The 56013-nt window shown below is 45.6% G+C and carries 62 protein-coding genes and 1 pseudogene (1 of these 63 running past the window's edge); 39 read left to right on the top strand and 24 right to left on the bottom strand.

The window, feature by feature from the left end; genetic code table 11:
- The 3 genes in view from MED92_RS04945 to MED92_RS04935 are tightly spaced (at most 14 nt apart) and all read left to right on the top strand, a layout consistent with a single transcriptional unit that may run on beyond the window.
- Positions 1 to 455: the 3' portion of a DUF3833 domain-containing protein gene (locus tag MED92_RS04945; RefSeq protein WP_007020403.1), read on the top strand. The gene continues 112 nt to the left of window position 1, outside the view; only the last 455 of its 567 coding nucleotides appear in the window; its start codon lies beyond the left edge, outside the window; the stop codon is at positions 453 to 455.
- 14 nt (positions 456 to 469) lie between these two features.
- Positions 470 to 1279 carry an SDR family NAD(P)-dependent oxidoreductase gene (locus MED92_RS04940; protein ID WP_007020402.1) on the top strand — a complete coding sequence of 270 codons (810 nt, stop codon included), beginning with the start codon at positions 470 to 472 and terminating at the stop codon, positions 1277 to 1279.
- On the top strand, positions 1263 to 1682 hold the full coding sequence (locus MED92_RS04935; protein ID WP_007020401.1) for a nuclear transport factor 2 family protein: 420 nt from the start codon (positions 1263 to 1265) through the stop codon (positions 1680 to 1682). The genes MED92_RS04940 and MED92_RS04935 overlap by 17 nt, the downstream gene beginning before the upstream one ends.
- A 537-nt stretch (positions 1683 to 2219) precedes the next feature.
- On the opposite strand, the gene MED92_RS04930 is transcribed toward MED92_RS04935, so the two are convergent.
- Both MED92_RS04930 and MED92_RS18415 read right to left on the bottom strand, forming a co-directional pair.
- Positions 2220 to 4106 (bottom strand): methyl-accepting chemotaxis protein, encoded by a 1887-nt coding sequence (locus MED92_RS04930; protein ID WP_007020400.1) that lies wholly within the window; start codon positions 4104 to 4106, stop codon positions 2220 to 2222.
- 195 nt (positions 4107 to 4301) lie between these two features.
- Positions 4302 to 5012 carry an amino acid ABC transporter substrate-binding protein gene (locus MED92_RS18415; protein ID WP_007020399.1) on the bottom strand — a complete coding sequence of 237 codons (711 nt, stop codon included), beginning with the start codon at positions 5010 to 5012 and terminating at the stop codon, positions 4302 to 4304.
- A 465-nt stretch (positions 5013 to 5477) separates the two neighbouring features.
- Between MED92_RS18415 and MED92_RS04920 the strand changes: the two genes are divergently transcribed.
- Positions 5478 to 8666: an NAD-glutamate dehydrogenase domain-containing protein gene (locus MED92_RS04920; protein ID WP_007020398.1), complete on the top strand. Its 3189-nt coding sequence runs from the start codon at positions 5478 to 5480 to the stop codon at positions 8664 to 8666.
- An 89-nt stretch (positions 8667 to 8755) separates the two neighbouring features.
- On the opposite strand, the gene MED92_RS04915 is transcribed toward MED92_RS04920, so the two are convergent.
- The 5 genes from MED92_RS04915 to MED92_RS04895 are packed head-to-tail and all read right to left on the bottom strand — an operon-like array spanning position 8756 to position 14125.
- Positions 8756 to 10285 (bottom strand): cryptochrome/photolyase family protein, encoded by a 1530-nt coding sequence (locus MED92_RS04915; protein ID WP_202899528.1) that lies wholly within the window; start codon positions 10283 to 10285, stop codon positions 8756 to 8758.
- Positions 10286 to 10296: 11 nt separating this feature from the next.
- Positions 10297 to 10719 carry a DUF3429 domain-containing protein gene (locus MED92_RS04910; protein ID WP_007020396.1) on the bottom strand — a complete coding sequence of 141 codons (423 nt, stop codon included), beginning with the start codon at positions 10717 to 10719 and terminating at the stop codon, positions 10297 to 10299.
- The gene (locus MED92_RS04905) at positions 10716 to 11951 is read right to left on the bottom strand and encodes an SAM-dependent methyltransferase (RefSeq protein WP_007020395.1); all 1236 of its coding nucleotides are present in this window, start codon (positions 11949 to 11951) and stop codon (positions 10716 to 10718) included. The genes MED92_RS04910 and MED92_RS04905 overlap by 4 nt, the downstream gene beginning before the upstream one ends.
- Positions 11938 to 12750 carry a DUF1365 domain-containing protein gene (locus MED92_RS04900; protein WP_007020394.1) on the bottom strand — a complete coding sequence of 271 codons (813 nt, stop codon included), beginning with the start codon at positions 12748 to 12750 and terminating at the stop codon, positions 11938 to 11940. The genes MED92_RS04905 and MED92_RS04900 overlap by 14 nt, the downstream gene beginning before the upstream one ends.
- Entirely contained in the window at positions 12743 to 14125 is a 1383-nt protein-coding gene (locus tag MED92_RS04895; RefSeq protein WP_007020393.1) for an NAD(P)/FAD-dependent oxidoreductase, read from the bottom strand. Before MED92_RS04895 ends, MED92_RS04900 begins: the two co-directional genes overlap by 8 nt.
- A gap of 157 nt (positions 14126 to 14282) precedes the next feature.
- Here MED92_RS04895 and MED92_RS04890 point away from each other — a divergent pair, with 157 nt between their 5' ends.
- The 9 genes from MED92_RS04890 (at position 14283) to MED92_RS04850 (ending at position 21383) form a co-directional block, all read left to right on the top strand.
- Positions 14283 to 14879, top strand: coding sequence for a sigma-70 family RNA polymerase sigma factor (locus MED92_RS04890; RefSeq protein ID WP_007020392.1), 597 nt, complete (start codon positions 14283 to 14285; stop codon positions 14877 to 14879).
- A complete protein-coding gene (locus MED92_RS04885) occupies positions 14876 to 15562 on the top strand; it encodes a ChrR family anti-sigma-E factor (RefSeq protein ID WP_007020391.1) in 687 nt (228 codons plus the stop codon). The genes MED92_RS04890 and MED92_RS04885 overlap by 4 nt, the downstream gene beginning before the upstream one ends.
- A 19-nt stretch (positions 15563 to 15581) precedes the next feature.
- Complete coding sequence (locus MED92_RS04880) at positions 15582 to 16547, top strand: YbgA family protein (protein ID WP_007020390.1); 966 nt, start codon at positions 15582 to 15584, stop codon at positions 16545 to 16547.
- A 36-nt stretch (positions 16548 to 16583) separates the two neighbouring features.
- The gene (locus tag MED92_RS04875) at positions 16584 to 17990 is read left to right on the top strand and encodes a cryptochrome/photolyase family protein (protein ID WP_007020389.1); all 1407 of its coding nucleotides are present in this window, start codon (positions 16584 to 16586) and stop codon (positions 17988 to 17990) included.
- Complete coding sequence (locus MED92_RS04870) at positions 17987 to 18205, top strand: TIGR02450 family Trp-rich protein (RefSeq protein ID WP_007020388.1); 219 nt, start codon at positions 17987 to 17989, stop codon at positions 18203 to 18205. The genes MED92_RS04875 and MED92_RS04870 overlap by 4 nt, the downstream gene beginning before the upstream one ends.
- 115 nt (positions 18206 to 18320) lie before the next feature.
- Positions 18321 to 18701, top strand: a complete 381-nt coding sequence (locus tag MED92_RS04865) for a MaoP family protein (RefSeq protein WP_007020387.1) — start codon at positions 18321 to 18323, stop codon at positions 18699 to 18701.
- Positions 18702 to 18763: 62 nt separating this feature from the next.
- Positions 18764 to 19357, top strand: a complete 594-nt coding sequence (locus MED92_RS04860) for a glutathione peroxidase (protein ID WP_007020386.1) — start codon at positions 18764 to 18766, stop codon at positions 19355 to 19357.
- Positions 19350 to 20681, top strand: a complete 1332-nt coding sequence (locus tag MED92_RS04855; RefSeq protein WP_007020385.1) for an ABC1 kinase family protein — start codon at positions 19350 to 19352, stop codon at positions 20679 to 20681. Before MED92_RS04860 ends, MED92_RS04855 begins: the two co-directional genes overlap by 8 nt.
- Before the next feature lie 87 nt (positions 20682 to 20768).
- Complete coding sequence (locus MED92_RS04850; RefSeq protein WP_007020384.1) at positions 20769 to 21383, top strand: LysE family translocator; 615 nt, start codon at positions 20769 to 20771, stop codon at positions 21381 to 21383.
- On the opposite strand, the gene MED92_RS04845 is transcribed toward MED92_RS04850, so the two are convergent.
- Complete coding sequence (locus MED92_RS04845) at positions 21367 to 21768, bottom strand: thiol-disulfide oxidoreductase DCC family protein (protein ID WP_007020383.1); 402 nt, start codon at positions 21766 to 21768, stop codon at positions 21367 to 21369. The genes MED92_RS04850 and MED92_RS04845 overlap by 17 nt on opposite strands.
- A gap of 119 nt (positions 21769 to 21887) precedes the next feature.
- Between MED92_RS04845 and MED92_RS04840 the strand changes: the two genes are divergently transcribed.
- Positions 21888 to 22604, top strand: coding sequence for an SDR family NAD(P)-dependent oxidoreductase (locus tag MED92_RS04840; protein WP_007020382.1), 717 nt, complete (start codon positions 21888 to 21890; stop codon positions 22602 to 22604).
- Here the strand turns inward: MED92_RS04840 and folM are convergent.
- Genes folM through folE form a run of 3 tightly spaced genes read right to left on the bottom strand, consistent with a single transcriptional unit; the run spans position 22601 to position 24291 of the window.
- Positions 22601 to 23308 (bottom strand): dihydromonapterin reductase, encoded by a 708-nt coding sequence (gene folM, locus MED92_RS04835; RefSeq protein ID WP_007020381.1) that lies wholly within the window; start codon positions 23306 to 23308, stop codon positions 22601 to 22603. The genes MED92_RS04840 and folM overlap by 4 nt on opposite strands.
- Positions 23309 to 23319: 11 nt before the next feature.
- Positions 23320 to 23640 carry a DUF6482 family protein gene (locus tag MED92_RS04830; protein WP_007020380.1) on the bottom strand — a complete coding sequence of 107 codons (321 nt, stop codon included), beginning with the start codon at positions 23638 to 23640 and terminating at the stop codon, positions 23320 to 23322.
- Between the two features lie 12 nt (positions 23641 to 23652).
- Positions 23653 to 24291, bottom strand: coding sequence for a GTP cyclohydrolase I FolE (folE, locus tag MED92_RS04825; RefSeq protein ID WP_007020379.1), 639 nt, complete (start codon positions 24289 to 24291; stop codon positions 23653 to 23655).
- A gap of 171 nt (positions 24292 to 24462) precedes the next feature.
- Here folE and MED92_RS04820 point away from each other — a divergent pair, with 171 nt between their 5' ends.
- A complete protein-coding gene (locus MED92_RS04820) occupies positions 24463 to 24924 on the top strand; it encodes a DUF3833 family protein (protein ID WP_007020378.1) in 462 nt (153 codons plus the stop codon).
- Here the strand turns inward: MED92_RS04820 and MED92_RS04815 are convergent.
- From MED92_RS04815 to MED92_RS04805, 3 genes are read right to left on the bottom strand one after another with little or no spacing between them, the layout of a single operon-like run.
- Positions 24908 to 25891, bottom strand: a complete 984-nt coding sequence (locus MED92_RS04815) for an NAD(P)/FAD-dependent oxidoreductase (RefSeq protein WP_007020377.1) — start codon at positions 25889 to 25891, stop codon at positions 24908 to 24910. The genes MED92_RS04820 and MED92_RS04815 overlap by 17 nt on opposite strands.
- A 3-nt stretch (positions 25892 to 25894) precedes the next feature.
- Positions 25895 to 26200, bottom strand: coding sequence for a DUF6482 family protein (locus MED92_RS04810; protein WP_007020376.1), 306 nt, complete (start codon positions 26198 to 26200; stop codon positions 25895 to 25897).
- Positions 26201 to 26259: 59 nt separating this feature from the next.
- Positions 26260 to 26748, bottom strand: a complete 489-nt coding sequence (locus MED92_RS04805) for a hypothetical protein (RefSeq protein WP_007020375.1) — start codon at positions 26746 to 26748, stop codon at positions 26260 to 26262.
- A 623-nt stretch (positions 26749 to 27371) separates the two neighbouring features.
- Here MED92_RS04805 and MED92_RS19405 point away from each other — a divergent pair.
- From MED92_RS19405 to MED92_RS04735, 15 genes and pseudogenes are all read left to right on the top strand, one after another.
- A pseudogene (locus MED92_RS19405) lies at positions 27372 to 27635 on the top strand (methyl-accepting chemotaxis protein); the annotation flags it as partial.
- Between the two features lie 42 nt (positions 27636 to 27677).
- Entirely contained in the window at positions 27678 to 28055 is a 378-nt protein-coding gene (locus tag MED92_RS19400) for a CZB domain-containing protein (RefSeq protein WP_238321508.1), read from the top strand.
- Position 28056: 1 nt separating this feature from the next.
- Positions 28057 to 28617 carry an LOG family protein gene (locus MED92_RS04795; RefSeq protein ID WP_007020373.1) on the top strand — a complete coding sequence of 187 codons (561 nt, stop codon included), beginning with the start codon at positions 28057 to 28059 and terminating at the stop codon, positions 28615 to 28617.
- A gap of 135 nt (positions 28618 to 28752) precedes the next feature.
- A complete protein-coding gene (locus tag MED92_RS04790) occupies positions 28753 to 30066 on the top strand; it encodes a sigma-54 interaction domain-containing protein (protein WP_007020372.1) in 1314 nt (437 codons plus the stop codon).
- 163 nt (positions 30067 to 30229) lie between these two features.
- Complete coding sequence (gene soxC, locus MED92_RS04785) at positions 30230 to 31564, top strand: sulfite dehydrogenase (RefSeq protein WP_007020371.1); 1335 nt, start codon at positions 30230 to 30232, stop codon at positions 31562 to 31564.
- Entirely contained in the window at positions 31548 to 32588 is a 1041-nt protein-coding gene (locus tag MED92_RS04780) for a c-type cytochrome (protein ID WP_007020370.1), read from the top strand. Before soxC ends, MED92_RS04780 begins: the two co-directional genes overlap by 17 nt.
- 106 nt (positions 32589 to 32694) lie before the next feature.
- Positions 32695 to 33057 carry a sulfur oxidation c-type cytochrome SoxX gene (soxX, locus tag MED92_RS04775; RefSeq protein ID WP_007020369.1) on the top strand — a complete coding sequence of 121 codons (363 nt, stop codon included), beginning with the start codon at positions 32695 to 32697 and terminating at the stop codon, positions 33055 to 33057.
- 36 nt (positions 33058 to 33093) lie between these two features.
- Positions 33094 to 33552 (top strand): thiosulfate oxidation carrier protein SoxY, encoded by a 459-nt coding sequence (gene soxY / locus MED92_RS04770; protein ID WP_007020368.1) that lies wholly within the window; start codon positions 33094 to 33096, stop codon positions 33550 to 33552.
- 30 nt (positions 33553 to 33582) lie between these two features.
- Positions 33583 to 33900: a thiosulfate oxidation carrier complex protein SoxZ gene (gene soxZ / locus MED92_RS04765; protein WP_007020366.1), complete on the top strand. Its 318-nt coding sequence runs from the start codon at positions 33583 to 33585 to the stop codon at positions 33898 to 33900.
- A 39-nt stretch (positions 33901 to 33939) separates the two neighbouring features.
- On the top strand, positions 33940 to 34806 hold the full coding sequence (gene soxA, locus MED92_RS04760) for a sulfur oxidation c-type cytochrome SoxA (RefSeq protein WP_007020365.1): 867 nt from the start codon (positions 33940 to 33942) through the stop codon (positions 34804 to 34806).
- A gap of 14 nt (positions 34807 to 34820) precedes the next feature.
- Entirely contained in the window at positions 34821 to 35243 is a 423-nt protein-coding gene (locus MED92_RS04755) for a SoxAX-binding protein (protein ID WP_007020364.1), read from the top strand.
- Between the two features lie 92 nt (positions 35244 to 35335).
- Entirely contained in the window at positions 35336 to 37111 is a 1776-nt protein-coding gene (gene soxB, locus MED92_RS04750; RefSeq protein ID WP_007020363.1) for a thiosulfohydrolase SoxB, read from the top strand.
- 101 nt (positions 37112 to 37212) lie between these two features.
- The gene (locus tag MED92_RS04745) at positions 37213 to 37866 is read left to right on the top strand and encodes a substrate-binding periplasmic protein (RefSeq protein ID WP_007020362.1); all 654 of its coding nucleotides are present in this window, start codon (positions 37213 to 37215) and stop codon (positions 37864 to 37866) included.
- 63 nt (positions 37867 to 37929) lie between these two features.
- The gene (locus MED92_RS04740) at positions 37930 to 38658 is read left to right on the top strand and encodes a hypothetical protein (protein ID WP_007020361.1); all 729 of its coding nucleotides are present in this window, start codon (positions 37930 to 37932) and stop codon (positions 38656 to 38658) included.
- A gap of 10 nt (positions 38659 to 38668) precedes the next feature.
- On the top strand, positions 38669 to 39199 hold the full coding sequence (locus MED92_RS04735) for an elongation factor P hydroxylase (RefSeq protein ID WP_007020360.1): 531 nt from the start codon (positions 38669 to 38671) through the stop codon (positions 39197 to 39199).
- Positions 39200 to 39287: 88 nt separating this feature from the next.
- Here the strand turns inward: MED92_RS04735 and MED92_RS04730 are convergent, their stop codons facing one another.
- Together MED92_RS04730 and MED92_RS04725 are read right to left on the bottom strand one after the other, a co-directional pair.
- Positions 39288 to 40118 (bottom strand): mechanosensitive ion channel family protein, encoded by an 831-nt coding sequence (locus tag MED92_RS04730; protein WP_007020359.1) that lies wholly within the window; start codon positions 40116 to 40118, stop codon positions 39288 to 39290.
- 119 nt (positions 40119 to 40237) lie between these two features.
- The gene (locus MED92_RS04725) at positions 40238 to 43075 is read right to left on the bottom strand and encodes an FAD-binding and (Fe-S)-binding domain-containing protein (protein WP_007020358.1); all 2838 of its coding nucleotides are present in this window, start codon (positions 43073 to 43075) and stop codon (positions 40238 to 40240) included.
- Positions 43076 to 43199: 124 nt separating this feature from the next.
- Here MED92_RS04725 and MED92_RS04720 point away from each other — a divergent pair, with 124 nt between their 5' ends.
- Positions 43200 to 44105: a LysR family transcriptional regulator gene (locus tag MED92_RS04720; protein ID WP_007020357.1), complete on the top strand. Its 906-nt coding sequence runs from the start codon at positions 43200 to 43202 to the stop codon at positions 44103 to 44105.
- Between the two features lies 1 nt (position 44106).
- Here the strand turns inward: MED92_RS04720 and MED92_RS04715 are convergent, their stop codons facing one another.
- Positions 44107 to 44970: a LysR family transcriptional regulator gene (locus tag MED92_RS04715; RefSeq protein ID WP_040661565.1), complete on the bottom strand. Its 864-nt coding sequence runs from the start codon at positions 44968 to 44970 to the stop codon at positions 44107 to 44109.
- A 104-nt stretch (positions 44971 to 45074) separates the two neighbouring features.
- On the opposite strand from MED92_RS04715, the gene MED92_RS04710 reads away from it, so the two are divergent.
- Positions 45075 to 45449: a YybH family protein gene (locus tag MED92_RS04710; RefSeq protein WP_007020355.1), complete on the top strand. Its 375-nt coding sequence runs from the start codon at positions 45075 to 45077 to the stop codon at positions 45447 to 45449.
- Between the two features lie 44 nt (positions 45450 to 45493).
- Here the strand turns inward: MED92_RS04710 and MED92_RS04705 are convergent, their stop codons facing one another.
- A complete protein-coding gene (locus MED92_RS04705; protein WP_007020354.1) occupies positions 45494 to 46459 on the bottom strand; it encodes a LysR family transcriptional regulator in 966 nt (321 codons plus the stop codon).
- A 99-nt stretch (positions 46460 to 46558) separates the two neighbouring features.
- Between MED92_RS04705 and MED92_RS04700 the strand changes: the two genes are divergently transcribed.
- Genes MED92_RS04700 through MED92_RS04685 form a run of 4 tightly spaced genes read left to right on the top strand, consistent with a single transcriptional unit; the run spans position 46559 to position 49067 of the window.
- On the top strand, positions 46559 to 47584 hold the full coding sequence (locus MED92_RS04700) for a zinc-binding alcohol dehydrogenase family protein (RefSeq protein ID WP_007020353.1): 1026 nt from the start codon (positions 46559 to 46561) through the stop codon (positions 47582 to 47584).
- Positions 47585 to 47638: 54 nt separating this feature from the next.
- A complete protein-coding gene (locus MED92_RS04695) occupies positions 47639 to 47944 on the top strand; it encodes a DUF1330 domain-containing protein (protein ID WP_007020352.1) in 306 nt (101 codons plus the stop codon).
- Between the two features lie 13 nt (positions 47945 to 47957).
- A complete protein-coding gene (locus MED92_RS04690; protein WP_007020351.1) occupies positions 47958 to 48767 on the top strand; it encodes an SDR family NAD(P)-dependent oxidoreductase in 810 nt (269 codons plus the stop codon).
- Between the two features lie 9 nt (positions 48768 to 48776).
- Positions 48777 to 49067 carry a putative quinol monooxygenase gene (locus MED92_RS04685; RefSeq protein ID WP_007020350.1) on the top strand — a complete coding sequence of 97 codons (291 nt, stop codon included), beginning with the start codon at positions 48777 to 48779 and terminating at the stop codon, positions 49065 to 49067.
- Between the two features lie 95 nt (positions 49068 to 49162).
- Here the strand turns inward: MED92_RS04685 and MED92_RS04680 are convergent, their stop codons facing one another.
- On the bottom strand, positions 49163 to 50056 hold the full coding sequence (locus MED92_RS04680) for a LysR family transcriptional regulator (RefSeq protein WP_007020349.1): 894 nt from the start codon (positions 50054 to 50056) through the stop codon (positions 49163 to 49165).
- A gap of 98 nt (positions 50057 to 50154) precedes the next feature.
- Here MED92_RS04680 and MED92_RS04675 point away from each other — a divergent pair, with 98 nt between their 5' ends.
- The 3 genes from MED92_RS04675 to MED92_RS04665 are packed head-to-tail and all read left to right on the top strand — an operon-like array spanning position 50155 to position 52317.
- Complete coding sequence (locus tag MED92_RS04675) at positions 50155 to 50562, top strand: DoxX family protein (RefSeq protein ID WP_007020348.1); 408 nt, start codon at positions 50155 to 50157, stop codon at positions 50560 to 50562.
- 46 nt (positions 50563 to 50608) lie between these two features.
- Entirely contained in the window at positions 50609 to 51547 is a 939-nt protein-coding gene (locus tag MED92_RS04670; RefSeq protein ID WP_007020347.1) for a glutathione S-transferase family protein, read from the top strand.
- A complete protein-coding gene (locus tag MED92_RS04665) occupies positions 51544 to 52317 on the top strand; it encodes a DODA-type extradiol aromatic ring-opening family dioxygenase (RefSeq protein WP_007020346.1) in 774 nt (257 codons plus the stop codon). Before MED92_RS04670 ends, MED92_RS04665 begins: the two co-directional genes overlap by 4 nt.
- A gap of 45 nt (positions 52318 to 52362) precedes the next feature.
- Here MED92_RS04665 and MED92_RS04660 read toward each other — a convergent pair whose 3' ends face one another.
- The 5 genes from MED92_RS04660 to MED92_RS04640 all read right to left on the bottom strand — a co-directional run bounded on the left by MED92_RS04660 (position 52363) and on the right by MED92_RS04640 (position 55929).
- The gene (locus MED92_RS04660; protein WP_007020345.1) at positions 52363 to 52821 is read right to left on the bottom strand and encodes a copper chaperone PCu(A)C; all 459 of its coding nucleotides are present in this window, start codon (positions 52819 to 52821) and stop codon (positions 52363 to 52365) included.
- 12 nt (positions 52822 to 52833) lie between these two features.
- Positions 52834 to 53424, bottom strand: coding sequence for an SCO family protein (locus MED92_RS04655; protein ID WP_007020344.1), 591 nt, complete (start codon positions 53422 to 53424; stop codon positions 52834 to 52836).
- A 23-nt stretch (positions 53425 to 53447) separates the two neighbouring features.
- Positions 53448 to 53936, bottom strand: coding sequence for a hypothetical protein (locus tag MED92_RS04650; protein ID WP_007020343.1), 489 nt, complete (start codon positions 53934 to 53936; stop codon positions 53448 to 53450).
- Positions 53937 to 54020: 84 nt separating this feature from the next.
- Positions 54021 to 55046 (bottom strand): CobW family GTP-binding protein, encoded by a 1026-nt coding sequence (locus MED92_RS04645; protein ID WP_007020342.1) that lies wholly within the window; start codon positions 55044 to 55046, stop codon positions 54021 to 54023.
- Complete coding sequence (locus MED92_RS04640) at positions 55030 to 55929, bottom strand: DMT family transporter (protein ID WP_007020341.1); 900 nt, start codon at positions 55927 to 55929, stop codon at positions 55030 to 55032. Before MED92_RS04640 ends, MED92_RS04645 begins: the two co-directional genes overlap by 17 nt.
- Between the last annotated feature and the right edge of the window lie 84 nt (positions 55930 to 56013).

Here is a 56013-nt window from a genome sequence, read left to right as displayed (position 1 = left end):
TTTTTTCAGGCCAATTAGAGGCTTATGGAATAGTTCAGGATCGAAGCGGTAAGGTGCTCAGGCGTTTTCGTGCGGACATCGTAGGTAAATGGGAAGAGAATCGCGGAGTGCTGGATGAAAACTTTGTATTTGCAGATGGTGAAATGCAACACCGTTGCTGGAGGCTGGCTAAGGAAGGAAGTCATTATTCAGGCGTCGCTGCAGATGTGCTAGGCAAAGCCACAGGTGAGGTTAAAGGTCATGCACTAAACTGGCGCTATACCTTACAGGTACCGATAGGAGAGAAGGTATGGGATATCCAGCTAAACGATTGGATGTATTTGGTTGATGAAGAAAATCTGATTAATCGGGCGAGTATGTCTAAATTCGGTATTGATGTGGGTGAGATTACCCTGTTTATCAGGAAAACAGGAGATGTCGCTATGCGTGATCTTACACAGGGCTGTGGTATTTAGAAAGGTAAATAACGATGAGAAACCTACCCTGGAAGAGTGTCTGGATAACTGGAGCGGGTAAAGGTATAGGTGCGGCACTTGCTGAAGCCTTATCTGAACGAGGTTGTACCGTATATATATCTTCAAGAACACCGGATGATCTGGAAAAAGTGAAGCAGCGATGCGACAAATTTCCTGGTTTAGTTGTGCCTATTCCTCTGGATATAACTGATCATTATCAAATTGAGGATATGATGAAAAGCTGGGATAAAGGGGCTGGGCTACCCGAGCTTGTTGTTTTGAACGCAGGGACCCATGATCCGTTTCCTGCTCAGGAGTTTAGCGCAAGCCGTTGTAAACGCTTATTGAAAGTTAATCTACAGGGTACGATCAACTGTTTAGATCCGGTGTTAGATCGATTTATTCAAACCGGCAAAGGGCATGTCGCAGTGATGGCTTCGGTAGCGGGATACAGAGGACTGCCTACCGCCGCAGCGTATGGTGCAGGGAAAGCGGCATTGAATAATATGTGTGAAGCTCTCTATCTTGACCTTAAAGGGAGCGGGGTAAAGTTGCAGGTTATCAATCCCGGGTTTGTACGAACTCCGTTAACAGATAAAAATGAGTTTGCCATGCCTGCTTTAATTGAACCAGAAGATGCTGCACAGAGAATAATTAAAGGGTTGTTGTCATCCCGCTTTGAAATAACGTTTCCAAAGCGATTTGTCTACTTTCTTAAGCTACTCAGATTATTACCTAACAGCTGGTACCTGTGGCTGATTAGTCATACAGTAAAAACTGAAACAGTTTCGACAAGGAAGCAAGATCATGGCGAGCAGGCTTAAAGCCTATTTAGATCTGTTACAGAACCTTAGCCCTCGGACTTTAGATCAGTTAGCGGATTTAACTTCGGGGGAGTTTGAGTTTAAAGACCCCTTCAATCACACACATACGCGAGATGAATTTATAGCTATCCTTGACGATATGTACCAAAAACTCGGAGCGGTCAGCTTCACTATTCACTCTGTGATGGAAAATGATTCTGAGGCGATGATTCAGTGGACCTTTGAGGCCAGCAGCAAATTTACAGGGCCTATCCATTTTCAGGGTATGAGCCATATCAGTCTAAATGACATGGGTATAGTGAAATCCCATATTGATTATTGGGATGGGTCTAAGCTGATGCAAACGCTGCCAGTTCTGGGGAAAGGAATTAGTTTTCTGCGAAATAAATTCGCCAGTACATAGAGCTACGCCTGTTATAAGGGGTAGCTTTATATGACTTAACTCAGTTTATTGTTTATACAACACTGTTGAAAATCGTTTAGGGTACTGCAATATAGACGTTTCTATTTTTTTATAGTTGAACTGCCGTTTTTGTACAGGCTAACTATATGGATTTATAGGTCAGTTTTGTATTTATGATTTTAATTAAAAGGATTTGGTTATCATAAGAGATAATTTTTTATGATTTGAACGATGTTTGATCTATCGCTATATTGGTTCCTGCAAGTACGATCAATATATATCATTATTTTTTAGCGGCCCGCTCAGGCCGCTATTTTTTTATTAATAATTGATATTTGCAGATGTTTTAAGACTTTTATGATTATATTGAATTAAAACTGCTCGAGTGAAAATTAATATGTTATAAAAGTTAAAAGCCTAAAGCGGCTATCCCCGTATGACCGTACGGAGATAAGCAACCTTAAGTTATGTAATCGTGTTATCAATCGTTATAAAGCTTCTCGAATATAAATCAGCATGTCGATGGCTTTGTTAGCTTCATTGATACGAAAACTTCCTGGTCATTTCACCCATTTGCTCTGCATTGGTTTTGAGGGTTTCGGCAGAGCTTACAATTGCATTTGAGATGCAACCGTTTTGTTCAACACCACGTGCAATCTCATCCATATTGGCAGCCATTTCACGGGTTGTACTCGCCACCTCATCAACTGCACCAGTGATTTCAGTGCTTGTATTCAGCGTTTGCAGAGATTGGCTTTCAATCTCTTTGACGGCTTCTTGTGCTTCATTACCCTGGCGTTTTACCTTGGCTATGCTTTTAGTGCTTTTGTTCATCACATCAATAACTGAAGCGGTTTGATGCTGTATCGCTCGGACGGTATCGGTTATCTCACCTGTGGCTTTGACGGTGCTTTCAGCTAGTGTTCGGACTTCATCAGCCACAACGGAGAAACCTCTGCCTGCCTCACCCGCTCTAGCGGCCTCTATAGCGGCATTAAGTGCCAGAAGGTTTGTTTGATCAGCAAGGTCATTAATAATTAAAAGTACTTTATCTATATCCAGCGAGTGCTGTTGTAGCTTTTCCAATTGCTGAGATGATGCTTCAACCACAATTGCCGTATCGCTCAATGCTTCCATTGCGTCACTGATAATAGATCCACCATTTACAGCAGCGTTATGGGCATTTTGACTGTCTTGCTGAAGGCTCTGAACCCTACTTGCAACTTGTTCTGTTGTCGCGCTGATTTGTTCAGTAGCACTGGCTAGATGGTTGGACTGATCCGATACTATATTGTTGTTTTTGGCAATTGTATGTATAGCTTCAGACAAATCTTCACTTTGCAGCTGTAAGTCTGACTGGCTTCTTGATACCTGCTGAATTATTGTCCGTAGATCGTCAGTCATTGTGTTGACGGCATAGGAAACCTGGTAGAACTCATCCGCTTTATTGTTGGATAACTTCAGCCTTTTAGAGAGATCGCCGGCAGCAATCTTGTTAACCTGAGATATTATCTTTCTTAGAGTCAAACCTGCAGAAAGACCAATTTTGGCGACTATAGAGCTGATTGATATAGCTAAAATTGCACTGATAATAATTATTGTTAATTTGGTTTTCTCCGTAGATGATTCTGCTTCCTGACGAGCTTTGTTTAGTAATTCATCCTTTAAGTAGCCCTGTGTATTTAAGATGTGTTCCTTAAAAGATGACCTAATTGTATTTAATTTTTTATGGCTTTGAGCCTGTTCCTCAGCTGCTATGATTAGCTGCCTTGCTTGATCGCTGTAGGCATCTATATAACGGCCAAAGCTATCATTGAAACCTGCGTCATCAATCTTTGACGATAGTTGCTTTATTTGATTGGTAAATTTATCTGAATTTATTCTGGATGGTTCAATAAGAAACTCTTTTTCTAATTGTCGGCTAAGAATATATGACTCTTTGAACATGCTGAAAACGGAAATTTTATCTCTTAACTCGTTTGCTGCGATAGTTAACGGCTTTAAAATCCCTGAATCGTTATCGAAGCCTAGTTTGTCTTTTGCAAGTAGCTGGGCAGTCAAAGCTGCTGAATATTCGGTGAAAATTGATTTCCCTTCCACTAATTTTGTTTTCAATTCAGGGTCGGAATGTAAAGTGGACTTCTCTGTTAGCTCGGATTGGTAACGATTGCTTAATGTAACTATTTCACCCAGAAATTTATCGGTCTCTCCAGGTCTTAATTCTTCGAGTCTGTTTTCTGCAGAAAGCAGTTCAAGTTGAAGGGTTGATAGCATATCACCGGTTGCAGTTAGGTCCGATACTCTCTTCGCTGAAGCGTTTTGTTCTGATAAATTGCTCAGTGATACGTAGCCTAAATACGAAATACTAACCAGTGTTATCAGGACCAAAAACAGAAGCTTGTGTTTTAAAGTAAGCTTTAACATTGTTTACTCGCTTTTCAAATGATTTGAAAGTCATTTATGTAGAGATAGGCCCGATCCCTAATAGACAAAATCTTTACAGGTTCTTTTTAAACGCATCTTCCGGAAGGTTTTCTGACAGCTTAGTCGAGTTGTTATCTATCAACCAATACGAATATTTTATTTGGGTTGATAAGTTTTTTTTGTCAGGGTTTGTTTTTAATGGGTTTGATCTTGGCTCTTGTTTTTAAGCGAGTTGTTGAAGAGTTCTAGTAAGCATGCTCTGTTTTCATTGTTTGAAAACGCTATATAGCTCGGAACAAATTGAATGAATTTTGATTGTAGGTTTTTAATTTTTTCACTTTTAAAGTAGTGTTCTTGTACGGCGGCATCACTTACAAAGGCTTGGATCCTATCTGATTCTAAGAGTTGGCTCAGCTTTTGAGGTGTTATAACAGTCAGTATCCTGTTACCAAGAAACCCTTTCATATTGTCAAAGTGGCTTCCATAGCTGTAACCATTTACGACGCCAATGTTCATCTTAGAATTAAGTATGTCCAGATAACTTTTATTGCTCATCGAGTAAATGTTGACTACTTGATTCACCAATGGGTGAGCTGTATAGGCAAGAAACTGCTTCCGCTCAGGCGTTTTGTAAATCGTAAAGATCGCATCAGCCTTTCCGTTCTTAACCTCTGATACAGCGCGTTTCCAGGGGAGAGAAGTAATTTCATAGTCAGCATTGTTGGCTTCCAGCGTCGCTTTTACTTTCTCATAAGCTATACCGCATAGCTCATTTGAACATTCATAGACATAAGGAGGGTAGTTTTGGGTTACGACTCGAATCTTGCCTTCAAGCCTACATGAGGCATGGAGCTGTTCTGGAGTGAATAACAAAAGCCAAATACCAATTATTACATAAAACTTCATTATCTAGCCTGCGCAGTTTTAATCGTATAAGTCACTATAGTATAGCTGTGAGAAGTTACACTGGATGATGGTAATTATCAGATAGCAAAAAACTTTAACCTTGATAATTGTTTGTTATTGGTAAGCTCGTTTGGGTTTATGTATTTTAAAAAAGGAAAGACCGTAAATGCTTATATAACTCCACTTTATGCAGGACTATTTAGTCCTGCATTTTTTTGTTTTGCATGTGTCGTTTTTGACTCAATAAGTAAATTGTTTTGCGTCAAAATTGTCCATTTTAAAAAACTGGATATGGTTTTTTGATAATTATATTGCTGTTAAACACTGATTTTATTCTCTTAAGTCGGTTGGCATTTATATTGCAATTGATATCTTGTTGATAAAAGAATTAAGCAATCTATCACATTGGTAATAGTACTTTAGGGCTGGGTGATAGTGAGCGCGTAAAAGCAGCAGGATAATATTATGAACTCGAAGAATAAAAAAATCGCTAAAAGCATCAAAGGCAATGGCAGTGAACCGCAGAGCTTCGAGATTAAAAAGTGCTGGTTTAGTGCTATCTCTGAAGATGATCCTTTGGAATTCTGTATTCAGGGTTTGGGACCATTGGTCCCCCTCTCAAAGGTACTGCCTGTTTTGGAAAACATGGGTTCAGATGTTATTACTGCTAATTATGAACTGGATAAGGAGAGAGGATATTGGGTTATCCGCCTAAAACTAGGCACTGAGAGTGGGGATTTATCTAATGATTCAGGATTGCAGAGTAATTTTATCAACCTATTTGTAGCGGTGTTAAAGCATGAATATGAGAACGATGGACTAAATCAACTTATTTCGATGCCAGCTATACAGCTTCAAGATATCGCTTTGCTGCGAGCTACTGTTAGGTATTTGCTGCAAATCTGCGTTCCATATAGCCAACAACGCATTGACTCTACCTTAGTCAGTTACCCCAGTGTAACAGGTTTGCTGGTTAAGCTTTTCCATATTAAATTTGATCCTGAATACAAAGCCTCCAACAGTGAACGTCATGATGTTATTCATAAGTTAAGATTAACTATCAAAGATGAGATGGAAACCATTAGTGGTCGTGATGACGACCAGATCATGCGGAGTTGCCTATCGGTTTTACTCAGTATGATTAGGACCAATTTCTTTCAGTCCTCTCCTAATCACATGATCCCTAAAGCGTTGAGCTTCAAGCTTAGACCGGCTGAAATTATCAATATCCCTCAACCTGCACCAGAGTATGAAACATTTGTTTATAGCTCTCGTATTGAAGGCGTGCATCTGCGCGGTGGAAGAGTTTCTCGCGGGGGATTGCGTTGGTCGGATAGAAAAGAGGACTATCGGACAGAGGTTCTGGGGCTGGTAAAAGCACAGATGGTAAAAAATTCTGTCATCGTTCCAGTCGGTGCTAAAGGCGGCTTTGTTATCAAACAAGGTGGTCGAGAATGCCTGGCTGTCCGCTATTCTGAATTTATTGCTGCGCTTTTAGACATTACCGATAATATAAAAGCGGGTGAGGTGATACCCGCTGACCTTATCCGCTATGACGATGATGATCCCTATCTGGTAGTTGCAGCGGATAAGGGAACAGCTATCCTGTCTGACGTTGCTAATTCAGTGGCCGAAGCATATGAATTCTGGCTTGGTGATGCTTTTGCCTCGGGTGGTGGCAATGGTTACGACCATAAGAAGATGGGTATTACTGCCCGAGGAGCATGGCAATCGACCCAAAGGCTATTTAGAGAGGTTGGGATTGATTGTGATCAGGATCCCTTTACTGTTCTGGGTATTGGAGACATGTCTGGTGACGTATTTGGCAACGGGATGCTGCTGTCAAAGCACATATGCTTAGTAGCTGCTTTTAATCATCAACATATTTTTATCGATCCCACTCCTGATGCAGAGGTCAGTTATAACGAACGACAACGTTTGTTTGATAAGCCGCATTCAAGTTGGGAAGACTACTCCCCTGAACTCATCTCTACTGGTGGTGGCGTATTTTCGAGGGCCTCTAAGAAAGTCTCGTTAACCAATCAGATACGGTCACTCTGTAATTTGCCGCCTTTTGTAACTTCGTTAACTCCAGATGAACTTATTCAGAAGCTTCTCTGCGCCAAGGTAGACCTTCTTTGGAATGGGGGGATAGGAACTTATATTAAAGGCAGTGACGAGAGTAATGAGGAGGTGGCTGACAGGGCAAATGATTCACTGCGAATTGATGCTCATGAGTTAGGGGCACGAATCATTGTCGAAGGAGGAAATCTAGGGCTGACCCAAGCGGCAAGGGTGGAGTTTGCTCGAAATGGCGGTTTGATCACTACTGATGCCATTGATAACTCGGGTGGGGTTGATTGTTCAGATCACGAAGTAAATATTAAGATCCTACTCAAGCAGTTGCAGGATGAAGGGGTTATCGACCAGGAAGAAAGGAACCTGTTACTCGAAGAGATGACTGGGGATGTATCTACCCTGGTTTTGCAAAACAATTTCCAGCAAAGCAAGATGCTGAGTCAATCCAACCATACTTCTGAACTGTTTATCGATAAGCATGCTCAATTAATTAACCTGCTTGAGCAAAAAGGATTACTCAATCGGGAGCTTGAGGGATTACCAGATAACAGTTCTATATCTAAGATGGTTAAGACCAGACAAGGGCTGACTCGCCCTGAAATCTCGATATTGCTCGCTTACAGTAAAACCTACTTATTCAATAAGCTAGCTGACTCCGATCTGATTGATGATGAACTGATACAGAGTAAACTGCTTGCTTACTTTCCCCAAATACTCCGGGAAAAGTACGCGGAGCATATTCTTACTCATCCACTGGCGAAACAAATTCTGGCTGCTCAAATCACTAATCAGATAGCTAACCGAATGGGCTCAACATTTTGCAATAATCTGCTCGGGGTAAAAGATACCGATGCCGCTTTATGGGTGAAGTCTCACATCGCAGCCCGTGAGATTTTCTCAACTTCAGAATTGGAACAGAACATAGAAAGGCTGGGTTTCGATGTGCCGAATAGCTTGCAGATGGAACTGTTATTGAAATTGCATTTTCCTATGGAGAGGGCTGCACAATGGTTGTTAAACCATGAGTCAAGCCAGTTTGATACCCGTAGCGTTATTGAGAAATACCGTCCCTGGGTTGAATATGTTCAGCAACATTTAGAAGACTTCCTGGGTGAGAACGAAACTGATACTTATCAGAATTCAATCGTTGAGCTTGTTGAACAAGGGGTATCTGTAGAGCTGGCGAAACAGCTCGTTGCGATAGATTACTTATTCAATGTTCTCGATATCTCCCTGATTGCTGAGGGCAGTATCTCTGAAATGGCAGAGGTGGCTAAGGTTTACTTCAACTTGAATAGCGAACTGGATCTATTTTGGCTACGCCGCTATATAGCGTGCGTGCCAAATTACGATCATTGGTACCGAAAAGCTAAAGAGACACTGACACATAATATAGATTTAGCGGTTAGACAACGTGCTTTAAAGCATATGACTTTGCCGCCCAACCCGAATGTTATAGCTGCGCTGCAAAATAATGAGCATTACAAGCAGTTAATGAGCGAAATGAGGGCGCTTCCGAGCCATAATTTAGCAGCGATAAATGTGGTCATTGATCAAATCAACCCGATAGGCTGAAGAGGCGCTCGTTGGGGGGGGGCTTAAAGAACCGCATTGCCACTATCTCATTGCTGAGAAAGAGAGTTACGTACAATCAGGTGGATTCGTTAAATGCTTAATGTAGATATTAAGTGTTCACGGTTTTTCAGTATTTCGTTTCTTTCTTTTTCAGGTTTGTTATACCAGTGCTTCACCTGCATGCTGAGACGCGGGTGGCCTTCTAAAATATCCTGCTTATCTGCAACAAATGCCCAGTACAAGGTTGTGAATGGGCAGGCATTCTCACCGTGGGCAACTTTGGGGGAGTAAGGGCAGTGTTCGCAATAGTTAGACATCCGGTTGATATAGTTGCCGCTGGCAATATAGGGCTTTGAGGCGAGGATTCCATTATCAGCGAACTGACTCATTCCCAATGTATTTGGAACCTCGACCCAGGCAACCGCATCTACGTACATACCAAGGTACCAGCGGTGTACCTGCTGCGGGTCAGCACCGTATAGAAGGGCAAATAACCCGGTTACCATAAGGCGCTGAATATGATGGCCGTAACCTTTTTCCAGGACTTGGGATATAGACTCTCTAAGACAGTTCATCTTTGTATCGCCATTCCAGTAAAAAGCGGGTAGATCCCTGTGATGTTCTAAGGCGTTCATCTGCTCCCATTTCTGACTGTAAGTCCAGTACAAGCCACGGACATATTCTCTCCAGCCCAGAATTTGCCTGATAAACCCCTCAACTGCATTAAGTGGAGCATTACCATTTTTATACGCCTGAATAGCCGCCTCTATGACTTCCCAGGGGTGAAGTAATTTAAGATTGAGCGAGGATGAAAGCCATGAATGGTTTAGGAACGGTTCCTGTTGCCACATGGCATCCTGAAAATCGCCAAAGAGAGGAAGGCGATCAGAGATGAATGAGTCAAGTAAGCTAAGCGCTTGTTTGCGACAAACCGGCCACTCAAAACTGTTTAAAGAACCAGGAAGATCAGGAATCAGAGTATTTATCTCATCAATAACTTCTAGCGTCATATTGTCCGGAGTGATATCAGGGTGGTTCCCGGGTGTCGGAGGACCTTTTTTGCCAAAGGGACGTCGGTTACTTGCGTCGAAGTTCCACTTTTCTCCTTCTGGCTTGCCGAAATCGTTGATAAGAATATTGTGTTTCTTCCTTAAATAGCGATACCAGTACTCCATTCGCGGTTGTTTCTTATCTTTGAGCCAGTGTTGAAACTCACCAGGTTCTGTCATGAAGTGATTGTCCGGCAGTACCTGAAGCGACAATTGCCGGCCTTTAATCTGCAAACTCAGCGTGTCTAAAACCCGTTTCTCTCCAGGAAGAACCATCTTAATCTGGCTGACGGTTTTTGTTGCTAAGACACAATCGATGCCTTCGTTGAGTGAGTTAATCCGATCGCGCAGAGTGAAGTAGTTGACCTTAAACCCTTTTTCCCGCAACTCTTGTGAGAAATGGCGCATTGCGCTGATAAATAGTACGGTTCTTTGTTTATTTGAGGGCGGTTGGTTTGATTCATCGACTGTCTCGATCATCAGTACTTCATCTAGTGCTGGATCAAAATCCTCCCATATCAGACTGTCATGGTTTAGCTGATCACCGAGAATCAGGCATAGATTGCGCACAGTGTTACCCATCACTCAATGAATATTCCGCTTAGTAATAAACTGGTAGCAGCAGTTAAGCTTAAGTGAGTTCTTAATCTGAAGAAGGATTCAGGATATATGTCTAGCAGATAGTGTCGTTCATATAACCACAGCGCTACAAATGAAAAGGCAGCGATGATCAATTGACCTTGAGGGTTACATACTAACCAAAGCCAGGCCCAAAGCATGGCACCAATAGAAACCCAGCTGCAATGCCTTGGAGTTGACCCGTTTAATGAAAACGCCCAGAGAATTCCACCAAGAAAAGAAAAAATCAAAGCAGCATAACTGATCAGCCAGTCTTGCCAAGAATCATCAATCAGGATCAGGTAGAGCGAGAAGCCAACAAAGGGTATCAGTCCTGAATAGCCAAATACCCGATGTTGAGTGGTAATGTGCCTTAAGTTATTCAACTGTATTGCTCATCTTTATGAGCCAGTACGTATAGGCCGACATCAATAGAGCCGTGTTCAAAACCACCTTCACAGTAAGCAAGATAGTAACGCCACAGGCGGTAAAAAGTTTCATCAAAACCTTGTGGCCGAATCTGATCCCAGGAGTTTTCAAAATCCCGATACCATTCACGCAATGTACGGGCGTAATCTTTACCGAAGAGCTGGTGTTTTTTCAGCGTGAAACCATGTTCCTCGATCTTATCTTTAAGGATAGAGACGCTAGGTAACATACCTCCAGGGAATACATAGCGTTGAATGAAGTCGGCCTGATTACGGTAGCTTTCAAAGCGCTCATCTTCGATAGTGATGACCTGTAAAACGGCATTGCCACCAGGTTTAAGCACCTTTTTTAGGGTTTCAAAGTAAGTATCCCAATGGGCTTCTCCTACTGCTTCGAACATTTCAATAGACACAACCCCGTCATATTGATGGTTCAGATCACGGTAATCGGTAAGGCTTAGATGAACTCGGTCGTCCATCTTTGCGTCTTTAACTTTGTTCTGTGCCCAGCTCAACTGTTCTTTAGAGAGAGTGATGCCATGAACCTTGAGGTTATGCTCGGTGCTGGCTTTCAGGGCAAAGCCCCCCCAGCCGCAACCAATCTCTACAACATGATGATCATCTTCTGCTTCGAGTAATTCCAGAATACGAGCGTATTTGTTTTGTTGAGCAAGATGGAGTGGTTCGTCTTCCGACTGATACAAAGCCGATGAATAAGTCATACTTTGATCGAGCCAATGTTTATAGAAATCGTTACCCAGGTCGTAATGGGCCGCGATATTTTTTCGACTGCCTTTACGGGTGTTATCTCTGCGACGGTGGTAGAGATTGTGTAAGGTGCGGGTAACGATACTTGCCTTTGAAAAATCACCGAGTTGTTCTTCATAGGCTAGAGCCCATTTGACTAACTGGGTCAGATCTCTGCACTCCCACTCGCCAGCCAGATAGCTTTCAGACCATCCGTTAATCCCCCCAAGGTACAGGCGCACTAGGGGTTTAAAATTATTCAACTTAACATCTGCATGGGGAGAACCCGATCCAAGTGAACATTGGTAGCCACTGGGGAGGGTCAGCTGTAATGTGCCGCATGAGTTATCAAGTTGTGCCTCAAGACGATTAAGCAACTTTTGTTCAAACCAGGTGGGTTGCTTGATGCGGGTAATGGCTGTTGTCTGTTCACAAGCTTTCATAATGCGATACTCCGTGCTCGTCTTTCCAGCTGATACTTTGCTGGATGCCTTTTTGGCGAGGCTGAATTTTTAGTTTTTTGCGCCACAATCTGAATGCTTCCCAATGAATAGCGGTCATGACTTTCAAGGTCATTAATGGATAGCGCAAAAAAGCTTTAAACAATGTACGGTCATTCAGCTCAGTCCGATCACCGGTAAATGTTGCATGCAAGATTGGCTGGCGTTTTCTATCGTTATCGCTCAATTCTGTCTGACGAATACAGACAGCTACTTTGCTTTTTGGAGGGTTAATACGAAATTGATAACGGGTATCCATCGGCATAAATGGGCTGACATACATGGTTTTGTCACATCCATGCCGCACTAGCTTCTCCTTGCCAGATGTTTGTAGAAGATAGGTGTGTCGAGAGCCAAAAGTATTACTAACTTCATATAGGATAACCTTAAGGTTATCTTGCTGGTCATAGCAGAAGTAGACACTCAGTGGATTGAAGGTATAGCCAAGAATCCGTGGATAACAGAGAAGTTGAATCTTGTGGGTTGCTTCAGGGTAGCCTCTGTCACAGAGGCGTTGTTTTATCTCAGATAGGAGATGACCTTTTCCGGAACCGTGATCTTTCTCATGAAACGAGAACAGATTGAAGCGGTTAACCGAAAAGAGCTTTAATCGGTCTAGGTTTTCAAGTTCGCTAAGGTTCACATTCAGCGAAAATACACGGTAAATGAACCGATGCACACTGGGGCGAAAACGATGATGCATCACATGCCCTTCGAAAAGGCAGGAGTCCAGTTTAGCCATGGGCCTGTTCCTTATCAATGGCAGTTTCCCAGGACGCGGGTTCTCGTACATGGATACGCCCATTGGGTTCAGCTACATCCCAGGGTCTGGGAATGCCACCGAGTTGTTCCGCGACAGCTAACCCCGACTGCAGACCATCTTCATGGAAGCCATAACCAAAATAGGCACCGCAGAACCAGGTGTTTTGTTGTCCCTGCAGTGACCATAGCTCTTTTTGAGCCTGCAGCGCGTTACGGCCGAATTCAGGATGGTCATAAAAAAAGCTGCGAATAATTTTGCCTTGTTCAGGTTCCCTGAGCGGATTAAGTGAAACAAACACCGGAGTTTCGGTGTTTAGTGGCTGTAGTTGGTTCATCCAATAGGTGACCGCCACTTCTTGAGATTGATCTCTTTTTCCCTCTGACAGATAGTTCCAGCTGGACCAAACAGCTTTGCGTTTTGGCATCAAGCTATCATCTAAATGAAGGTACGCTTTGTTCCGCTGATAAGGAAATTGCTCCAGCAAGCGGGACTCATCTTCAGTGGGCGACTCCAGAAGTGAGAGCGCCTGATCAGAATGGCAAGCAAGAACAACCTCATCGTATTGTTCCCGTTGTCCATGATGGTCTTCGATATAAACCTTGCCATTGTGACGCAAAATTTTGTGGATGCGGCTGTTGAGTTTAACTTTACCTTCAATTTCTGTAGCGATTTTTTCGACGTAACGTTTACTGCCACCAATGACGGTGCGCCATTGTGGGCGATCAGAGATCTGTACTAAGCCATGATTTCGACAAAAACGCATGAAACTACTCGCTGGGTAGTTGAGCATTTTCTCGACAGGGGTAGACCAGATCGCTGCACCCATTGGGAGAAGGTGATCATAAATGAAGCTTTTGCCATAGCCTAATTCGCTTAGCAGGTCGCCTAATGAGATGTGATCGAGATCTTGTCGTTGGTTAATTGCTTCGGAATGCTTATAAAAATGCAGAAGCTCGCGAATCATATTCCAAAAGCTTGGTTTTAGGAGATTGGATTTTTGCGCAAGTAAACCACTCAGCCCAGTGCCTGAGTACTCTAACTGACCCCGATTAATCGATACTGCAAAAGACATATCCGTATCGCAGGTGTCCACATCCAACGTATTGAATAATTCAACAAGGTTAGGATAGTTCACTGGATTAAAGACGATAAATCCGGTATCTACGTCTATCAGCTTTTCTTCAAGCTCAAATTGCACTGTATTGGAGTGCCCCCCCAGGCGATCGTCCTTCTCATAGAGGGTTACATCGTGGGCTTTGTTAAGTAGCCAGGCACAGCTTAGGCCTGAAATACCTGATCCCACCACAGCAATTTTTTTCGGTCTTAACGCCGCAATATTCATTGGTTCGTCCATAATGTCATCGTGGCTTATATAAATACTAGTGCAAAGCCACTGAGTTAAACTCTATGCTTTAACCACTGATACGCAAAGGTTTTTCAAAAAGATCATTTTTTTATAAGAAAATCACTTTGTTGTGATCCACATAAACCTGAATAACGTAAGGGATGCTATGGAAAACAAAACCCCGGGTGAAGATGTGGAAAATATAATCGCAATGCCCACTAAACAGGCAGATCCAAATTGGAGCGATATGCTTGCTGAATTGGCTGAGACGAAAAGCAAGACGATCTATGTCCAGCTGTTCAGGCATTTTGCGCCGAAGATTAAGTCATACATTATCCGACTTGGTTTGGTTGAATCCACCGCGGATGAACTGATGCAGGAAACGATGCTTGCCGTCTGGCGCAAAGCCCATATGTACAACCGCACCAAAGCCGCTGCGAGTACCTGGATATTTACTCTGGCCAGAAACCAAAGTATCGATTGGATGCGTAAGCAAAAATACCCAGAATATGGTTTGGAAGAGTGGCATGAAGAACCTGACGATGAAGTTGATCATTGCGAGCAGGTTGTCACATCTGACCGGATGGCTAAGGCGTTGGGAAAGCTACCTGAAAAACAATCGCAGGTTTTGTATATGTCATATTTCGAAGGTCGTTCTCATGCTGAGATTTCTGACCGGCTGGGGATTCCTTTGGGGAGTGTGAAGTCTCGTATACGTTTGGCTTCAGAGAAATTGAGAATGTTATGGAGGGATGATGTATGAACATTAAACATCACCTGGATGAAGCTACACTGGTTAGCTATTCGGCGGGATCTATGTCTCAGTCTATGGCGCTGGTGGTGGCTTGCCATATTTCAATGTGCCCTTCGTGTCGCAATCGTGTGCAGGAATCAGAAGCAATTGGGGGCATGCTCCTCGAAAGTCTGACTCCGGAATCGATCAGTGATGATGCGCTTGATCAGGTTTTGGCTTGCATCGATAACGAGCCAGATATTGAGCTAGAAGCGATGGTTGAAGAAACCAATTTCAGCCAATCTTTTAAGCACGAGTCGATTGATTCAGATGTTCCTAAGCCTTTGGCCGACTATATCGGTGGTTCACTGGATAAAGTGGATTGGAAGATGATCGTACCGGGTGTGTACTGTCACGACCTTCCTTGCAAAAGCGAACGGGGTGGAGTTTCAAGATTACTCAAGATTTCCCCGGGCAAAGCAATGCTGCCGCATAGTCATGACGGAAATGAGTTAACTCTGATTCTACGTGGTTCATTTTCTGATGAGATGGGACGCTTTACCGCCGGTGATATCGCGGATTTAGACAGTGAAATTGAGCATCAGCCGCTGGTAGACAGCGACGAAGATTGCATCTGCCTGATTGCTACTGATGCACCGCTCAAGTTCAGTACACTGCTTGGAAAAATTGTTCAGCCCATTACTGGTTTCTAAAAGGTTAAGGAGAACAGCTATGTCTGAGATGATGGATAAACCAAGTATCCCTGTGGGCATTAGTGCATGTCTGCTTGGCCACAAAGTGCGCTACGACGGTGGGCACAAACGTTCTAAGTATTGTTTGAACGTATTGAGTGACTGTTTTGATTTTGTGCCACTGTGTCCCGAAGTATCTATTGGTTTAACGACGCCTCGAGAACCTATTCGGTTGGTAGGTTCAGCTGAGTCTCCCCGGGTAGTCGGTGTTAAGGATCCGAGCTTTGATGTGACAGACAAACTCACCGCCTATGCGGATGAGGTAACCGCCAGTCATGATCAGCTTTGCGGTTATGTCCTGATGAAAGGGTCTCCAAGTTGCGGAATGGAAAGGGTTAAAGTCTACCATGAGAATGGCTTGCCTAATGAAGCAGGGCGAGGGGCTTATGCCGCTCAACTCATGAAAAATAACCCTGCGCTACCGGTCGAAGAGGAGGGGCGCTTGAATGATCCAGTCCTTCGCGAGAACTTCATAACCCGGGTATTTGCCTACTACAGTTGGAAACAGGAAGTATTAACTAATCCATCTTTGCATGAAGTTATTCAGTTCCACAGCCGACACAAGTATCAGGTCATGGCGCATAACTATGAAGCCTATAAGCAGATAGGCAAATACTTAGCTGAGGAGGCTGCGTCTCTTCCGCTGGAAGACGTACTCGATAGTTATATATTACAGCTAATGACAGCTCTCACTAAAAGAGCAAACAGAAGAACTCATACCAATGCGCTTATGCATATTATGGGGTATCTCAAACGCGATATTGATTCGGAAACCAAACAAGATCTCCTGGAAGCAATAGATGAATACCGGACTGAAAAAGTCAATTTAGTGGTTCCGCTAGCCCTGTTAAAGCACTACTTAAAACGTCATGGTAGCGATTACATCAGATCCCAGGCTTATTTGAACCCTTATCCCCATGAACTGGGTTTAAGGAACTATATTTAGGGGGCGACTGTCCCTGTTGTAAGGATTTATTGTTGTATGAAGCTGGTCTGGTTTCGTAACGATCTTCGGACGGGAGACCATCACGCCCTCTATCAGGCTTGTATGGATAATACTGGTGAGGGCGTTCTTGGGGTGGCAATTATCACCCCTGTGCAATGGAAAATTCAGGATGAGTCTAAATCGCGTGTGCAGTTCTGGCGGGCGAATCTGGAAAGCCTCAGTTGCGATCTTCAATCTTTGAATATCCCGTTACTTATCTTAAGGGTACCTTCAAATCGAGAAATACCCGCATTGCTGGTCGAGTTGGCTAAGCGATACCAAGTCAGCGGTGTGTATTTTAACCGCGAATATCCACTCTACGAGCAACAAAGAGATAATGCTGTTATATCCGCTATGGCAGAGATCTCAGTTCCCTGCTTAAGTTTTGATAGTGACGTTGTGCTGCCTGCTGGCACTGTATTAAATCAACAGGGATTGCCTTTTAAGGTATTCACTCCATTCAGTAAACGATGGCGTCAGCAGTATCTAACGAGCAACCCGCAGCCTCTGCCTGTTCCGCCAGTGCAAGCTAAGCTTGATATTAGTACTGATTCGGTTCCCAAAGAGATCTGCTACCCAATTACCGTTGGTGCTGACTGGTCATCCGAACGATGGCCTGCTGGAACAGAAGCTGCCCACAAGCTCCTGCAGCATTACGTGTTAGAAAAGGTAGCTGATTATAAGCAGTCGCGTGATTTTCCAGCCGAACCCGGTACATCGTCTTTATCTCCCTATCTTAGCGTTGGGGTCCTTTCTACCCGGCAATGTCTGGCAGCTATGCAAGCCTATTTTGATCAGCCTGAATGGTTCGATAGTCAGTGGGTCACGGAACTTATATGGCGAGAGTTCTATCGTCATCTATTAGTGCTGTTTCCTGAGATGAACCGCTGGGAGCCTTTCAAACCAGAAGTAGAGGAGAAGCTTAGCTGGCAATATGATGAATCCCTGTTCCAGGCATGGTGTAAGGGTGAAACAGGTTTTGCCATTGTTGATGCCGGTATGAAAGAGCTATTAGAGACTGGATGGATGCATAACAGGGTTAGGATGATCACGGCTTCTTTCCTGACCAAGCTGTTGCGTCAGGATTGGCGCTTAGGTGCGCGTTTTTTTATGCAGCATTTAATCGATGGTGATTTCGCTTCTAATTTGGGAGGTTGGCAGTGGAGTGCATCCGTGGGTGCTGATGCTGCGCCTTATTTCCGAATCTTCAACCCAATGCGCCAGGCTGAGCGTTTTGATGCCAAAGGGAGATACGTAGGTCAATATGTGCCTTCCCTTCAAGGCCTAACGTCTGTGCAGCAACATGATCCTATGTTTGCCGCTTCCTATAGTCGCCCGACTCCGATCATTGACTATGCTTACGAACGTCAATATAGCCTTGATGCATATAAAGCCAAATCATGAATCAAATAAACCCCAGAAAGTTACTCCTTTCCAAGTGGACCGCAGTTCAGCCGGTTAAAAAGCGCAAACATTTCCTGGTTACAGATCTGATTGTTGATGATCTGAATGATGAGGTTATTGGCTGTATTCTGGAAGCGGTAATTGATAAGGAGTCCTTTGAAATCCAGTGGCAGGATCTTAAGAACAGGTCTGTTTGGTTACAGGGTTGGAAATGAAGTTGTTTTTACTGATTAGATTGTCTTAAAACCGAAATAATTCGCCTTTAGCATCCCTTGTAAATGCTGTTGTTCGAAAAGTGAGCAGATTACAGGATGAAATCAGGAGGTGAAAATGGCGGGTTTAAATAGCGATCTTTCATTCCAAAGCGAACGGAATTTTCGGGATCAGAACAACTTTCCCTACGGTTTTGCCCGTAGCGGAGAATTCACCATTCAGCAGGCGCAACTGATAGAAAAACATGGTTGTGCGTACCAAGCTTTAGCATCAGGTGATAGAGAGCCTGCAAATCCAGATGAGGAGGCGTTCCTCGAATATTGCTTAGGTCGTAAAGAAGCCGAGACCCTCCATGAGCGCACCTGGAAGCGCTATCTGGATAAGGTCAATCGATCAACTGCGTTTTACTCATTAGCCAGAACAAAGTCCCCTTTTGAAGATAATCTGCATTCACTTCCTGAGGACGAATTGCTAATGGGTGAAGGTGTAGAAGCTTGATCAATTAAATAATCCAGTTCATCGAGCCCTGCGTAGAAGCTAAAAAAACTAGGGTAATAGGGATGAACTGGATCAACTCTTCGATGCTAATTATGGCATTCGCTGCCGCTTTGTTATTGAGTAAGCCGCTGCACGCCGATGCTACTAGTCCCTCAAGCGTAAGTAGCAGCTGCCCTGATACACTGAATTATAGTTTCAGGCGTTTAGGTGAGGATAAATTAGAAAACCTGTGTGATACCTACAAAGGTAAACTCATATTAGTGGTGAACACCGCCAGTAAGTGTGCCTTCACACCTCAATATGATGGCCTTGAAAGTCTCTACCGTCAGTACAAGGCTAAAGGGCTGGTGGTGTTGGGATTTCCTTCCAATGATTTTGCCGGACAAGAACCCGGTACAGAGAAAGAGATTCTTAGCTTCTGTCGGCTCACCTACAGTGTTGAATTCCCCATGTTTGAGAAGATTCATGCAGCTCAGGGCAAAGCAGATCCTTTCTTCGTAACCTTGGCTGATAGTACCGGCGAATATCCCGGTTGGAATTTCCACAAATACTTAATCGCGCCAGATGGTAAAGTTATTCGTAGCTTTAGGAGTTTTGTAAAGCCCACCGATCCCGAACTTGTCAGAATAATAGAAGAGAATTTACCTCATGGATGAGTATGACAATCCTGATATCAAGGCGATAGCTGTCCCTAAATCTCGCCTGTCACGTTTAAGTAAATTGGGAGGCTTAGCCGGTAGGGTCGCTGGCAATATGCTGGTTGATGGCAGTAAAGAGTGGGTGATGGGAAGAAAACCTTCAATGAAGGATCTGCTCATTAGCGAGAAAAACCTCAGGCACCTCGCCGATAAACTGGCCACTATGAGAGGCGCCGCGATGAAAGCTGGGCAACTGCTTTCCATGGATGCAGGAAGCCTGGTGCCGGAAGAGCTGGCGATTATCCTCGATCGTTTGCGTAATGATGCGGTCATTATGCCTAGCGTACAGCTTATTGAGGTGCTCGAAAGAAACTGGGGTGAAGAGTGGGCCGACCATTTTCAGCGATTCAGTTTTAGTCCGGTCGCGGCTGCGTCCATCGGGCAGGTTCACCGTGCTCTATCTCAAGATCACCGTGAGATGGCGATAAAAATACAGTACCCCGGTGTAAAAGAGAGTATTGATAGTGATCTGGATAATGTATTCGGCTTATTGAAAATGAGTGGCCTGATTCCAAAGGAACTGGATATTACGCCGCTTGTCGATGAAGCGCGTATTCAACTTAAGCTGGAAGCAGATTATCTACAGGAAGGCCGCTTCATCGAGCAATATAGCCAGAATATGTCTCAGTTTAAGCGTCGCGATGAATTGCTGTTACCCGATTACCATCGTGATCTCTCCACTGAAGAGATTCTCTGCATGAGCTTCCTGAAAGGGCAGCCTCTGGAAAAACTCGTCTATGCGTCTGACGATGAAAGAGATCGGGTGATGACCCTGATGCTCGAGCTTTTCTTTGCCGAGTTTCTTAAGTTTCATTGTGTGCAAACCGACCCTAATTTGGCGAACTTTCTCTACAATATTGATAGCAAACAGCTGGTGTTGCTGGATTTCGGTGCAACAAGGCAGTTTTCTTCGGAATTTGTGACCGATTATTATGCTGCCCTGGCTGCTGTGAATGAGGATAGGCAACAACTGTCTGATGCACTGCAACGTTTAGGCTTCTTTCATACGGAAACTGAGCAAAGTAACCTTGAAGTCATACTGGATATCTTCATTTTAGCGACAGAGCCAATGCGTTATGTGGGGAAATATGACTTCTCAGCTTCTGACCTGGCCCAGCGAATTCGTGATAAGGGGATGTCGATTAGCAGCAAACCCGATGCATGGCACACGCCTCCTCCGGATGTGCTCTTCCTTCATCGTAAGATGGCGGGTTTATACCTGATTGCGACAAAGTTGAAAGCCAGGGTGGATGTCGCACAGGTCATTAAGCAATATATGTGATTAAGCCTGGTGCGCTTTAATATTTGCTTTACTCTCAGAGCTTATAGAAAATCATACGCTTCACTCAGGCTATTCAGAGCAGCATAGATGATTACCTTAGAGTTCCTTATTACTGCACTTGTCGTTGTGCTTATTCCTGGTACAGGCGTTATCTACACGGTTTCATGCGGTTTGTTCTTAGGCGCGCGTGCAGCTGTTGCGGCAGCCATCGGTTGTACTGTTGGTATTGTACCTGCCCTGGTTGCAACCATTCTTGGACTTGCGGTTATCTTCCATACCAGCGCAGTCGCGTTTCAGGTGGTGAAGTATGCCGGTGTCGCCTATTTGCTATATATGGCCTGGTGTATGTGGCGCTCAAGCCAAAGCCTTAGTATTCAGGAAGGTGAAAATCAGGGACTTGTATCGACGGCGATCAGAGGGTTTCTACTTAACATCTTAAACCCTAAGCTATCGATCTTTTTTCTGGCCTTTATTCCACAGTTTGTCCCAGCTCAGGCCCCAGAACCTACACTGAATATGCTCGTACTGGGTGGGGTGTTTATGCTGATGACCTTTATCGTTTTTGTTATCTATGGATTTTTGGCGCATAGCGTGCGAACTTATCTGGCAAATTCAGAAAGGGTATCTAAGTATATCCAGCGCGTTTTTTCCGGAAGTTTTGCACTGTTGGGATTGAAACTGGCGCTCACTGATCGTCAGTAGTGATTGGTTTTCTTTTAGCCGTTATGCTGCATTGTTGTTTTTGAAATCTCCAACGGGCAAACCGTTTGTAGGCGAAGCGCAACAAGGGTAATACCCGGCAGGCAACTACTAGTTTGGCCAGGGTCCGGAAGTAGGGCAGTTCCTGCCAAATGAGGATGAAGGCATCGACGCCTTTAAGGATTTCTCCTTTCTGATTGATGCCATGTAACTCCTCCATCGCGCTAAGATAAGAGATATTGTGCTCTGATAATAAGCCTTCCTCGACACTGATATCACTCCATATGATCCGCGTTTTTTTATCGAGCTTTTGGTAAAAATTAATCTCGTGTCGGCACAGTGAGCAGCTGCCGTCATAAAACAGAATGGGTTTACTTTTTAAACGCATGATTAAGCTCTTAGCACTGATCTCTTAAAAGGTTACTTCTATTTTTACGCTAACCGTCATTGATCGGTTCATAAGCAAACTACGTACTATTAAAACAACTAAATATCGAGAAGGTCTAAATGAACGTAGTCGTTGTAGGTGGAAACGGGGGCATTGGATCAGCTTTGGTGAATGTATTAGCCGCGGACCCCAAGATCAACAAACTTTTCTCTTTTTCTCGTTGCCAGGGAGCAGCCAAAACCACCTGTGACAAAGTCATCTACGGTTTTGTCGATCTGGAGCGAGAATCTAGTATTCAGCAGATGGGAAACAGTCTGGAAGGTGAAGAGTTAGACCTTGTGATTGTTGCCTCCGGATTACTCCATGATCAGGATCTAAAGCCAGAGAAAAGTCTAAGGGCTTTGCAAATGGCTAACATGCAACGCCTGTTTATGATTAACAGTATTGCCCCCGCGCTTATTGCCCAGCAGCTCATTCCCAAATTGAGAAAACGGGGTCGTACGGTCTTTGCGGTCATTTCGGCCCGGGTAGGCAGTATCAGTGATAACAGGTTGGGGGGCTGGTATAGCTACCGGGCAAGCAAAGCTGCCTTGAATATGTTGCTTAAAACGACGGCTATCGAAGTGAATCGAACCCATCCCGATGCGATTATCTGCGGCCTTCATCCAGGTACAGTCGATACAAGCTTATCCTCTCCTTTTCAGAAAAATGTCCCGGAGAATAAATTGTTTTCTCCACAGCAATCGGCTGGATACTTACTCGACGTGATCTCTAAATTAGAGAGCGATGATTCTGGAAAAGTGTTTGCCTGGGATGGAGATGAGATCCCTGCTTAACGCAGCGGCCTTCCTCCATCCAATGACAGGGTGCGTCCGGTCATATATTGGCTGCGCATCAGATACTCAACCGCGTCGACCATCTCTTGCTCACCAGGGGTGATTTTCAGCAAGGATTTATCCAATGCTTTGCTTCTGTAGGCCTCGTCATCATGGGGGTTAAACATAATCAAGGAAGGCGCAATCGAATTGACTTTTACCTTAGGTGCCAGTGACGCCGCAAAAGACAGGGTCAGATTGGAAAGTGCTGCTTTACTGGCGGCATAGGCGATATGTTTGCTGCTACCCTTTTCAGAGACATAATCAGTGATATGGATAATATCCGAGCCTTCTTCGCTATTCTCAAGAAGATCAGCTAGAGCCAGATTAATCTGATAGGGAACGCCCGCATGGATTTGCATCATTCTGGAGAAGATCTCCGTAGGTGCCTGATCGGAGGATTCGGGGAGCCAGTCGGACGCATTATGAATGACTGCACGAAGAGATGAATATTCTTGTCGGATGGCGGTAATCAATTCATCGATAGACTTCTGTTGGTAGAAGTCGACGGCAAAAAGTTGAGCCCCTTTTAATTCACTCAATTGAGGGTGGGCTGTTCGATAGGTGCCTAACACCGGATAGCCCTTTTTCAGGAAGTGTTTAGCTAAAGCAAAACCAATTCGTTTGCCAACGCCGGTGATTAAAATAGGTGCCTGATTTACCATCGTGTATATGCCTAATGCTGTGTACTTTCTATCTGTTTCCAGAAAAGGTCGACTGCTATAGCATCTGAAAACAGTGCTTCAGGCTGACCAATCATCTCATCGTAAGCGCTGTTATCACGTATTAACTGATAACGAATAACACTCATTGTTTCGAACAGCTCTTTTATTTGTAGAAGGTTGTGAAAACGGCAAGGGTAATCTCCGTCATACAAGAGCTTCTGCGCGTTATCGCTGCTGATAGAAACCTGATAGAGCATCCAGTCCAAAGAATGGATCTGGATAAGCTCTATTGGCTGCAGATCGCTGAGGTCAGCTATTTGAAGCTTGTGCATCGCGATAAGTCACTAGGTCAGAAATTCGGCTCTGGTACGAGGATTAGACTTAAAAATTCCGCCCAGGGCTGTGGTCTCGGTTTGCGAATTAACGTCCATAACCCCGCGTGATTTAACGCAGTAATGAGTCGCGTTAATGGAAACTGCGACGTTGTCTGTTTCCAAAAGCGTTTGCAGGGCAATAAGGATTTGTTTAGTAAGCCGCTCTTGTACTTGCGGGCGCTGACTAAAAAATCGGACTAAGCGATTGATCTTTGAAAGGCCGATAATTTTTTTGCTAGGTATGTACGCCACTTTCGCTGTGCCATCAATAGTAACGAAATGGTGTTCGCAAGAGCTGACAACGCTAATGTCACGGACTTTAACCATCTCTTCGACATCCATTTTATTGTCTATCATTGCGATGGTTGGGAAGTTCTCGTAATCAAGCCCAGAGAAAAGCTCATAGACGTACATCTTAGCGACACGATGAGGTGTTTCAGTCAGGCTATCATCCTCTAAATTAAGGCCCAGTGTGCTAACAACCTCGGTCATGAGTCCTTTGATTCGTTCATAACGTTGTTCTTGAGACATACCATTATCAACGAGCGGTGTTTCCAGCCCTTTCTCGATCAACTGATCGCGGACTGCAGCGGCTTCTGCAGAAATCATTGTATTTATCCTTCAGCTCCAATTCCTTTAGTTTACGCAATGATTACAACTTTGGATTAAAAGCGCAGAAAAAAGTAATAATAAAGGGAGTGATGCTATTCAGGGTGTGATCTGTGGGCAGACTTAGTGCGTAAGAGGAGGTATCTGAACTAAACAGCAAAAATTAGCTTTATGACCAAAGAAAACTTCGATCTTCTTACCTATTTCACTGGAACAAAAAGAGCCTATGGTCTTTTCCAGGACCGTTTCGGTACGGTCAGGCGCCGTTTTACCGTTGATATAGTAGGTTCTGTGCAGTCGGGGCAGCTCCGACTTGAAGAAAGTTTTCTATACGACGATGGCGAGACCGATAAACGCATCTGGTTAATTAATTCGCAGGGTGGTAATCGCTTTATTGGTAGGGCTGATGATGTTATCGATCATGCAACGGGTAAAGTGACAGGTAGCACCTTGCACTGGCAATACCGAATGAATCTCAAAGTTGGTAATCGAACGATTAAAGTGGATTTCGATGACTGGATGTTTATGATGCCCGATCAAATATTGATTAACCGGGCAGAGATCAAAAAATTTGGTCTGTTATTAGGCACTGTTTTTATCAGTTTCAGCCCCATTCCTACTGAAGATCCTTGATCAATTGATCTGCCAGAAGGTTGGCACTTCTCCAGGCACCTGAAGAACCCTCACCTTGTAACCAATCACCTGCAGCCCCCAAGCGTTGAGCTGCATCCCAAAGGAAGCCTTCATCTATGCTCGCATTTCTTGAATAAAGCCAACGATGGCATCGATATGAGATGACCTCGGCGTCGATATTCAGTAGATCAAACAGGGACGATTTCAGGCAATCAAAGACAGCTTCAGAATCCCTGTCCTTATTCGCGGTGCTCCATGACGTGTTTGCTTCAATAAACCAAACTTCAGATCTGTCTGAACCTGAGCGACCGGGTTTTGCAGAATCCTTAATGCATCGGCTAAAAACTGGGTGCTCACCTGTAATGAGTTCCGCTGTTGATGTATGTGCATTGGTCTGCAGGACTGCGACCCAATTTATTGTGGGTTCAATCTCTGAAGCTCGCTTGGCAAACCGGGGAACCGCTTCTAAAAGGGGGGCTGCTTGTGGCGCAGGTGTTGCTACTATCGCCGCATCAAAGCTACCCAAACCTTTACCCTGTTCATCTCGAAGAATGATCTGTTCTTCGCCATCTTTTTTTTCCGGCCAAATGTATCCCACTCTGCATTGAGATATAAACGAACTTCCCTCCATGAGGGCGCGAGTCAGAGCGCTCTGCCGGGGTTCAATGACATAAACTGAAGGCTTTGTAAGCGCTTTGTTCGAAAAGCTTATGTGTTTGGGTTGCCATAGCCTGGCTGTAGGTTGGGTGGCAAGCCAGGTTTGGAATTCCGGATCGGCTATATCGAAAAAGGGAGCACCTAAGTCGGCACTCGTGTCGTTGAGCCGCGCGCTAGACAATCGGCCGCCGGTGCCTCTGCTTTTGTCGTATATCGAAACCAAAAAACCAGCTTCAGTCAGCCGGTTTGAAAGAACGGAGCCTGCAAGGCCTGCTCCGATGATAGCGATGTGGGGTGTCTTTTCTTTCATTGACTAAAACTTTAACGGGATAGATTGTTGGTTGTAAGAAACAAACTCACCTGCACAAGCTTCATCGTGGGGGATGACCTGAACCAAGTGGGCACTGTGAATACCCGCTTCTCGGCAGAGGTCATAAGCCTGAGATATATTTTTAAAAGACAGTACAATACCTTGATCAGATTTGAGGAGTGCTTTCTTAGAGTGGTTGTGATCTTCGTAGTTCAACTCGATCACTAGAGGGCTACAACCTGACTCGACAAAATTAACTTGCGAGATTTGCTGGTGTTGAGCCAGATCCTTAAATTCTTGTAAGTTCATACCGCCTCCGATGTATAGGTGAGCTTAGATGCCTATACGTCGGAGTGGGGGGAGATAGATCAGATCAGATCAGGAAAAGGAAAATCGTCACACATAACCCGTGGATGTTTGGTGACTTCAATTGCATGTTGAATATTCGATCCCTCGCGCATCGCATTGATGAGCAAGGTTAGTACGAATGTAATGGAGTAATACTCCACATGTGCGGTTAGAAACGGTAAGTTAATATCGTCATGAGCCTGCTTACTCAAACGCGCGGCTAGCTGAGCTGCTTCGCTATCATCAAAGCCTTCATCCATTGTGTGGATCAGCTCATAAATCTCATTAGGTAACTGCTCGTAAAGGTAGTTATCGATTTTTAGAATAATTTTAACAAGCACCGCATGTTCTTTCACTTCACTAAGGAAGGGCAGGCTGACCTTTTCATTAAGCCGCTCAGCAATCGCTATATTTTCTTCTCGAGTGAGTAAGGTCCTGGCTGATCGCTTGGCAAAGAAATCTTTTACCAGAGAGCTGTACTCGTCTTTTGAAAATACAATCTGAGACATTCGGAATCCTTACAGAAGAAAAACATAATACCCAGATTCTAGGCCACTTTTATCCGACTGAATAGAGGGGGCTTGGACTAGAGCCCCATATTAGTGCTGGCGAATATTAACTTGGGTCAAGGGAATGCAATCGAATTGTAAAATAATAGTGAAACATTCGTTTTAAATGGATAGTATCCGAGCATTCAAAAATGGAAGTGTCAGAGGTTGTAGCCATGTTTTTCTCTAGGAAGTTGAAGCTGCAGATTGTCGATCTTGGGTCAGAACTAGACAAGTTGCGTGAGCAGAATCAACAGTTAGTTGTTGAAAATCAGGAATTGACGCGTCGTTGCTATGAGGCAGAAAGCCAGCAGGGGCAAGCTCAGGACCAGGATCAGCAAAAAATTTGTGCTGCCTGGGTTCAGGGCGGTCAGTTGGTTTCACAAGTTAGAGATACGATCTCTTCTGCGGCATCCAATCTGGATTCTGAAAAGAAAAGCCTCCAAGACTCTATGTCCATTTTTGATGAAACACGTCTCGCGGTTGAAGACATCCTGGAAAGAGTGAGCGTGATTCAAAACCGCGCACAGGATGGTAACCAGCAGGTTAAAGGCCTGTTGGGAGTAACAGAGCAGATTGAAAAGTTTGTTGGCGTGATTCGTGATATCTCTGATCAGACCAACCTTCTGGCCCTGAATGCTGCCATTGAAGCTGCTCGTGCAGGCGAATCTGGACGTGGCTTTGCGGTGGTTGCGGATGAAGTTCGAAATCTTGCGCGCAAAGCCAGTGAAGCCAGCGATGAAATTGCAAATCTGGTAGGGCAGATCAGTACCCAAACCACTATTGCTTCAGATGACATCGGCCAGGTTGATATGCTGAGTACTGAGGTCGTGGCCTCTGCAGAGCAGATTAAAGCGGGTGTTCGCGAAGTGGTTGGCTTATCCGACCGTATGAATGAAGTCATAGGTAACAGTGCTGCCGATACCTTTATTGAAACGGTTAAGCTTGACCACGTTAACTGGAAAAATTCCGTCTATGAAGGGATTGTTTCTGGCAATTTAGATGCACTGAGTTCGCTTGCTGATCACACCTCTTGCCGCTTAGGTAACTGGTACTTTATGGGAGATGGCCGCGAAAAATATAGTCATCTACCGAGCTTTGCTAGTTTGGATGCGCCTCACGAGCGGGTGCATAGCGAGGGCCTTGCGGCTGTTCAGAGTGCAAAGGCTGGAGATCTTTCTGGTGCTGCCGCGCATCTTTCAGAAATGGAGCGTGCGAGCCTGGAAGTGGCAGCGATTCTCGATCGACTCAACGCTGAATTTAAATAAGATGCAATCTATCTGCGTCTTTTGTGGATCAAAACCGGGCAATAGCCCGGTTTTTGCTGAGCAAGCCAGAAAAGTGGGTGAAGCCTTAGCCGAGCAGGAGCTAACCCTAATATATGGTGGTGCGACCTCTGGGCTGATGGGTGAAGTAGCCGATGCGGCTTTATTAGCAGGTGGCCGGGTTATCGGTGTGATGCCTTCTCAACTGGAAGCGAAAGAGCGGATACATGAAGGTCTTTCTGAACTCATTCAGGTAGATGATATGGCCAGCCGCAAGCAGAAGATGTTAGAAATCAGTGAGGGTTTTATCGCGCTACCGGGTGGAACGGGCACTCTTGATGAGATCTTTGAGATGATTACTTTGTCGCAAATCGGCCAGCATCATAAGCCTTGTGGCTTCCTGAATAGTACCGGCTTTTACCAGCCCTTAATTACATTTCTTAAGCAGATGCGGGATCAGGGGTTTCTCCATCCTGACTATTTTGCAATGCTCCAGGTTAATGATGATCCCATTCAGCTTCTGGATCAGATGCGCAGTTTTCAGCATCCCCATACTTTCTCATAACAGATACTTTTAAGCAGACTCTTTATATAAGAAAGTGTTTTATTAGTTTTGTTGAATTCTATTGGTAAGTATGCAAACTTCAGTGTGACAGTTCTGGCATAGGGTCAGAATAAGGTGTCATAGTGTGAGGTTGCAGTGGCCGGTACTTCCATTTCTCAAACTGAGCTTTCTTCGATCCTTAATGCGTTTACGCAACCGGCGGCGGTGTTGTCTGATGATTACAAAATTGTCGCAACGAATGCTGCATATCAGGAACACCATTCAGCGCTTGAATCCCCCACGGGTAAACACTGCTATCAGGTCTCGCATGGTTACGACAAACCCTGTGATCAGGCAGGAGAATCCTGCCCCTTACAAAAGTGTCAGTCGACGGGGCTCAGGCAGCGTGTACTTCATCTTCATAATACATGCCACGGTCAGGAGCATGTCGATGTAGAGATGCTACCACTAAAGCGTGATCGTAATGATCGGCAATACTATCTGGAAATAATGCATCTGGTAAAAATTGCCCAAGCTCGCCCCGGCGGAGAAGGCCTGGTCGGAAGTTCGAAGTTATTTAACCAAATGCTGGGACTAATACAGCGCGCAGCCCCGAGTGAAATCTCAGTCCTCTTGTTGGGTGAATCCGGTAGCGGCAAGGAGCTGGTGGCGAAAGCTCTGCATAATGCCAGCGCCCGCGTTAATCAGCCATTTGTGACAGTAGAGTGTTCCGGGTTAAGTGAAACCCTTTTTGAGAGTGAGATGTTTGGTCATGAGAAGGGGGCATTCACAGGTGCTATCAACAAAAAGGAAGGGCTGGTTTCTGCGGCGATGGGGGGAACCCTTTTTCTAGATGAGGTCGGCGATATACCTAAACCGCTTCAGGTAAAACTGCTGCGATTGATCGAAACAGGTACCTACAGGACGGTGGGGGGCATTGATCTTAAGCACGCGAATTTCAGACTTGTTTGTGCAACTCATCGGAATTTGAAAGCGATGGTTGAAGCGGGCGAGTTCCGTCAGGATCTTTATTACCGTATCAGCAGCTTTCCAATAGAACTGCCCTCACTAAGGGAGCGAGCCGATGATATTCCATTACTTGTTGAAGTGCTTTTGCAACGGATCAGCCCTGAGAAGCAGATCAAACTCTCAAGTGCTGCACAGAACAAATTAATTGCCTATACCTTTCCGGGCAATATCCGAGAGTTACGGAACATTCTGGAACGGGCTGTTTTATTGGCGGACGATCAACAGATTGATGTTGAGCATCTGCCTGCTGAACTGAGTGCCAGCCATCAGGAGTTGGAAGTCTGTGATTCAGAATCACTAGCGCCAATTATTCCCCTAAGTGAATTGGATAAGGTTTATTTACGTAAGGTTTCGCAACAGTTTAAGGGGAGTAATCGTGAACTGGCGGATCAGTTAGGGGTAAGTGAAAGAACCCTTTATAGAAAGTTGCAAACAATTTAACCGCAAATCTCGCATGGATAAGTTAAGAGGTTTCTACATAAGTAGAACTTAAATTAGCTGTATACGATGGTCGAATTCTTGTATATTCAGAGTTAGCATATAGTTATTACTAAAAATAATATAAAGAAAAAAATACACTTTGGTACGCCAGGTGGAGGCACGAATGTCCAAGATCATCAAAGGTCCAAGCACGCGTGAATTAATGGCGCAGATGGTTCAGGAATCTGAACATCTGTCTATTAATGATCGACGTGATTTTTTGCGTAAAGGGGTTGCAGCTGCTGCCGGTATGGCTGCTACCACAATCGCAGGCAGTTCTATTGCGAGTGAAGTCAATAAAGCCAACCTTCCGCCAAATGAGCCTGCTTGGGGTAAGCAGCTTGGTCACGGCGTGGTTGAGCATCCTTATGGATCACCGTCGAAGTTTGAGAATCATGTTGTTCGCCGGACAGTGCCATGGCTTACTGCGGATTCAATCGCATCTATTTCTATGACGCCCCTGCAGGACCTGAAAGGTATTATTACCCCTAATGGCTTGGTGTTTGAGCGTTATCATGGTGGTGTGCCACAGATCCCGGTAGAAGAGCACCGCTTGATCATTCACGGTCTGGTCGAACGCCCGATTATCTTCACGATGGAAGACCTGATGCGCTTCCCATCGGTTTCCGAGATTAAGTTTATTGAATGTCCTGCAAATGGCGGTATGGAGTGGAAAGGGGCGCAGATGGAAGCGCTTCAGTTTACCCACGGCATGCTGAGTTGCTGCGAATGGACCGGCGTACCATTAAAAGTGTTGCTGGAAGAAGCGGGTGTTAAGCCAGAAGGCAAATGGATTCTGGCTGAGGGTGCTGATGGTTCGCACATGAGTCGCTCGATCCCAATTGAAAAAGCACTTGAAGATACTCTGGTTGTTTACGCGCAAAACGGTGAAATGCTTCGCCCAGAACAGGGCTATCCTCTGCGTCTTCTGAACCCAGGTTGGGAAGGTAATACCTCTATCAAATGGCTGCGTCGACTGGAAGTCGGGGATAAGCCTTGGTATCACCGCGAAGAGACCTCTAAGTACACCGACCTGATGCCAGATGGTCGTGCGCGTAAGTTTACATTTGTTCAGGAAACTAACTCTGTCATCACTAGCCCGTGCCCTGAAAAGCCAATGGTTAAACCTGGTTTTGTTGAGATTGAAGGTCTTGCCTGGTCAGGTCGCGGAAAAATTAAGCAGGTGGATATCTCCTTCGATGGTGGTGTGACCTGGGTACCCGCAAAACTGAAAGGTTTGGTATTGGATAAAGCGCTGACACGTTTCAGCCTGGTAACTAAGTGGGATGGACAGCCGTGGTTGCTGCAGTCGCGTTCAATTGATGAAACCGGCTACGTACAACCTACGTTGAGCCAGCTGCGCAAAGTACGCGGCGGAAACTCGATTTACCACAAAAACTCTATCCACACCTGGAAAGTGGCACCTACTGGGGAGGTTACCAATGTTCAAATCACTTGATAATAAATTGAAAAAATCCCTGATGGCATTGGGCTTAGGCGCTGCTATTGCTGCTTCGGGTCTAGCGAATGCCGGTCAATTCAATATCGGTACAACGGCAACCCCTGAAGAGATTGCTGGTTGGGATATCGATATTCGACCGGATGGAATGGGGCTTCCTGAAGGACAAGGCACCGTTGAAGCGGGCGAGGAACAGTACGAAGCTTTGTGCGCTACTTGCCATGGTTTGTTTGGTGAAGGTGAAGGCCGCTGGCCGGTATTGGCAGGTGGTCAGGATACTCTGACTGAAGAGCGCCCGACTAAGACTGTGGGTTCTTACTGGCCTTATGCTTCAACGCTGTATGATTACATCCGTCGTGCAATGCCATTTACCGCACCTCGCTCACTTTCTGATCAGCAAGTGTATGATATTACTGCATATGTTCTGTATTTAAATGAAATTGTTGATGAAGATTTTGTTCTGACAAAGGATAATCTGGCAACGATTGAAATGCCGAATCAGGATAACTTTTTTGTCGATCCTCGACCTGATGTGAAGAATACTCGCTGCATGAAGAACTGTGCCGATCCGAAAAAACTTCAGATTGCTGGTACATTACGTGGTATCACACCGGTAGGGCACTTTGTTGAAGGTGCTGATGCGCCAGCTGCTTCTCATGATGCGCAGATGGAGCAGGAACATAATAAAGAGAAAGTGCGTAAGGCCAGCTTGAAAGGTGAAGAGGTGACTTCTTCAAATGGTGGCGGGGCAAGTGCACTATCTGAATCTGCAACGGCAGGTCAGTCTACTTATGATGGTGCTTGTAAAGTGTGCCACGGATCAGGCTTAACCGGATCGCCGAAAATTGGTGATATCGATGCCTGGGCCGGACGTATTAAACAGGGCATGCCGGTGCTGGTTGAGCACGCTATCAAAGGCTTTACTGGTGATACCGGTGTTATGCCACCTAAAGGTGGCAGGGTAGACCTTAGTGATAAGCAGGTTGAAGATGCTGTCGCTTACATGGTTGAATCTAGTCGGTAAAGATTATTAGGATATAAGGCTTGGTTATAAATCAGGCCTTTCGCCCGTTTGGGCATTTCATAACAATAAAAATACTGTCGTCAGACAGAACTCCGGAGGAGAAACAATGCGTAAGCTGACCACCTCTCTGTGTGCAGCTGGTCTTCTGGCAATGTTTACATCAGCACCCGCTGTTGCAGACAACCATGCAGATCAGATCGCACTGGGTAAAGCAGTTTATATGGGTAAGTCCCGAGGAAACTGTATTTCCTGTCATGCCATCGATGATCCCGATGCAAACCTGGCAGGTAATCAGGGGCCTCCGACTATCGCTATGAAAACGCGTTATCCCGACAAGCGCAAGCTACGTGCCCAGATCTGGGACGCGAGTAAAAACAATCCGCTGACAATCATGCCGCCGCTGGGTAAGCACTGGATTTTGTCAGAAGAAGAAATTGACGCTGTTGTAGAGTATATCTACCAGTTCTGATCTCCCCCACAGGGTGAAAGCAAGAGGAAACATAGAATGAGCATGAATCGTCGATCCGTAGTTAAAGCGATCGCAACAGGTGGTGCCCTGATCGGTGCCAGTGTCCTGATGCCTCGTATTGCCATGGCTGCATGGACAACTAAAGCATTTGAAGCGGAAGATCAGGCTACTGCAATGAACGAACTTCTGGGTGGTACTCCGGAAGAGAGCGCAGAGGTAACCCTGAAAGCACCTGATATCGCAGAGAATGGTGCAGTGGTTCCTGTAACCGTTCGTTCCAGCCTGGCTGATATCGAATCAATGAGTATCTTTGTAAAAGATAACCCAACACCTCTGGTTGCGGAATTTATGATTCCAGCCGGTACCAAAGCTGATGTGTCCACTCGTTTGCGTATGGGTAAAACTTCACAGGTAACTGCAGTGGTTAAAGCTGGCGGTAAGCTGTATAGCGCTTCTAAGGAAGTTAAAGTAACTATCGGTGGTTGCGGCGGTTAATCCCAGGCCCATAGACAGAGGTAATGAATCATGGCTAAAGGTATTGTAAAAGTTAAAGCTAAAGCGTCTGGCGACAAAACCAAAGTGAAACTGATGGCTAAGCACATCATGGAAACGGGTCAGCGCAAAGATAAAAAATCCGGTGAACTGATCCCTGCAAAATTCCTGCAGGAACTGAAAGTAATGCACGCTGGCAAAGAGGTATTTGCTGCAAACATGGGTACGGCTATCTCTAAAAATCCGTATTTCGCATTTACTTTCGCAGGTGGAGCGAAAGGTGATGAGCTGACCATGACCTGGGTAGAGAACTCTGGTGCGACTGCAACTGAGACTGCCAAAATTAAATAACAGGGAACCGGAGACCCGGGGCATCTGTGGGGTGTGAGTATGAGAATAATAAAAACATTAGCGATGGGCCTGACGCTAGCAGCAGCTTCTCAGGTAACCAGCGCGGCGGATTCTGGTTTCAACCTTGAAACGGTAGATCCAGAGGCAGACCGTATTGCGCTTCAGAAATACTTCAAAGCGCGTTTTCCTGAAAGTGAAATTTCGGATTACGTAAACGGTATCTACGCAGTGGATGCTGCTTCCCGTGAACAGTGGGAAGAGCTGGAGGAATTTCCTCCATACGAGTTTGATGTAGAAAAAGGTGAAGAACTGTTCAATACACCATTTGCTAATGGCAAGGGCTATGCTGATTGCTTTGAAAATGGTGGTATTGGGATTCGCCAGAACTATCCGTACTGGAATAAGGAAGAGGGAACCGTTAAGACTCTGGAGCAGGAGATTAACGAGTGTCGCGAAGCCAATGGTGAAAAACCGTTGAAATGGGGCAAGGGCGAGATCGCTCAGGTCTCTGCTTACATGGCCTGGACTTCTCGTGACAAAGAGTTCGATATCCAGATCCCTACGGATGACAAACGTGCTATGGCGGCTTATCTGGACGGTAAAAAGTTCTTCTACGCTAAACGCGGTCAGTTGAATCTGTCTTGTGCAAACTGTCATGTGCAGGGTACAAATATTGCTATCCGAGCTGATCTGCCAAGCCCGCAACTAGGTCACGTAACGCATTTCCCTGTATTCCGCTCTAAGTGGGGGGAGTTGGGTACGTTGCACCGCCGTTACAGTGGTTGTCATAAAGATTCCCGTTCTAATCCATTGAAGCCTCAGGCTGAACGTTTGCGTAATCTGGAGTATTTCCAGACTTATATGTCGAACGGCCTGATCGCTAATGGTCCTGGCGCACGTAAATAAAGAGGAGTTGCGAGATGAAGAAGAGTTTAATCATTGCAGCTGCTCTGGCGTTAGCGCCAACATTTGCAGCGGCCGAGTCTTTTCAGGAAGCGTTTGAGATGAATCGTGCGATGTACGGTACTGATCACACTTTTGCCTGGAATGGTAAACAGTACACCACGACTCATGAAGAGGAAGTGGAAGCACGTGTGAAACCAACAAAAGCCAATGCTGAAGCGCTGATTGCGAAAGCTGAAGCGAAAAATAAGGAAGTAGCTGAACTTGGTTTTGAGTGGAAGCTGACGCGCGGCATCATTAAAGATGCTAAAGCGGCCGTGGCTGAGGGTGAATACCAGAAAGCGCTGGATCTGGCTGCTCAAGCTAAATATCACGCGCGAATAGGTATTGCTCAGTACCATTACGCTCAGAAAAACTGGCACCTTTCTGTACCTCAGTAAGAGGTCATTGAAAGGTTTTTAAAAATGCCTGCACGTTATCTGCGTAGCGGGCATTTTTTTACCCCTTTGACATTGAATTAGGGTGAATTGATATGTCGATGACACGCCGCGAGTTTGCTCGTTTATTAGGTATGGCGGGCGCAGCTGGGATGTTGCCAGTGACAGGCTTTGCTGCAAAAAAACAGCCTTCGGATCTTTACGAAGTACCGAAGAGCGGAAATGTTCGTTTACTGCATATGACCGATTGTCATGCGCAGTTACTTCCGGTTTATTTCCGTGAACCGAATGTAAATCTTGGTATTGGTCAGGCTTATGGCCAGGCGCCGCATCTGGTTGGAGGTAAGCTGCTTAACCATTTTGGCATTGCTCCAGGTTCTCTTGAAGCACATGCTTTTACCTACCTGAATTTCGGGGATGCAGCGAGTCGATACGGTAAAGTGGGCGGCTTTGCTCACTTGAAAACCTTGGTTAACCGTTTGCGTGAAAGTTACGGTGCTGAAAATACGCTGTTGCTGGATGGCGGCGATACCTGGCAGGGCTCAGGTACTGCTTTTAAAACCCGTGGTATGGATATGGTAAAGGCGACCAACGAGCTTGGCGTCGATATTATGACAGGGCATTGGGAATTTACTTATCACCAGGAAGAGATTCTCAATAACATCAAAGCCTTTAACGGTGAATTCCTGGCAAACAATATCTATGTCACTGAAGATGCGTTGTTTGATGGGGCGGATGAATACGTACACGACGAAGATAGCGGTCACGTATTTAAGCCTTACACTATCCGGGAAATGGGTGGAGCCCGTATCGCGGTCATTGGCCAAGCCTTCCCGCGCACCAAAATTGCCAACCCTGCACGCTTTATTCCTGACTGGACATTCGATATCTACGACGATGAGATGCAGGAGCTGGTAGATCAGATCCGTGCAGAGGAGAGCGTCGACGCTGTTATCGTTATCTCTCATAACGGTATGGATGTTGATATCGCGATGGCTTCCCGAGTATCCGGTATTGACGTGATACTGGGTGGCCATACCCACGACGGGATGCCAGCCCCAACAGTTGTGAAAAACAATGCAGGGCAGACACTGGTCTGTAATGTTGGTTCTAACGGTAAGTTCCTGGGTGTTATGGACCTTGATGTCCGTAACGGTAAGGTTAACGGCTATAACTACCGACTTCTGCCGGTATTCTCTGAGATTCTGCCAGCCGATCCTGCGATGGCTAAATTAATCGATGATATTCGTGCTCCCTATCAGGATTGGCTAAGCGAAGAGCTGGCAGTCGCTGATGAGGTGATGTTTCGTCGTGGCAATTTTAACGGCACCTTTGACCAGGTGATCTGTAATGCCTTGATGGAGCAGAATGATGCGCAGATCTCTCTGTCACCAGGCTTCCGTTGGGGAACGTCGGTGCTTGAGGGACAGAAGGTAACGATGGAGCATGTTCTGGATCAGACCTGTCTGACCTACCCAGAAACGTATGTGCGCCCGATGAAAGGTTCGGAACTGAAACTGATTCTTGAAGATGTTGCTGACAATATCTTTAACCCGGAACCTTACCTGCAGTCTGGTGGCGATATGGTTCGTGTGGGTGGATTCGATTATGTCTGCGATCCAATGCAACCTATCGGTAAACGTATTACTGAGATGCGTCTGGATAATGGCGAGCTGATTGAGCCGAATAAGAGCTATACGGTGTCCGGATGGGCTACGGTAGGTGCTAAATCGGATGGCCCCATCATCTGGGATGTGGTTGCGGCCCATCTACGAGATAAGCAGGTTGCACGTATCGATAAACTGAATACGCCAATTCTGAAAAATGTCGCGGACAATCCTGGCATTGCTGGTTATGAAAAAATGGCTTAAACGCTTGTGTTCATAAAAAAAGCCTCTGCTATTCGCAGAGGCTTTTTTATTTTATCGGTCTACACTAATCTCAATAAGCTTATGGTTACAGGTATGTAGAAGTGCGCACTCTTTTTCTCATTGGCACATTACTGCTAACCACCGTCAAAGCAGAAGCGGAAACGGTGATTGAAGTGCTGGCGGTAGAGTATCCTCCCTTCACGACGGCGAAAGTAACGGGCAATGGTTTATCATTCCGGTTGTTGAAACAACATCTCAAAGAGGTTGATAAGCTGAGTTTAGAGCCCCTGTTTCTCCCTCCCGCGCGCCTTCAGCAGCGAATTAAATCCAATAACTGGTGCTTCAGCTTTTACCCGGTGGGGAAGGCTGTGGAATCAAAGTTTGTCGCCTTAGCTGATCGCACTTTTCGGATCGGCTTATTCTTCAAAGAAGATGACCCCAACCTGCATTGGCAAAGTCTCGAGCAGTTAGCGGGTTACCGAGTCGCAATTTTGCGCTCAGACCGTTCCAGCCAGTTGTATGACAGGTTTATCAAAGCTGGGCTCAGCCCCGTCTTTGTCGATGAAGTAGAGCAGGGTTTGAAGATGCTGCAGCTTAATCGAGTTGATGCTGCCTTGGGTGATGAGCATCTGCGTAATTTTGTGGGACTGGGTTTAAATAATCTGGAAGGAATAAAGTTTGCCGATACGCCCTTATTTGAAACTCAGATTGGTGTTTTTGTTAATTTGAATTGCCCGCACGCTGATCTTTTATAAATCTTTCAACTCTTGCCGAATCCGTTAGAATAGCTCTTCCGATCAGCGCATCAGGAGAGAAACGTGTCTCTTTCAAGGTTTTTAGTTTTATCTTCAGTACTGTTAATTTCTGCTTGTAACTCGGCGGGCGTAAAGTCTGAGTCGAGCCCTGATGTTGCGCCGGGTGAACAAAAACCGATGGAGATATCTCCAACCCGGACCCTACAGACAAAAAGCAACACAGCCCCCAGTACAAAGCCAGGCGAACTTAAACCTGCTAGCCAATTGGATATTATCGCTAACCGCTTAACTGCGGTGCAGGATCATCTGCTGCAGATCAAAACCCAGTCCGGGACCTTGCAACAACAAAATCAGGCACTGGCGGTTCAGCTACAAGCGTTAAAGACAAATCTAGATATTCTTCAGGCATCTGCTGACCAGCAGCAGGGTGAGAGCGAACAAGCAACCTCACCGGATGCCTTTAATGGTGTGCTTGACCAGATTACGATGATGGCGAATGAGTTGAGTAGCCAGGTGCAGGATGGTGCTTATCGGGTGTCGTCTACTTATACCGCGAAAGGGCAGTGGGTTCTGATCCGTTTCCACCGTTATACAGGTGAAACCTGGTTAGCTGATAAAGGTCAATGGAACCTGTTAGAAGAAACTGACGGTACTGGCACTGCTGAATATGAAGTAGTAGTGTTACGCGCGGATAAAGACGTTAAAGGCTATGTGGCCACACGTATTAACCGCATTTCAGGTGATACCTGGTGGTTAAAGCAGAATACCTGGCAGCCTTACCTAAGTAATTGATAGGTCCGAAGTGAAAGAACCTGTAGTTGAAGAGCTGATCGCACTGTTTAATCAGTTGTTTAAAAGCTCACTTAATACCATTCTGGTTAAAGGCGATGATGAGCCCATCTATCTGCCTGCAAATGACGAACATCCCAACCATCGCGTGATATTTGCCCATGGCTTCTACGCCAGTGCGTTACATGAAATCGCTCACTGGTGCGTTGCGGGCCCTGAACGTCGCCTCATCGAGGACTTTGGCTATTGGTATAAACCGGATGGACGAACCGCTGAAGAACAGGCCGAGTTTGAAAAAGTCGAGATCAGGCCGCAGGCTTTCGAATGGCTAATGTCCGCAGCAGCAGGGCATAAATTTCACTTTAGCGCTGATAATCTGGCTTCCGATATTGGCGCCAGTGATAGTTTTAAGACCAATGTGTTGGATATGGTCCATCAACTGATCGATCAGGGCCTGCCGGAAAGGGTTGGACTGCTGGTTGATGCCCTTTGCCAACAAAGCGGTCGTGGCCCCCTGTCTAAAGCCGAGTTTTCACTCAGCTAATCACAATCAATACTTCGTTTGATAGTTCGACGAACAGGCTTATTTACCCAGTTATCTCAGTCGCACTGAAATAACTGGGTTGATATGTTTAAGCCTGGCTTTCGTTAACCAGAATAACTTTGCGATGTGGGAACGGAATCTCGATGTTATTTTCATCCAGTGCTTTTTTCACTTGCTCAGGCACTGAGTAAAGAATATCGAAGTAATGTTCGCCTTTACAGAAAGGGCGTACCAAGAAATCAACAGAGCTATCGTTTAATGTTTCAACTTCGATAAAAGGTGCAGGAGTGTCCAGAATATGGGGGTGTTTAGCGATCACCTCTTCAATGACTGCGCGTGCAGCATCAATGTTTTCGTCATAAGCGATGCCGAAGTGCATATCCACACCACGGATCTGGTAGTGGGAGTGATTAACAATTTTTTCTCCCCAGATCTGGCTATTCGGAACGATAATTTGCTGGTGGTCAAAGGTTTCTAATACCGTGGTGAACAGATCGATCTCAGTCACATTACCGAAACAACCTGCGGCATCGATAAAATCGCCCACTTTATAAGGACGGAAGATCAATAACATCACGCCTGCAGCCAGGTTGGTCATAGTGCCTTGAAGCGCCAGACCAACGGCTAGACCAGCTGCACCCAGAAGCGCAACGATTGATGTTGTTTCTACGCCAAAGCGGTTCAGAACCGCAATAAAGACAAAGGCGAGAATCAGGTAGCGAACGATGCTACCCAGGAAGCGAAACAGCGTATCATCCAAGTGCTTGTTTTTGGCACCGATTGCGATAACGAACTTACTGACTTTACCTGCAAACCAAAAACCTATGATCAGGATGATAATGGCAAGCAGAATGTTGGTGGCCCAGGCCACTACGGCGGGTAGGTGTTGGTTCAGATCCAGACTGTCCAAAAATTCCATTGTGATAAGTCCCATTGATGATTATGGGAAGGAAGATAGTCGGACTTGGCTGAATAGAGGATGAAGAGGGCGGAACCAGGTCCGCCCAGGTCGGGTTATCGATACAATTAAGCAGAAATTTAAGCAGAAGGCTTTGCTTTCTGCCTGGTGCATTGATCAACCAGATATACGATCGATTGATAATCTATTCCGGAATGATGACTAAGGCCTATTTCACAGGTACGGCTGGTGGAGTAACCACTGTTACAACCCTCTACCTGATATGCAAGGCTGCTTAGCGCTGATTCATTCAGTTCCGGAGTGGTAAAACCTTTATCTCCGGCAAAACCACAACAAGTGATCTGATCGGGAATCACCACATCAGTGCTGCAGGCTCGCATAACTTCTACAACCTTTTTATCCAGTCCCATTTTGCGAGCTGAACAAGTGATATGCAGAGCCACTTTCTCGTCAACCGGTGTGAACTCAAGTTTGTCCATCATATAGGTATGGATGAAGTCGACCGGTTCGAAGAGTTTAATTCGCGGATCAAGATGATCTTTTAACTGCATAGTACAGGGGCTGGTATCACAATAGACCGGAATCTCACCGTTGTTGGACGCCTCCAGTAACATCTGTACAGTTTCAGCGGCCTTAGCATCGGCCTGATTAAACATACCTTTACTCTTGAATGGCATCCCGCAGCACTGCTCTTTTAAGCCTGCTGGGTAGATGATCTCAAATCCCGCTTTCTTCAATAAGGCTTCAGTTTTATCAACCAGCGATGTTTGTTCATCCGCACCACGCGCAGGCCCCATTGTGCGACTTGCACAGCTAGGTAGGTAAACTACTTTGAGTTTATTATCAGAGCTGTCCTGAGCTGTGACGTTACGGTCGGTGGTGATCAGCTTAGGCGCGGCTGTCGGCATCTCCGGGCTCCAGTATCCGATCTTTTTGCCCGATAGCTTACGTGCAGTTCGTGTGACCGCGCCCATCGCTTTGCTGCCCAGAATGCCATGGCTGATATCTGCCATACCAAAAGCGGCTTTAGCTGCTGTGGTTACCGTACCGAAGTGATTCGCGATCCATTCGGACATACCTTCACGGCTGGCATGGCGGTCGTGACGTAGTTGCCTTACCAGGTCTCCGGTATTGATGCCTACCGGGCAAACTGTAGAGCACAATCCGCAGCCAGCACAGGTGTCGATCGCCATGTAGTCGTATTCGTCAGCAAAGGTTTGCTGGTTCTCACCGTCCAGTAGGGCAAGCTCGCGTTTGCCGATAATACGTTGTCTTGGGCTCAGGGTCAGATTGCGTGACGGACACATACGCTCGCAGAAACCGCACTCAATACACTGGTCAACAATATCACTGACCGCAGCCATAGGTTTCAGGTTGCTAATGTGAAGTTTAGGATCACGGGTGATCATTACATCGGGGTTCAAAATGCCGTGCGGGTCGAAGATCCGCTTGATCTCCAGCATGACAGCATAGGCTTCTTCTCCCCACTCTTTTCGAACGAAGGGAGCCATGTTACGACCTGTGCCGTGCTCTGCTTTGAGAGAACCATCGTACTTGTCGACAACTACATCACATACTTCGTCGATAAAGCGCTCATAACGGTCGACCTCTTCTGGACTTCCGAAGCCCTGCGAGAAGATGAAATGGAGGTTTCCATCCAAAGCGTGTCCGTAGATAACGCCGTCATCATAGCCATGCTTCTGCATGAGCTGCTGCAGATCAACTAGCGCATCAGCCAGGGTTTCAATTGGGAAGGCTACGTCTTCGATCAGCGCGGTGGTTCCTTTAGGTCGGGTTGCCCCAACCGCTGGGAAAATACCCTTACGGATATTCCAGTAAGCTTGGTACTCTTCAGGTTTGTCAGTGAAGCTGGCAGCTACGACAAGCTCGAGGTCTTCGATCTCGGTCAGAATGGTCGCAATATTGCTTTCCAGTACTGACTGTTCGTCGGCTTCCGCTTGCACCAGGATAGCAGTCGCGCCTTCCGGTACACCTGCAATATATGAAGGTACGCCGTCCATATGCTGCACTGCTTTAAGTGCGAAATAGTCGATCATTTCCGCAGCGGAGACAGGGGTCTTATTTAGTTTGAATCGGGTGACTGCAATACTTGCAGTACGGATATCCGGGAAAACCAGAAACGCAGAGGCCTTTAACGGGTACTTTCGGATTGTGTTGTGGGTGATCTCTGAGATAAAGCCTAATGTACCCTCGGAGCCGATCATCAGACGAGCGATCATATCGATTGGGTCGTCCCACTCTAACAGCGAACGGAGACCGTAGCCGGTTGTATTTTTAACTTCGTATTTTCTCAGGATACGCTTACTTAACTCTACATTGCTGCGCAGAAGCTGAGACAAGCTTTCAATCTCTGAGATCATTGTTGCATGGCTACGGCGGAAAGCTGAGCGGCTCTCCTCTGATCCTGTATCAAGGACAGTGCCATCGAGGAATACAAAACGAGCTGAATCCATGACACCATAGGTGTCCATGGAGTTCATGCCCGCAGCGTTATTGATAGCAATGCCGCCGACGGTTGCGGCATCAATGGATGCCGGCATCGGCGCAAGTTGGCGCTGCATAGGCTCCAGATAGCGGTTGGCATCCCCACCCAGAACGCCGCTCTGCATACGTATTTTTTTACCATCTTCCAGAATCTCATAATCTTTCCAGTCAGGGGTGAGTGAGAGCAGAATTGAATCAGTTATCGACTGACCTGACAGACTGGTACCGGAAGCGCGAAAAGTAATGGGTAGGGTCATTTCTGAAGCCAGGCCCATCAGGCGGATCATCTCTGCCTCGTTAGCAACCTGAACAATAACCTTAGGCAACAAGCGGTAGAAGCTTGCATCGGTACCATAGGCAAGAGTACGAAGATAATCAGTAATGATCCGTTTGTGGGGAATGAATTCAGCAGCTCTGCCTATAAATTCCTGATACTTATCTTGTTCCTGCATAGTGCCATCCTGTCGATTTGCTCTTGGTTATTATGGTTTTGTACAGGTTAGCCTAACGGGTATAATTAAATTAGAGTGTCTAATCGAATTTAATTGATTCCATAAGTTTACTAATAGGCTGCTGATGAACAACCTTGATGATATGCTGCTGTTTGCTCAGGTCGTTAAACTGAAATCATTCCGAGCTGTAGCTGAGCAGAGAGGCGTAGCCAGTTCGGTAGTGAGTAAGCATATTTCCCGATTGGAAAAGCACCTGGGCGTTCAGTTGTTGATTAGAACCACACGCAAGTTAAATCTCACGGAAGCGGGAAGGGAATTCTTCCGTCACTGCCAGCAATTAGAAAGTAGTGTCGCTTTAGCGGAAAGAGCCGTATCTCAGCATGCAGAGCAGCCTCAGGGGCTCCTGCGTATAGCCGCGCCGATGATCTCCGGCCAGTATTTTTTACCTGCAGTGATCGATGAATATCTTCGCTTATATCCTGACATGAGAGTAGAGATGATCATCAAAGACAGCTTTCAGGATCTGGTCTCTTCCGGGTTTGATCTTGCTATCCGAACCGGAACGCTTTCAGATTCGTCTCTGAGAGCACGCCGGTTGGTTGAGTCACGCTGGTATGCTTATGCTTCTCCTGATTATCTACAGACCCATGGCACTCCTTCCGCAATAGATGACCTGGCGTTACATAACTGTCTCCAGTTTAGTTATCAGGAAACAGGCCCCCATGAGTGGCCTGTAACTACGGGTGGTAAACCCGGGAAAGTCAAAGTACAGGGAAGATTTGAAGCCAGCTCTTTAGTTACGTTAAGAGAGGCATCAGTATCGGGCATGGGTATAGCGTTTATGCCGGTTTATCTGGTGCGGGAGCAAGTCAAGCAAGGGCAGTTGGTAGCGGTTTTACAGGACCATATCTACCGGGATGTGGGTATCTATGCCATCTACCCTAACATAAGATATGTGCCCCGGAAGATCAGCGCTTTTATTGATATCTTAAGTGATACCTACGCTGAGCAGTGCTGCGAATTTCATTAACTCAGTTACTGGATGCGAGTTCTTGCTCAATTGCGTTCAGACATACCTGTACGTTGATGGGGAGTTCTTTGTCGAAGCTATGTAAAGCGTAGATTGGGTTTGGTGGGAGTTTGTACCCCGGAAACAGAGGCTTAAGCCCCGAACTTTTCTCGTTGACGATAAAATCTGGCAACAGGCCTATGCCGGATCCTGAGCGAATAAGCTTAAGGCAGGTGTGAAAGGAGTTAGCTATGCACTTCGGCATGCTTTCAAAGTCCATTTTGTTACCATCAGGGTCTGTCATCTGGTATGTGATTCTCTTCCCTTCCCAGACGTTTGCAATATAGTGGTGATCGCCAAACGGGGCTTCACTGAGGGCTGGAGCTCCACAGAGTATATCCCTAAATTCTCCGATGCGGCGTTGTTTCAGGCTACTATCTCTCGATGCGCCAACACGTATTGCCAGATCAATCTTTTCTGTCATTAAATCCAACTGAGCATCACTACTAACAAATTCAGGAATGAGCTCAGGGCACTCTTGCAGAACTCTTTCTATTGCCGGGACAACAAGCGAATCCATTAGCGCATGGGGGGCGGTGATTCTGATCCGACCTTTTGGCTGTTTACGAACCTGCAGAGCTTCATGCCAGGCTTGATCTGCTACCTCGTTCAGGCGTTTGCAATGGCTATAAAAAGTCTGGCCCGCGGGGGTAAGGTGCTGGCGTCGAGTGGTGCGTTTGAGGAGCGTCAGTCCGAGTTCATTTTCAAGAGTTTTCAGATGCTGGCTGACAACCGATTTTGAAAGCCCTAATGATTCCGCCGCTGCAGTAATTGAGCCGCTCTCCACAACGTGGGCAAAGACAGACATATGTCTGAGTTGATTCATTTATTTGTCCGTAAAAACAGAACAGTCTGTTATCTATAGTTTGTTTTTCTGCGATTAATCCCAGTTTAGTCTTCTTCCCATTAATGACCAAGAGGATTTGAAAGATGACTGAGCAAAATATTTTAGCTGTATGTGAAGAGGGTATTCGTCGTTGGCAAATGGCTTTTAACAATCAGGATGCGGAAGGTTGTGCAAACCAGTATTGCGAAGATGCCGTTATGCAGGCAAAACCTTTCGGTACATTTACGGGTAGGGACGAGATTCAGGCTTTTTGGCAAAACATAATGGATCAGGGTTTTGCCGACGTAGATTATACTGATGTGAAATGGGAAGCCGTTGATGAGGGGGGCTACTTATTGAGTTCGAGCTGGACGATGAATAAAGCATTTGGGGTCGTGCATCGCGAGCACTGGATCATTGAAACGGATGGACAAGCCAGATTGATCAGCGATGAATTTGAGGTTCAAGGGGAACGATAACCCTCAATTGAACGCTGTGCTAGCTAGAGTCTGGGCTCTAGCTACTAATCCAAAACGTGATTGTCCAAAACTCCTTTATCTATAAGTTTCTGCAAAACTTCCTGACATCTCTCTTTCATACGGTCTCTGAGCAACCGAACTGCGGGTGTAATCGATTGGCGGGTGGGGCAGATTAACCAGAGCTCAGTCACTCTGGGGCTGTATTCTGGCATTACATTCACCAGGCGATCGTTTAATAGATCATCTGACAGGTCCAGGCAGGATTTAACCGCTAGCCCTTTTCCGGTAACCGCCCAGCGCCGGACAAGATCAGCATCGTTCGATGCACGGTTGCCACTCATTTTTATTTTGTAACTCTGACCCTCTTTAGTGAATGTCCAGATATCATGAATAACGTCGTGAAGCTGGTAGAAGAGTCCATTGTGGCTGGCCAGGTCATGGGGGTGTTCAGGCGTGCCGTACTGGTCAAGGTAGCTTTGGGTTGCACAGAGCAGCCCTGGCACATTGCAGATCTTGAATCCATATAGGTTTGCGTCTGAAGGGGAACCATAGCGTAGTGCAATATCTATCCTGTCGCGATAGAAGTCTATATTACTGTCACTAACATGGGTGCTCAGGGTCAGGGCAGGATAATCATCTATAAACTCGTCCAGCCAGGGAGTGAGTAAATTTCTGCCAAGATCCGATGGCATCGCAATTCTCAATTCGCCATCGATAATATCTAACTCATGCTTCAAGCCCTGTTTAGCTTGTTCGAGCATTTGCAGTGCTTGTTCGCATTGGGGAATGTATTTCTCTCCGGCTGTAGTCAGGCGAAGCTGCCGAGTCGTTCGGGCAAACAGTTCGACCCCCAGCGCATTTTCAACACGTTTGAGCGCTGCGCTTGCTGTCGCTGTACGCATATCAAGATTATTTGCCGCTGCAGTGATGCTACGTAATTTAGCGACTTCCAGTACTACCTGAAGATCTTCTAGAAGCATATTCTCAAAAATAATTTGATAATGATTCAATTATTATGCTGTTTAATGGCGTGTAATCAAGATCTAAACTTCATTTCAATGTTGCGGCCTAAGCGTTTTAGGTCAACCGAACTGAATTGGAGAAAGAAAATGAAAGCGATTGGTTACCTGAAATCACTCCCTATTACTGAGGCTGAATCCCTGATTGATATTGAACTGGATCAGCCGGTTGCCACTGGAAAAGATCTGTTGGTTAAAGTGAAAGCCATCGCTGTAAATCCGGTTGATTATAAGATTCGCCAACGTATGGCGTCTGAAGATGGTAGTTATAAAGTGATCGGCTGGGATGCAGTGGGAGAAGTAGTTGCAACCGGTGAACAGGTGACAAACTTTAAACCGGGTGACGCTGTTTACTATGCAGGTGATCTGACTCGCCCAGGCAGTAACGCTGAATTCCAACTGGTCGACGAGCGAATTGTTGGCCGTAAGCCAACAAGTCTATCCGATTCAGAAGCAGCGGCTCTGCCACTCACAACTATTACCGCCTGGGAACTACTGTTCGAGCATCTACAGTTAAAACAACAAACCGTAGGGCAAGTTGAGAAAACCGATGAGGTTCTATTGGTTATTGGCGCTGCTGGTGGAGTAGGTTCAATCCTCGTGCAATTAGCGAAGAAATTGACCGGGGCCACTGTTATTGGAACTGCTTCTAGAGAAGGTTCGCAAAAATGGGTAACTGATCTGGGGGCTGATCATGTTATTGATCATCGCCAGCCACTTGCGCCACAGATAGAAGCACTCGGTCTGCAGCTTTCACATGTGGCAAGTTTGAATGCAACAGACTCTTATTTCGATACTTACATAGAGATGCTGAAGCCCTTCGGGCGGATTGCAATGATCGATGACCCTGAACAGCCACTGGATATTTTGAAAATGAAGCCTAAGAGCTTATCGCTGCATATTGAGTTTATGTACGCGCGTTCCATGTTCCAGGCGGATGACATGATAGAGCAAAGCAATTTGCTAAATGCCGTCGCTGATCTCTTGGACCAGGGGCATATTAAAACTACGGTAGGTAAGCATCTGGGTAAAATTAATGCAGATAACCTGAAAGCGGCTCATGCAGAGCTCGAAGCCGGTCAGTCTATCGGAAAGATCGTTCTCGAAGGTTTCTGATACGGGTGAGTGCGGTGGGGCAAACTGCTTCACCGTTTTAAAGGAGAAAGTAAGATGGCTTTTTATTCTGTGCTTGCGGTGACACCTACATCAGGAGATTGGGGCGAAGCATACGTAAAAGAGACCCTGCCGATTTTGCAAGAGTATGGTGGCCGTTATCTGGCCCGTACCAGTAGTCATGAGCAACTTGAAGGGACTGAATCGAGTGCGGTGTTACGTATTCTTATCGAATGGCCAAGCCGTGATGCAGCGGTGGATTTTATGAATGATCCCGGTTACCAGCCTCATTTAGAGGCTCGTACACAGGGTTCGGTGAGCGAACATTTCTTAATCGAAGGTAAAGATGACCTTATTGGTTAAGGAGAGAGTGGGCATGACAAAAACAATCCTTATCACAGGTTCTACCGATGGCATTGGTTTAGCGACGGCGTTAAGGCTCGCTGAAGAGGGCCATCATATTCTGTTGCATGGTCGAAGCGAAAAGAAATTAGCAGAGGCACAGAACAAACTGAAACAGGTTGAAGGCTCAGGCGGGGTAAGCTGCTATCAGGCTGATCTATCGGTTATGGCTGATGTGGTTCGCTTCGCAGAAAAGGTAAAAGCTGAGCAGACTCATATTGATGTGCTGATCAATAATGCCGGAATTTTCAAAACAGAAGAGAGAATTACCTCAGACGGATTAGATGTTCGCTTTGCTGTAAATACAGTAGCGCCTTATCTTCTGACCGAAAAGTTGTTGCCTATGTTGGGTAATCAGGGGCGTGTAATCAATCTCTCCTCAGCTGCTCAATCGGAGGTCAACCTGGAAGCATTGCTGGGGGTGGTCAGTGTCGAACAGGATTTTAATGCTTATGCGCAAAGCAAACTGGCAATCACTATGTGGTCGCGCGTTCTGGCTAAAAGTCTGACTGCTGGGCCTGCGGTCATTGCTGTAAATCCAGGATCTATGCTGGGGACAAATATGGTACAGAAGGGATTCGGTGTCTCAGGCAATGATATTTCAATCGGTGTGAATATCCTCACTGCACTAGCCTTAGATGATAAATATCAGCAATGTTCAGGGCAGTATTTTGATAATGATGCGGGACACTTTGCAGATCCACATATTGATGCCCTGGACCAACACAAATCGGTGGCGGTAGTGGACGCAATCAAAAATATTTTAACAGAGCTAAAACTTTAGGGATCAATCATGGCAAAGCTAACCATCGTGGCAAATATCTTCGCTAAACCAGGCAAGCAAGCGTTGCTAGCGACAGAATTACAAAAGTTGATACCGCCGACATTGGCTGAGCCAGGTTGTATTAATTACAACCTTCATCAGGATAATGAAAACCCGGCACATTTTATGTTTTTCGAAAATTGGGAGAGTCGTGAGCTGTGGAGAGATCACATGGATTCAAATCATCTCAAGGAATACCTAAAAGCCGTTGAAGGGGCAGTTGAAAGTTTTACCGTGAATGAGATGGCAGAAATTAGCTAATAACTCAATGTTTTGCCAATGGTATGGCTATACAGTGGAGTATCAAGAAGGGCAATTGAGGGCTTGGGTTAGTCGTTTAAGCAATGGCCTTTAACTCAACCAGAGTATTTTCCGGATAAATACTCTTTGAACTCTGTAATGAAGGTTCTTACTCGGGCTGATAGGTGTTTACGGTGTGGGTAAATAATATTTACAGGTTGGCAATTATCGAACTGATTATCCAATAAGGTGACTAATTCACCCGTACGGATATACTCAGCCACCGCAAAATCAGGTCCGTAGGAGAGCACGGAATGGTTTCTGGCGATTTGAGCTGCTGCTACTGCGCTGTTAACACGTATCGACTGTGTCGGCGTAACTGTAATTTCGCCTTGAGCTGTAGGGAATTGCCAGTAATTGTGGCGGTAATTACTATCGAATACACAAGGGTATTGATTAAGTTCAGTGATGGACTGGGGCGTTCCAAAAGTAGCCAAGAATTCGGCTGATGCGCACAGATGCATTTGTACCTGACCCACCTGATTTGCGATGAGTGAAGAATCACTAAGGTTACCTATCCTTATCGCTGCATCAAACCCTTCGCTGACAATGTCTACGTATCTATCGCTTAAAACGATCTCTATCCGTAAGTCAGGGTGTTTTTTTATCAGGCCCGAAATAAAAGGCATCACAATCAGCTCACCATAGTTTGTTGGGGCTGAAATCCTGAGTTGCCCCACCAGACTGTGATGCTGTTCTTTCAGGCGAGATTCTAAGTTACTAATTTCATCGAGAATCTGTCTGCATTGCTCATAATAGCTTTTCCCCGCTGTTGTTGGCATTACGCTTCGAGTTGAACGGGTTACTAAGCTGACCTGTAAATGTTCCTCGAGTTGGGATATCTGAGTGCTGATAAGTGCTTTCGTTTTTCCCAGCCTTTTCGCCGCAGCGGTATAGCTGCCTTCTTCATACACGGCCAGATAGGCTTGCATAAGGTTCAATTTATTCATTGTTAAATAATATTAAACTTTGTTTTAAATATTGCTTGTATTGTTAGATTTTGTTTTGTTGCGGATAATTTTTCAAACACTTTTTGGAGAATTTGAAAATGCGACAGACTCATGAATATGCTGCAACTGTTTTACGTATTGCGCTTGGCGTTATGTACTTGGCACATGGATCATTAAAACTTTTTGTTTTTACCCCAGAGGGTACAGCGGGTTTCTTTGCTTCGTTAGGTTTGCCAGGAGGACTAGGGTATCTGGCAATTGCTGCTGAGCTGATTGGCGGGGCTGCATTGATACTTGGGCTATTCACTCGTTTAGTTAGCATCGCACTATTGCCCATTCTTTTGGGGGCTACTTTTCTAGTTCATGCGGAAAATGGCTGGAGTTTCAGTAATCAAGGTGGCGGTTGGGAGTATCCTGCCTTCTTAATCTTTACCTCTCTGGCTTTAAGCCTGCTAGGAAATGGTGCGTTTGCTGTAAAAAGTCCTTTTAAGAGTAGAGCGGTATAAATTGTGTAAGCCTCTGTTTTACAGGGGCTGATACGAGGTAAATAACATGTTAGTGAATGGACAGTGGCAGCGTAAGTGGGACCCGGTTCAGGCGAAAGATTCTGAAGGTCGCTTTATACGTCAGAGCAGTAGCTTTACATCTCGTCTGGGGGCTTCTGATATTGAGTCTGGGCGTTACAGTTTAATTGTTGGGTATATTTGCCCTTGGGCAACGAGAACTCTGATAGCTCGATCGTTACTAGGTCTGGAAGAACATATCGACATCAAGGTAGTTAATCCGGTTTTGACTGATTTTGGCTGGCGCTTTGGTGGTTTTCCTGGGGCGACAGTAAGTGGTTATTCCGGCGTTGAATATGTTCATCAGCTTTATACCCAGACCCAAGCCGATTATACAGGCAGAGCCACTGTGCCGGTGCTATGGGATAACAAGGGTCAGTGCATTGTTAATAATGAATCTGCCGATATTTTGAAGATATTCAATCAGGATATGAGAGTTTTGCACCAGTCTTCTATAGATTTGCGGCCTGCCGCGATTGAGGATGCGATAGATAGATTCAATGAGCGTATCTATGATTCGCTGAATAATGGTGTGTATCGAGCGGGCTTCGCTTCAAGCCAGCAGGCCTATGAAGAAGCAGTGGATCAGGTGTTTGCTGCATTAGATCAATTGGAAGAGCTGTTCACTAATCAAAAATATGCACTAGCTAACGGGTTAACAGAATGCGATATACGGCTTTTTGTCACATTGGTTAGATTTGATCCTGCATATTTTTCTTTATTTAAAACAAATGTACGGAGAATTGAAGATTACCCGGCGCTAAGCGCCTATCTGGAAAGGCTGCTTCAGATTGAAGCATTTTCTGTTAATACCCGCATAGACCATATTAAATCGGGGTATTACTCAATTAAAGCACTGAACCCTTTGGGCATTGTGCCAAAAGGACCTGATTTACCCTGGTTCAAATATCTTAAGGAGGGGGTATGAGTTCTCCTGTCATGTTTATAAGTCACGGCTCACCGATGTTCTCGGTGGAGCCGGGGAGAGCCGGTTTGCTCTTAAATGAGCAATCAGCATGTTTTGACCATTGTCGTGCTATTTTGATTCTATCTCCTCACAGGATCACCAATGGCACTAAACTCAGCTCTGCTTCGAAACTTGAAACTATTCATGACTTTGGTGGCTTCCCTTCGGAGCTATACGAAATAGAATATCCTGCGACTGGGGATGTTAACTGCGCTGAAGAGATAAAAACTTGTCTGAAGAGTGCAGGAATAAGTGCCGTGTCTGATGATAACCATGGTTTAGATCATGGTGCTTGGGTTCCTCTTATTCATTTACGCCCTGAAGCGGATATACCGATCATCCAGATTTCACTGGATCAATCCCATAGTTTGAGTTCGTTGTATGAGATGGGCCAAGCGCTCGCCCCGCTTAAAGAGAAGGGGATTGCAATCATTGGGTCGGGTGGTATTACCCATAACTTATTTGATATCCGTAGGGGGAGTGAGCAGGTCGCTCCCTATGCTAGTCGTTTCCAAGAATGGGTGAGAGGTAAGGTTCGGGCTCGTGCATTGGGTCAGCTTATGAACCCGCAGGAATACACGAACGATTTTAAGCGCGCTCACCCAACAGCGGAACATTACGCACCATTGCTCTTTGCGCTTGGGGCTTCGGAAGGAAGCGAGGAGCCGCTTGTACTTGAGAGTGAGATCCTCAATTACGCAATATCAATGGAGAGTTACATCTGGAAGTAAAAAAGCCTGGCACTTGCCAGGCTTTTTAATAATAGCTTTGCGATATTAGTGATGTTTGTGGTGCTTCATTCCACCCATCACTTTCTTGACCGGAATCGTTAGTTCTTGTGAACTACCGTCAGAAAATTCCAGGTTCAGATCAATGTTATCACCTTCCATCAGGTCTTTTTTAAGGCCGATCAGCATGACATGCAAACCGCCTGGTTGAAGATGAGCCATACCTTTGGCAGGAATATCGATCTTCTCTATCTGGCGCATTTTCATAACGCCATTTTCATTTATGTGGTTATGTAGCTCAACAACCTTAGCAACGCTTGAGCTACCTGATACCAGAGATACTGATTTTTCTTCATCATTGTTAAGCATCATAAACGATGCGCTGTTCATCTGGCCTGGAGGTACGGCGCGAGCATAAGCATCCTTAACAGTGACTTCAGCCATTGCCATTGAAGATGTTGCCATTGCTGCAACCAATAAACCGCGGTTAAACCATGTTTTGATCATCTCTGTTCCTTGTTATAACAAGTTGCGAATTTCTGCTGCCAGCTCTTTGGGGTTGGTCGCGTGAACCAATGCTTTGGCCAGGTTGCCTTCTTTATCAATGACATAAAGTCTTGAAGAGTGATCGACCGCATAACCCATCGCTGAGTTATCCATATCAACCATGCGATAAAACGCACCATACTGTTTTACGACTTTATCGATTGTTTCTCTGTCGGCGGTTGCACCCGTAAAATTAGGGTGGAAGAAGCCGGCATACTTGGCGAGTTTCTCAGTGCTGTCACGATCGGGATCAACACTCATAAAGATACCGCTTACCTGGTTTTGCTCTGCTTCATTTAATTCATGTAAACCTTGAGACGCGACAGCTAAAGCCGTTGGGCAGATGTCCGGGCAGGATGCGTAGCCGATAAAAAACAGCACAACCTTACCGCGATAATCCTCTAGTTTAAGCTCGCCGTGTTGAGATTGAAGCGTAAAATCTCCGCCGAGCTTTTCACCTAACGCGATGCGTTGTTCGACCGGCTGGGGGCGAAGATAAAAAGCGACAGCGACACCGATTAACATCATCAGTGTTAGTAATAGGAGGTTACGTAATGCCTTCATAATTATTCCCTGATCACCGCTATCTACTGTGCATCAAACTCAAATGCCGCATCGGTGATAACACCGTTGGCCTCGGTTTTGATGGTTGCGACCCATGTCATTGTTCCTGTTGTACAGACGGCCAGTGTCACATCAGCCTGCCATTGATTATCCGTACCCGGAACAGGTTTCATCATGACCTGATTAAGCCCCATGAACATCTCTTTTCCTTGCAGATCGACCATTACTTGCTCGGCTTTTATATCAGCCAATGTAACGATGAAAGGCAAAGCTTTAGCTGAGTGAATACTATCTGTATCAATACTCAGGCTGATCGATTGAGATTTATCCTGAGCTAAGCAGCTACTATTATTCAAATCGCACCTGGGGGCTGTTGGCAAACTACGAGATTGTGGGGGCGCATCCTGCAACAGCTTTGGCAGATAGAGGGCAGAGCCCAGGCCTGCAACCACAACGAGTATGCCTGCAATTTGAAGGAGAAGGGTGTTTTTTCCCTTGGCTGGGTCTGTCATGTCTGTCTAATCCCGAGTACAGAATATATTGTAGGTGCTGCGGCTATCATAAAAGAAGTGACAAATTGTCGCACGGCAGGTTCATTAACTTGCCAAGAAAGCTTTTATTTGGGCCTCAATAGCGTTCCAGTTTTCATCCTGCTCACTGATGAACTCTACGCGGCTATCGCGTCGGTAAGCAATTTCGGAAATCTCTGTTTCTGTTGCTACACGATTGTAGAACAACCAGCCCCTATCCGTGTGAAATACGCCTTTGATTCGTTGCATGTTAAGGCTGTCCAGATACTCAAACAGCCTGTGGTTGACAAAACGGTCTTCGCTGGAAAATACCCAGCCGCAGCTGAACATTCCGTTACCCGTACCGGTTTTACTCAGAGGCTGGCCCTTACTGGGGGTGATCTGAAACATCAGTGATGGTGTGGTGCTAACCGAAGGCTCAACCGCTACTTGTTTTTCATGGCTATGGGCGTCTGGGAACTCGCTTACCAGGTTGTCGGTACGAACCCTATCGAGGAGTTCGATATTTAATACCGCTTCCCGGTTCTCCTTTATAAGTTGTTTAGCAGGATAAAGGGATTCGCTGAACTCTCGTGCCTGTTCCACTTCGGTTTGATCGCACAAGTCCGTTTTACTGATTAGTACAATGTCAGCCAGATTGAGTTGGTCTCTGAAAGTTGGATGATCATTTATCTCCGGAGAAGACAATGCCCGAGGGTCGAGCAGGCAGATAACAGAACGCAGATCCAGAACCTTCTTGAACTGGTCACTTTGCAGACTATCTATAATACCTGCAGGGTGGCCAACCCCCGTCGGTTCAATGATTAGGCGATCAGGCTTTGTTCTGCGAATCAGCGTAGTCAATGTTGATGTTAGCGCCGGTCCTAAAGCACAACATATGCAACCGCCCACCAATTCTTTTATCGCGAGTCCCTCTTGATCAGAGGTGTTCATTGCTACCTGATCGATACCGATCTGGCCAAATTCATTTACCAGAATAGCCCAGGTCTCATCCTCAGGTTTTTGCTTGAGCAGACTATTGATTGCAGTCGTTTTCCCAACGCCCAAAAAACCCGTAATGATATTGGTTGGAATATTACTCAGTTTCGACACGGCGTTTTTCTCTTTTTACCAGCGCAGGAAGTTGTGAAACCAACATACCTACTAACATCAAACTACAACCTATTATGCCTGCAGTACTAAACTGCTCATTTAGCATCAGCCAACCGCCAAAGGCGGCCGCAACGGCTTCCAAACTCATAATAATAGCTGCATGGGCGGGTGGAGCGTGCTTCTGTGCAAATATTTGCAAAGTATAGGCGATACCCACTGAGATAAGTCCCGCATAGGCAATCGGTGCCCAGGAGCTTACTGCATTCTCGACTGTGAAACTGTCGGCTTCAATAAACAGCGCAACAATCCCACTGAGCAGGGCACAGATAACAAACTGGGAAATGGCGAGACGCAGGTTATCTAGTTTGGGGGCAAGTTTAGCGATGATAAGCACATGAGCTGCCCAGCATGCCGCGCCCAGCAATTCCAGAATATCGCCAAAATTGATCGCGCTGAGATCCTGAAAGCTAAGTAGGTAAAGGCCTCCCACCGCGAAAAGCCCTCCGATCCAGGTGTTGATGTTCGTTGTCTGGCCTATAAAAAGGCCTAAAAGCGGCACCAAAATAATATAGAGGCCTGTAATAAACCCGGCATTCCCCGCGGTTGTATAGACGAGCCCGGCTTGCTGGAAGGAAGCTCCTGCAAACAATACTCCTCCTGCAATAAGTCCGCTTTTCAGCAACTCTTTATTACAGTGGGATTCCGGAGCTTTGACAAAAAGGAGCAGGGGGATAAGAGAGCAGGCACCCAACATAAAGCGAAGGGCATTGAAACCAAAGGGGCCCAATGACTCCATTCCTAGTCGTTGTGCGACAAAAGCAAAGCCCCATATAGTGGCAACCAGTAGCAGCATCAGATCTGCTTGAAGTTTTTTTGACTGCATAGAAGTAAGTTGTTTGATGCAAGATTTTGAAGGCGCCTAAAGTACTCCTATCGAGTTGAAACGTAAAATAGAATTATTTTTTAA

The organism is Neptuniibacter caesariensis, assembly GCF_000153345.1.
Lineage (GTDB): Bacteria > Pseudomonadota > Gammaproteobacteria > Pseudomonadales > Balneatricaceae > Neptuniibacter > Neptuniibacter caesariensis.
The sequence above is the reverse complement of the archived record's forward strand: the minus strand, read 5'-3'. Positions and strand labels throughout refer to the sequence as shown.

Bases quoted from the DNA above. Each gene is read 5' to 3' on its own strand.
- MED92_RS04720 (WP_007020357.1), top strand. From the start codon at position 43,200: ATGAACAACCTTGATGATATGCTGCTGTTTGCTCAGGTCGTTAAACTG.
- MED92_RS04685 (WP_007020350.1), top strand. From the start codon at position 48,777: ATGGCAAAGCTAACCATCGTGGCAAATATCTTCGCTAAACCAGGCAAG.
- MED92_RS04665 (WP_007020346.1), top strand. From the start codon at position 51,544: ATGAGTTCTCCTGTCATGTTTATAAGTCACGGCTCACCGATGTTCTCG.
- MED92_RS04730 (WP_007020359.1), bottom strand. From the start codon at position 40,118: ATGGAATTTTTGGACAGTCTGGATCTGAACCAACACCTACCCGCCGTA.
- MED92_RS04850 (WP_007020384.1), top strand. From the start codon at position 20,769: ATGATTACCTTAGAGTTCCTTATTACTGCACTTGTCGTTGTGCTTATT.
- MED92_RS04860 (WP_007020386.1), top strand. From the start codon at position 18,764: ATGAACTGGATCAACTCTTCGATGCTAATTATGGCATTCGCTGCCGCT.
- MED92_RS04905 (WP_007020395.1), bottom strand. From the start codon at position 11,951: ATGAAAGCTTGTGAACAGACAACAGCCATTACCCGCATCAAGCAACCC.
- MED92_RS04690 (WP_007020351.1), top strand. From the start codon at position 47,958: ATGACAAAAACAATCCTTATCACAGGTTCTACCGATGGCATTGGTTTA.
- MED92_RS04810 (WP_007020376.1), bottom strand. From the start codon at position 26,200: ATGAACTTACAAGAATTTAAGGATCTGGCTCAACACCAGCAAATCTCG.
- soxB (WP_007020363.1), top strand. From the start codon at position 35,336: ATGTCGATGACACGCCGCGAGTTTGCTCGTTTATTAGGTATGGCGGGC.
- MED92_RS04780 (WP_007020370.1), top strand. From the start codon at position 31,548: ATGTTCAAATCACTTGATAATAAATTGAAAAAATCCCTGATGGCATTG.
- MED92_RS18415 (WP_007020399.1), bottom strand. From the start codon at position 5,012: ATGAAGTTTTATGTAATAATTGGTATTTGGCTTTTGTTATTCACTCCA.
- MED92_RS04880 (WP_007020390.1), top strand. From the start codon at position 15,582: ATGTCTGAGATGATGGATAAACCAAGTATCCCTGTGGGCATTAGTGCA.
- MED92_RS04840 (WP_007020382.1), top strand. From the start codon at position 21,888: ATGAACGTAGTCGTTGTAGGTGGAAACGGGGGCATTGGATCAGCTTTG.
- MED92_RS04725 (WP_007020358.1), bottom strand. From the start codon at position 43,075: ATGCAGGAACAAGATAAGTATCAGGAATTTATAGGCAGAGCTGCTGAA.
- MED92_RS04755 (WP_007020364.1), top strand. From the start codon at position 34,821: ATGAAGAAGAGTTTAATCATTGCAGCTGCTCTGGCGTTAGCGCCAACA.
- MED92_RS04940 (WP_007020402.1), top strand. From the start codon at position 470: ATGAGAAACCTACCCTGGAAGAGTGTCTGGATAACTGGAGCGGGTAAA.
- soxX (WP_007020369.1), top strand. From the start codon at position 32,695: ATGCGTAAGCTGACCACCTCTCTGTGTGCAGCTGGTCTTCTGGCAATG.
- soxZ (WP_007020366.1), top strand. From the start codon at position 33,583: ATGGCTAAAGGTATTGTAAAAGTTAAAGCTAAAGCGTCTGGCGACAAA.
- MED92_RS04795 (WP_007020373.1), top strand. From the start codon at position 28,057: ATGCAATCTATCTGCGTCTTTTGTGGATCAAAACCGGGCAATAGCCCG.
- folE (WP_007020379.1), bottom strand. From the start codon at position 24,291: ATGATTTCTGCAGAAGCCGCTGCAGTCCGCGATCAGTTGATCGAGAAA.
- folM (WP_007020381.1), bottom strand. From the start codon at position 23,308: ATGGTAAATCAGGCACCTATTTTAATCACCGGCGTTGGCAAACGAATT.
- MED92_RS04700 (WP_007020353.1), top strand. From the start codon at position 46,559: ATGAAAGCGATTGGTTACCTGAAATCACTCCCTATTACTGAGGCTGAA.
- MED92_RS04715 (WP_040661565.1), bottom strand. From the start codon at position 44,970: ATGAATCAACTCAGACATATGTCTGTCTTTGCCCACGTTGTGGAGAGC.
- MED92_RS04870 (WP_007020388.1), top strand. From the start codon at position 17,987: ATGAATCAAATAAACCCCAGAAAGTTACTCCTTTCCAAGTGGACCGCA.
- MED92_RS04920 (WP_007020398.1), top strand. From the start codon at position 5,478: ATGAACTCGAAGAATAAAAAAATCGCTAAAAGCATCAAAGGCAATGGC.
- soxA (WP_007020365.1), top strand. From the start codon at position 33,940: ATGAGAATAATAAAAACATTAGCGATGGGCCTGACGCTAGCAGCAGCT.
- MED92_RS04695 (WP_007020352.1), top strand. From the start codon at position 47,639: ATGGCTTTTTATTCTGTGCTTGCGGTGACACCTACATCAGGAGATTGG.
- MED92_RS04895 (WP_007020393.1), bottom strand. From the start codon at position 14,125: ATGGACGAACCAATGAATATTGCGGCGTTAAGACCGAAAAAAATTGCT.
- MED92_RS04900 (WP_007020394.1), bottom strand. From the start codon at position 12,750: ATGGCTAAACTGGACTCCTGCCTTTTCGAAGGGCATGTGATGCATCAT.
- MED92_RS04675 (WP_007020348.1), top strand. From the start codon at position 50,155: ATGCGACAGACTCATGAATATGCTGCAACTGTTTTACGTATTGCGCTT.
- MED92_RS04680 (WP_007020349.1), bottom strand. From the start codon at position 50,056: ATGAATAAATTGAACCTTATGCAAGCCTATCTGGCCGTGTATGAAGAA.
- MED92_RS04875 (WP_007020389.1), top strand. From the start codon at position 16,584: ATGAAGCTGGTCTGGTTTCGTAACGATCTTCGGACGGGAGACCATCAC.
- MED92_RS04855 (WP_007020385.1), top strand. From the start codon at position 19,350: ATGGATGAGTATGACAATCCTGATATCAAGGCGATAGCTGTCCCTAAA.
- MED92_RS04640 (WP_007020341.1), bottom strand. From the start codon at position 55,929: ATGCAGTCAAAAAAACTTCAAGCAGATCTGATGCTGCTACTGGTTGCC.
- MED92_RS04935 (WP_007020401.1), top strand. From the start codon at position 1,263: ATGGCGAGCAGGCTTAAAGCCTATTTAGATCTGTTACAGAACCTTAGC.
- MED92_RS04820 (WP_007020378.1), top strand. From the start codon at position 24,463: ATGACCAAAGAAAACTTCGATCTTCTTACCTATTTCACTGGAACAAAA.
- MED92_RS04710 (WP_007020355.1), top strand. From the start codon at position 45,075: ATGACTGAGCAAAATATTTTAGCTGTATGTGAAGAGGGTATTCGTCGT.
- MED92_RS04815 (WP_007020377.1), bottom strand. From the start codon at position 25,891: ATGAAAGAAAAGACACCCCACATCGCTATCATCGGAGCAGGCCTTGCA.
- MED92_RS19400 (WP_238321508.1), top strand. From the start codon at position 27,678: ATGAATGAAGTCATAGGTAACAGTGCTGCCGATACCTTTATTGAAACG.
- soxC (WP_007020371.1), top strand. From the start codon at position 30,230: ATGTCCAAGATCATCAAAGGTCCAAGCACGCGTGAATTAATGGCGCAG.
- MED92_RS04650 (WP_007020343.1), bottom strand. From the start codon at position 53,936: ATGACAGACCCAGCCAAGGGAAAAAACACCCTTCTCCTTCAAATTGCA.
- MED92_RS04890 (WP_007020392.1), top strand. From the start codon at position 14,283: ATGGAAAACAAAACCCCGGGTGAAGATGTGGAAAATATAATCGCAATG.
- soxY (WP_007020368.1), top strand. From the start codon at position 33,094: ATGAGCATGAATCGTCGATCCGTAGTTAAAGCGATCGCAACAGGTGGT.
- MED92_RS04930 (WP_007020400.1), bottom strand. From the start codon at position 4,106: ATGTTAAAGCTTACTTTAAAACACAAGCTTCTGTTTTTGGTCCTGATA.
- MED92_RS04845 (WP_007020383.1), bottom strand. From the start codon at position 21,768: ATGCGTTTAAAAAGTAAACCCATTCTGTTTTATGACGGCAGCTGCTCA.
- MED92_RS04805 (WP_007020375.1), bottom strand. From the start codon at position 26,748: ATGTCTCAGATTGTATTTTCAAAAGACGAGTACAGCTCTCTGGTAAAA.
- MED92_RS04660 (WP_007020345.1), bottom strand. From the start codon at position 52,821: ATGATCAAAACATGGTTTAACCGCGGTTTATTGGTTGCAGCAATGGCA.
- MED92_RS04885 (WP_007020391.1), top strand. From the start codon at position 14,876: ATGAACATTAAACATCACCTGGATGAAGCTACACTGGTTAGCTATTCG.
- MED92_RS04655 (WP_007020344.1), bottom strand. From the start codon at position 53,424: ATGAAGGCATTACGTAACCTCCTATTACTAACACTGATGATGTTAATC.
- MED92_RS04830 (WP_007020380.1), bottom strand. From the start codon at position 23,640: ATGCACAAGCTTCAAATAGCTGACCTCAGCGATCTGCAGCCAATAGAG.
- MED92_RS04670 (WP_007020347.1), top strand. From the start codon at position 50,609: ATGTTAGTGAATGGACAGTGGCAGCGTAAGTGGGACCCGGTTCAGGCG.
- MED92_RS04865 (WP_007020387.1), top strand. From the start codon at position 18,321: ATGGCGGGTTTAAATAGCGATCTTTCATTCCAAAGCGAACGGAATTTT.